This is a genomic window from Clostridium saccharoperbutylacetonicum N1-4(HMT) (genome assembly GCF_000340885.1).
Taxonomy (GTDB): Bacteria; Bacillota; Clostridia; order Clostridiales; family Clostridiaceae; genus Clostridium; species Clostridium saccharoperbutylacetonicum.
On record NC_020291.1, the window covers coordinates 1,093,357 to 1,151,027 of the forward strand.

At 29.4% G+C, this 57,671-nt stretch carries 62 protein-coding genes and 2 pseudogenes (2 of these 64 only partly in view); 56 read left to right on the forward strand and 8 right to left on the reverse strand.

Features of this window, described 5'->3' with window-relative positions; genetic code table 11:
* From CSPA_RS04800 to CSPA_RS04835, 8 genes are all read left to right on the forward strand, one after another.
* Window positions 1-734 carry the 3' portion of a PucR family transcriptional regulator gene (locus CSPA_RS04800; protein ID WP_015391080.1) on the forward strand. It extends 211 nt beyond the left edge of the window, so only the last 734 of its 945 coding nucleotides appear in the window; its start codon lies beyond the left edge, outside the window; its stop codon occupies window positions 732-734.
* A gap of 384 nt (window positions 735-1,118) precedes the next feature.
* On the forward strand, window positions 1,119-2,606 hold the full coding sequence (gene malQ / locus CSPA_RS04805; protein WP_015391081.1) for a 4-alpha-glucanotransferase: 1,488 nt from the start codon (window positions 1,119-1,121) through the stop codon (window positions 2,604-2,606).
* Between the two features lie 2 nt (window positions 2,607-2,608).
* Window positions 2,609-4,969 (forward strand): glycogen/starch/alpha-glucan phosphorylase, encoded by a 2,361-nt coding sequence (locus CSPA_RS04810; RefSeq protein ID WP_015391082.1) that lies wholly within the window; start codon window positions 2,609-2,611, stop codon window positions 4,967-4,969.
* A gap of 497 nt (window positions 4,970-5,466) precedes the next feature.
* Window positions 5,467-6,420, forward strand: coding sequence for a D-2-hydroxyacid dehydrogenase (locus CSPA_RS04815; protein ID WP_015391083.1), 954 nt, complete (start codon window positions 5,467-5,469; stop codon window positions 6,418-6,420).
* A gap of 373 nt (window positions 6,421-6,793) precedes the next feature.
* The gene (locus CSPA_RS04820; protein WP_015391084.1) at window positions 6,794-8,959 is read left to right on the forward strand and encodes a type IA DNA topoisomerase; all 2,166 of its coding nucleotides are present in this window, start codon (window positions 6,794-6,796) and stop codon (window positions 8,957-8,959) included.
* A gap of 568 nt (window positions 8,960-9,527) precedes the next feature.
* Window positions 9,528-10,967, forward strand: coding sequence for an FAD-dependent oxidoreductase (locus CSPA_RS04825; RefSeq protein ID WP_015391085.1), 1,440 nt, complete (start codon window positions 9,528-9,530; stop codon window positions 10,965-10,967).
* 212 nt (window positions 10,968-11,179) lie between these two features.
* Entirely contained in the window at window positions 11,180-12,058 is an 879-nt protein-coding gene (locus CSPA_RS04830; RefSeq protein WP_015391086.1) for a DUF4261 domain-containing protein, read from the forward strand.
* A gap of 399 nt (window positions 12,059-12,457) precedes the next feature.
* Window positions 12,458-13,690 carry an ammonium transporter gene (locus tag CSPA_RS04835; protein WP_015391087.1) on the forward strand — a complete coding sequence of 411 codons (1,233 nt, stop codon included), beginning with the start codon at window positions 12,458-12,460 and terminating at the stop codon, window positions 13,688-13,690.
* A 251-nt stretch (window positions 13,691-13,941) separates the two neighbouring features.
* Here the strand turns inward: CSPA_RS04835 and putP are convergent, their stop codons facing one another.
* Complete coding sequence (gene putP, locus CSPA_RS04840; RefSeq protein WP_015391088.1) at window positions 13,942-15,414, reverse strand: sodium/proline symporter PutP; 1,473 nt, start codon at window positions 15,412-15,414, stop codon at window positions 13,942-13,944.
* 206 nt (window positions 15,415-15,620) lie between these two features.
* Between putP and CSPA_RS04845 the strand changes: the two are divergent.
* Window positions 15,621-16,172, forward strand: a pseudogene (locus CSPA_RS04845) (ABC transporter substrate-binding protein); the annotation flags it as partial.
* Between the two features lie 10 nt (window positions 16,173-16,182).
* On the opposite strand, the gene CSPA_RS04850 reads toward CSPA_RS04845, so the two are convergent.
* Window positions 16,183-17,796, reverse strand: coding sequence for a recombinase family protein (locus tag CSPA_RS04850; RefSeq protein ID WP_015391089.1), 1,614 nt, complete (start codon window positions 17,794-17,796; stop codon window positions 16,183-16,185).
* A gap of 102 nt (window positions 17,797-17,898) precedes the next feature.
* Window positions 17,899-18,396 carry an ImmA/IrrE family metallo-endopeptidase gene (locus CSPA_RS04855; RefSeq protein ID WP_015391091.1) on the reverse strand — a complete coding sequence of 166 codons (498 nt, stop codon included), beginning with the start codon at window positions 18,394-18,396 and terminating at the stop codon, window positions 17,899-17,901.
* Window positions 18,397-18,572: 176 nt separating this feature from the next.
* Here CSPA_RS04855 and CSPA_RS04860 point away from each other — a divergent pair, with 176 nt between their 5' ends.
* Entirely contained in the window at window positions 18,573-19,508 is a 936-nt protein-coding gene (locus CSPA_RS04860; RefSeq protein WP_015391092.1) for a DUF4747 family protein, read from the forward strand.
* 16 nt (window positions 19,509-19,524) lie between these two features.
* Window positions 19,525-20,241 carry a hypothetical protein gene (locus CSPA_RS04865; protein ID WP_015391093.1) on the forward strand — a complete coding sequence of 239 codons (717 nt, stop codon included), beginning with the start codon at window positions 19,525-19,527 and terminating at the stop codon, window positions 20,239-20,241.
* Window positions 20,242-20,388: 147 nt separating this feature from the next.
* Here CSPA_RS04865 and CSPA_RS04870 read toward each other — a convergent pair whose 3' ends face one another.
* From CSPA_RS04870 to CSPA_RS04875, 3 genes are all read right to left on the reverse strand, one after another.
* The gene (locus CSPA_RS04870) at window positions 20,389-21,186 is read right to left on the reverse strand and encodes a hypothetical protein (protein ID WP_015391094.1); all 798 of its coding nucleotides are present in this window, start codon (window positions 21,184-21,186) and stop codon (window positions 20,389-20,391) included.
* Window positions 21,144-21,290, reverse strand: coding sequence for a hypothetical protein (locus CSPA_RS29960; RefSeq protein WP_015391095.1), 147 nt, complete (start codon window positions 21,288-21,290; stop codon window positions 21,144-21,146). Before CSPA_RS29960 ends, CSPA_RS04870 begins: the two co-directional genes overlap by 43 nt.
* A gap of 222 nt (window positions 21,291-21,512) precedes the next feature.
* On the reverse strand, window positions 21,513-21,851 hold the full coding sequence (locus CSPA_RS04875; RefSeq protein WP_015391096.1) for a helix-turn-helix domain-containing protein: 339 nt from the start codon (window positions 21,849-21,851) through the stop codon (window positions 21,513-21,515).
* Between the two features lie 162 nt (window positions 21,852-22,013).
* On the opposite strand from CSPA_RS04875, the gene CSPA_RS04880 reads away from it, so the two are divergent.
* The 39 genes from CSPA_RS04880 (at window position 22,014) to CSPA_RS05055 (ending at window position 52,262) form a co-directional block, all read left to right on the forward strand.
* A complete protein-coding gene (locus CSPA_RS04880) occupies window positions 22,014-22,226 on the forward strand; it encodes a helix-turn-helix transcriptional regulator (RefSeq protein WP_015391097.1) in 213 nt (70 codons plus the stop codon).
* Between the two features lie 32 nt (window positions 22,227-22,258).
* Entirely contained in the window at window positions 22,259-22,690 is a 432-nt protein-coding gene (locus tag CSPA_RS04885) for a helix-turn-helix domain-containing protein (RefSeq protein WP_015391098.1), read from the forward strand.
* A 56-nt stretch (window positions 22,691-22,746) separates the two neighbouring features.
* Window positions 22,747-22,911, forward strand: a complete 165-nt coding sequence (locus CSPA_RS29965; protein WP_015391099.1) for a hypothetical protein — start codon at window positions 22,747-22,749, stop codon at window positions 22,909-22,911.
* A gap of 32 nt (window positions 22,912-22,943) precedes the next feature.
* Window positions 22,944-23,153, forward strand: coding sequence for a hypothetical protein (locus CSPA_RS04890; RefSeq protein WP_015391100.1), 210 nt, complete (start codon window positions 22,944-22,946; stop codon window positions 23,151-23,153).
* A 180-nt stretch (window positions 23,154-23,333) separates the two neighbouring features.
* On the forward strand, window positions 23,334-23,525 hold the full coding sequence (locus tag CSPA_RS30455) for a hypothetical protein (RefSeq protein WP_015391101.1): 192 nt from the start codon (window positions 23,334-23,336) through the stop codon (window positions 23,523-23,525).
* 91 nt (window positions 23,526-23,616) lie between these two features.
* Entirely contained in the window at window positions 23,617-23,799 is a 183-nt protein-coding gene (locus CSPA_RS04900; RefSeq protein WP_015391102.1) for a hypothetical protein, read from the forward strand.
* A gap of 23 nt (window positions 23,800-23,822) precedes the next feature.
* Complete coding sequence (locus tag CSPA_RS04905; protein ID WP_015391103.1) at window positions 23,823-24,086, forward strand: hypothetical protein; 264 nt, start codon at window positions 23,823-23,825, stop codon at window positions 24,084-24,086.
* 75 nt (window positions 24,087-24,161) lie between these two features.
* On the forward strand, window positions 24,162-25,001 hold the full coding sequence (locus CSPA_RS04910; protein WP_015391104.1) for a helix-turn-helix domain-containing protein: 840 nt from the start codon (window positions 24,162-24,164) through the stop codon (window positions 24,999-25,001).
* A complete protein-coding gene (locus CSPA_RS04915) occupies window positions 24,994-25,710 on the forward strand; it encodes a hypothetical protein (protein WP_015391105.1) in 717 nt (238 codons plus the stop codon). Before CSPA_RS04910 ends, CSPA_RS04915 begins: the two co-directional genes overlap by 8 nt.
* A 26-nt stretch (window positions 25,711-25,736) precedes the next feature.
* A complete protein-coding gene (locus CSPA_RS04920; protein ID WP_015391106.1) occupies window positions 25,737-25,892 on the forward strand; it encodes a hypothetical protein in 156 nt (51 codons plus the stop codon).
* Window positions 25,893-26,005: 113 nt separating this feature from the next.
* Window positions 26,006-26,251: a hypothetical protein gene (locus tag CSPA_RS04925; protein ID WP_015391107.1), complete on the forward strand. Its 246-nt coding sequence runs from the start codon at window positions 26,006-26,008 to the stop codon at window positions 26,249-26,251.
* 136 nt (window positions 26,252-26,387) lie between these two features.
* Entirely contained in the window at window positions 26,388-28,751 is a 2,364-nt protein-coding gene (locus tag CSPA_RS04930) for an nSTAND3 domain-containing NTPase (protein ID WP_015391108.1), read from the forward strand.
* A 174-nt stretch (window positions 28,752-28,925) separates the two neighbouring features.
* On the forward strand, window positions 28,926-29,318 hold the full coding sequence (locus CSPA_RS04935) for a hypothetical protein (protein ID WP_015391109.1): 393 nt from the start codon (window positions 28,926-28,928) through the stop codon (window positions 29,316-29,318).
* A 225-nt stretch (window positions 29,319-29,543) separates the two neighbouring features.
* Window positions 29,544-29,729 carry a hypothetical protein gene (locus tag CSPA_RS04940; RefSeq protein ID WP_015391110.1) on the forward strand — a complete coding sequence of 62 codons (186 nt, stop codon included), beginning with the start codon at window positions 29,544-29,546 and terminating at the stop codon, window positions 29,727-29,729.
* A gap of 15 nt (window positions 29,730-29,744) precedes the next feature.
* The gene (locus CSPA_RS04945; RefSeq protein WP_015391111.1) at window positions 29,745-30,350 is read left to right on the forward strand and encodes a tyrosine-type recombinase/integrase; all 606 of its coding nucleotides are present in this window, start codon (window positions 29,745-29,747) and stop codon (window positions 30,348-30,350) included.
* A gap of 467 nt (window positions 30,351-30,817) precedes the next feature.
* Window positions 30,818-32,305, forward strand: a complete 1,488-nt coding sequence (locus tag CSPA_RS04950; RefSeq protein ID WP_015391112.1) for a M6 family metalloprotease domain-containing protein — start codon at window positions 30,818-30,820, stop codon at window positions 32,303-32,305.
* A 138-nt stretch (window positions 32,306-32,443) separates the two neighbouring features.
* The gene (locus CSPA_RS04955; protein ID WP_081603973.1) at window positions 32,444-32,683 is read left to right on the forward strand and encodes an HNH endonuclease; all 240 of its coding nucleotides are present in this window, start codon (window positions 32,444-32,446) and stop codon (window positions 32,681-32,683) included.
* A 99-nt stretch (window positions 32,684-32,782) separates the two neighbouring features.
* On the forward strand, window positions 32,783-33,154 hold the full coding sequence (locus CSPA_RS04960; RefSeq protein WP_015391114.1) for a hypothetical protein: 372 nt from the start codon (window positions 32,783-32,785) through the stop codon (window positions 33,152-33,154).
* On the forward strand, window positions 33,151-34,815 hold the full coding sequence (locus CSPA_RS04965) for a terminase large subunit (protein ID WP_015391115.1): 1,665 nt from the start codon (window positions 33,151-33,153) through the stop codon (window positions 34,813-34,815). Before CSPA_RS04960 ends, CSPA_RS04965 begins: the two co-directional genes overlap by 4 nt.
* Before the next feature lie 15 nt (window positions 34,816-34,830).
* Window positions 34,831-35,985 (forward strand): phage portal protein, encoded by a 1,155-nt coding sequence (locus CSPA_RS04970; protein WP_015391116.1) that lies wholly within the window; start codon window positions 34,831-34,833, stop codon window positions 35,983-35,985.
* On the forward strand, window positions 35,985-36,749 hold the full coding sequence (locus CSPA_RS04975; protein ID WP_015391117.1) for a head maturation protease, ClpP-related: 765 nt from the start codon (window positions 35,985-35,987) through the stop codon (window positions 36,747-36,749). The genes CSPA_RS04970 and CSPA_RS04975 overlap by 1 nt, the downstream gene beginning before the upstream one ends.
* Complete coding sequence (locus CSPA_RS04980; protein WP_015391118.1) at window positions 36,739-37,992, forward strand: phage major capsid protein; 1,254 nt, start codon at window positions 36,739-36,741, stop codon at window positions 37,990-37,992. The genes CSPA_RS04975 and CSPA_RS04980 overlap by 11 nt, the downstream gene beginning before the upstream one ends.
* Window positions 37,993-38,001: 9 nt before the next feature.
* A complete protein-coding gene (locus CSPA_RS04985) occupies window positions 38,002-38,283 on the forward strand; it encodes a head-tail connector protein (RefSeq protein WP_015391119.1) in 282 nt (93 codons plus the stop codon).
* Complete coding sequence (locus CSPA_RS04990; protein WP_015391120.1) at window positions 38,280-38,618, forward strand: phage head closure protein; 339 nt, start codon at window positions 38,280-38,282, stop codon at window positions 38,616-38,618. The genes CSPA_RS04985 and CSPA_RS04990 overlap by 4 nt, the downstream gene beginning before the upstream one ends.
* Window positions 38,619-38,629: 11 nt before the next feature.
* Window positions 38,630-38,980, forward strand: coding sequence for a hypothetical protein (locus CSPA_RS04995; RefSeq protein WP_015391121.1), 351 nt, complete (start codon window positions 38,630-38,632; stop codon window positions 38,978-38,980).
* Entirely contained in the window at window positions 38,980-39,363 is a 384-nt protein-coding gene (locus CSPA_RS05000) for an HK97-gp10 family putative phage morphogenesis protein (protein ID WP_015391122.1), read from the forward strand. The genes CSPA_RS04995 and CSPA_RS05000 overlap by 1 nt, the downstream gene beginning before the upstream one ends.
* Before the next feature lie 16 nt (window positions 39,364-39,379).
* Window positions 39,380-39,958, forward strand: a complete 579-nt coding sequence (locus CSPA_RS05005; protein ID WP_015391123.1) for a major tail protein — start codon at window positions 39,380-39,382, stop codon at window positions 39,956-39,958.
* Between the two features lie 52 nt (window positions 39,959-40,010).
* Window positions 40,011-40,367, forward strand: a complete 357-nt coding sequence (locus tag CSPA_RS05010) for a hypothetical protein (protein WP_015391124.1) — start codon at window positions 40,011-40,013, stop codon at window positions 40,365-40,367.
* 68 nt (window positions 40,368-40,435) lie between these two features.
* Window positions 40,436-40,564, forward strand: coding sequence for a hypothetical protein (locus CSPA_RS30700; RefSeq protein ID WP_015391125.1), 129 nt, complete (start codon window positions 40,436-40,438; stop codon window positions 40,562-40,564).
* A 17-nt stretch (window positions 40,565-40,581) separates the two neighbouring features.
* On the forward strand, window positions 40,582-43,791 hold the full coding sequence (locus tag CSPA_RS05015; RefSeq protein WP_015391126.1) for a phage tail tape measure protein: 3,210 nt from the start codon (window positions 40,582-40,584) through the stop codon (window positions 43,789-43,791).
* Between the two features lies 1 nt (window position 43,792).
* Entirely contained in the window at window positions 43,793-44,494 is a 702-nt protein-coding gene (locus CSPA_RS05020; protein ID WP_015391127.1) for a phage tail family protein, read from the forward strand.
* Window positions 44,494-46,275, forward strand: coding sequence for a phage tail spike protein (locus tag CSPA_RS05025; protein ID WP_015391128.1), 1,782 nt, complete (start codon window positions 44,494-44,496; stop codon window positions 46,273-46,275). The genes CSPA_RS05020 and CSPA_RS05025 overlap by 1 nt, the downstream gene beginning before the upstream one ends.
* A gap of 15 nt (window positions 46,276-46,290) precedes the next feature.
* Window positions 46,291-47,955: a hypothetical protein gene (locus CSPA_RS05030; RefSeq protein ID WP_015391129.1), complete on the forward strand. Its 1,665-nt coding sequence runs from the start codon at window positions 46,291-46,293 to the stop codon at window positions 47,953-47,955.
* A gap of 11 nt (window positions 47,956-47,966) precedes the next feature.
* Window positions 47,967-48,299, forward strand: coding sequence for a hypothetical protein (locus CSPA_RS05035; protein WP_015391130.1), 333 nt, complete (start codon window positions 47,967-47,969; stop codon window positions 48,297-48,299).
* A gap of 1 nt (window position 48,300) precedes the next feature.
* The gene (locus CSPA_RS29975; RefSeq protein WP_015391131.1) at window positions 48,301-48,450 is read left to right on the forward strand and encodes a hypothetical protein; all 150 of its coding nucleotides are present in this window, start codon (window positions 48,301-48,303) and stop codon (window positions 48,448-48,450) included.
* Window positions 48,451-48,782: 332 nt separating this feature from the next.
* Entirely contained in the window at window positions 48,783-50,672 is a 1,890-nt protein-coding gene (locus CSPA_RS05040; protein ID WP_015391132.1) for an Ig-like domain-containing protein, read from the forward strand.
* A 79-nt stretch (window positions 50,673-50,751) separates the two neighbouring features.
* Window positions 50,752-50,955 carry a BhlA/UviB family holin-like peptide gene (locus tag CSPA_RS05045; RefSeq protein WP_015391133.1) on the forward strand — a complete coding sequence of 68 codons (204 nt, stop codon included), beginning with the start codon at window positions 50,752-50,754 and terminating at the stop codon, window positions 50,953-50,955.
* Between the two features lie 7 nt (window positions 50,956-50,962).
* On the forward strand, window positions 50,963-51,373 hold the full coding sequence (locus CSPA_RS05050) for a hypothetical protein (protein WP_015391134.1): 411 nt from the start codon (window positions 50,963-50,965) through the stop codon (window positions 51,371-51,373).
* A 115-nt stretch (window positions 51,374-51,488) separates the two neighbouring features.
* Window positions 51,489-52,262 carry an N-acetylmuramoyl-L-alanine amidase gene (locus CSPA_RS05055; protein ID WP_015391135.1) on the forward strand — a complete coding sequence of 258 codons (774 nt, stop codon included), beginning with the start codon at window positions 51,489-51,491 and terminating at the stop codon, window positions 52,260-52,262.
* A 93-nt stretch (window positions 52,263-52,355) separates the two neighbouring features.
* On the opposite strand, the gene CSPA_RS05060 is transcribed toward CSPA_RS05055, so the two are convergent.
* Complete coding sequence (locus tag CSPA_RS05060) at window positions 52,356-52,757, reverse strand: ferritin family protein (RefSeq protein ID WP_015391136.1); 402 nt, start codon at window positions 52,755-52,757, stop codon at window positions 52,356-52,358.
* 265 nt (window positions 52,758-53,022) lie between these two features.
* Here CSPA_RS05060 and CSPA_RS05065 point away from each other — a divergent pair, with 265 nt between their 5' ends.
* Window positions 53,023-53,715, forward strand: a complete 693-nt coding sequence (locus tag CSPA_RS05065; protein WP_015391137.1) for a DUF3862 domain-containing protein — start codon at window positions 53,023-53,025, stop codon at window positions 53,713-53,715.
* A 190-nt stretch (window positions 53,716-53,905) separates the two neighbouring features.
* Here CSPA_RS05065 and CSPA_RS30955 read toward each other — a convergent pair whose 3' ends face one another.
* Entirely contained in the window at window positions 53,906-54,109 is a 204-nt protein-coding gene (locus tag CSPA_RS30955; RefSeq protein WP_035281098.1) for a helix-turn-helix domain-containing protein, read from the reverse strand.
* A gap of 96 nt (window positions 54,110-54,205) precedes the next feature.
* On the opposite strand from CSPA_RS30955, the pseudogene CSPA_RS05075 reads away from it, so the two are divergent.
* The 5 genes and pseudogenes from CSPA_RS05075 to CSPA_RS05095 form a co-directional block, all read left to right on the forward strand.
* A pseudogene (locus CSPA_RS05075) lies at window positions 54,206-54,673 on the forward strand (ABC transporter substrate-binding protein); the annotation flags it as partial.
* A 34-nt stretch (window positions 54,674-54,707) separates the two neighbouring features.
* The gene (locus CSPA_RS05080) at window positions 54,708-55,475 is read left to right on the forward strand and encodes an ABC transporter ATP-binding protein (protein ID WP_015391139.1); all 768 of its coding nucleotides are present in this window, start codon (window positions 54,708-54,710) and stop codon (window positions 55,473-55,475) included.
* Window positions 55,476-55,494: 19 nt separating this feature from the next.
* Window positions 55,495-56,286: an ABC transporter permease gene (locus CSPA_RS05085; RefSeq protein WP_026106443.1), complete on the forward strand. Its 792-nt coding sequence runs from the start codon at window positions 55,495-55,497 to the stop codon at window positions 56,284-56,286.
* Window positions 56,287-56,530: 244 nt separating this feature from the next.
* Entirely contained in the window at window positions 56,531-57,373 is an 843-nt protein-coding gene (locus CSPA_RS05090; RefSeq protein WP_015391141.1) for a YitT family protein, read from the forward strand.
* 169 nt (window positions 57,374-57,542) lie between these two features.
* Window positions 57,543-57,671 carry the 5' end (the start) of a hypothetical protein gene (locus tag CSPA_RS05095; RefSeq protein WP_015391142.1) on the forward strand. 1,014 nt of this gene lie beyond the right edge of the window, so 129 of the gene's 1,143 nt are visible here — the first part of the coding sequence; it begins with the start codon at window positions 57,543-57,545; its stop codon lies beyond the right edge, outside the window.

Here is a 57,671-nt window from a genome sequence, read left to right on the forward strand (position 1 = left end):
TTAGAGATAAATATAAAGAGGATACAAATAAGAGAGAAAAAATTCTTAATCAATTGTTGCAAAAATTAAGCGTATCTAGAGATAAGATAAAAGAAATTATGCCTGAAATAAAAGATGATACATATTTAATTACGATTAATTTACAGGATAAACTAATCGAAGCTTTGGATGTGCTAAAAAATATATATAATGACATAGATGTTATTATTTTAAATTATGAAGATACTATAGTTTTAATAGGAGCTTTTGAGGATATAAATGAACATATTTCTAGTATAAGTGAAACAATATACGTTTCCCTTTATGAAAAATGTTATCTAAGTTATTCCCCTATTGAAGAATATGAAACTATACTTAATTTATATAATGAAAATGTTAATAAAATTAATTTAGCGAGAAAATATAATTTAACAACAATGGTATTTAGTCCTAATAGCCTTTTGTTTGAAGAAATTATGGATAAGTTAAATCAAGAAACAAAAGAAAAGATATTAAGTGACTTTGACAAAAGCTTTTCTAAATTAGACGACGATATGATTAAGACTATAGAAGTTTTCTTAAAACTAGATTTGAACTTGAGTGAAGCATCAAAAGGTTTATATGTTCACAGAAATACTTTAATTTACAGATTGGACAAAATAGAAAAGTATACTGGTTATGACATAAGAAAATTTAATGATGCAGTTTTATTTAAAATGGCATTTTTTATTTGGAAACAAAGAAATAAAATATAAGTTAGAATAAGTCCTTTTCAATAAAATATTAAAAATTTTATTGAAAAGGTTTTTTTTGTCGTATGAGAAATTAAGAATAGGTAAGTGATTAAAACACGAAAATAATAAAATATGGAAAAAATATTGTATAAATATTCTGAATTTGTTAAAATATTATTAAATTCAGACAAAATAAATTAGTTTATTTAAACATGATACGAATATAATATTATAAGTTTAAATAATAATAGTAAAATATTACCATAAGTATGAAAAATATATCCAGATACTTTGAAAATATAGTTATAGTATTTGGGCTTTTCTTTTTTGCATTGATTCAATAAATAAGTAATACAGATTTACTAGAAATTTTATTATTGGGTATTAAGGGTGGGAGGAATGAAAATGAAAAGAGGTAGTGGAATAATAATGCATATTGCATCATTACCAGGAAAATACGGGATTGGGACATTTGGAAAGGAAGCTTATGAGTTTGCAGATTTTTTAAAGAAAGCAGGACAAAGTTATTGGCAGATACTTCCGATTGGTCAAACAAGTTATGGTGATTCACCGTATCAATCATTTTCAGCATTTGCTGGAAATCCATATTTTATTGATTTTGATGTATTAGCTAGTAAAAAGTTGTTAAGGAAAAGTGACTATAATAAGCGGAAATTTGGAAATAATCAAAATAATATTTCTTATGAAACAATATTTATAGAAAAAATGAAAGTATTAAGATTAGCATATAAAAATTTTAAAAAGTATGATGATCAGAATTTTAATCATTTTCAAGAAGCAGAAGCTTTTTGGTTAGAGGATTATTCTTTTTTTATGGCTTTGAAAACTGAATTTGAGTTGAAGAGTTTTCAAACTTGGGAGAATGATATTAGGTTAAGAGTTGATAAGACTTTGGAAAATTATAAACAGTTGCTTGCAGATGAAATTGCTTTTTGGAAATTTATACAGTATGAATTTTTTAATCAATGGGATGAATTGAAAAAATATGTTAATAAATTGGGAATTAAAATTATAGGTGATATACCAATATATGTAGCAGAAGATAGTGCTGATTTATGGAGTAATCCTAAGTTATTTCAATTGGAAGAAGAGACCTTGATTCCAAAGAAGGTTGCGGGATGTCCTCCTGATGCATTTTCAGAAACAGGGCAGCTTTGGGGGAATCCCATTTATAATTGGGATTATCTCGAAGAGACTGAGTATAGGTGGTGGATAAGCAGGATTAAACATAGCCTAAAGCTATATGATGTAATTAGAATAGATCATTTTAGAGGTTTTGAGGCTTATTGGTCTATACCTTATGGTTCAGAAACAGCTCAAAATGGAGAATGGGTAAAGGGACCTGAGATGAAGTTGTTTGATGCAATAAAAAGTGAACTTGGAGATGTGAATATAATAGCAGAAGATTTAGGAATATTAACAAAAGCAACTAGAAAATTTAAAGATAAGACTGGCTTTCCAGGAATGAAAGTTTTAGCTTTTGCTTTTTCTGGTGGTAGCAAGAATTTATATTTACCACATAACTATGAGAAAAATTGTGTAGCCTATACAGGAACTCACGATAATGATACTGTACGAGGATGGGTTGAAACAACAGGAAGTAAGAAAGAAGTGCAAAATGCAATTAAATATTTAAAATTAACTGAAGAGGAGGGGGACAACTGGGGATTTATTAGAGGTGTATGGAGCAGTGTTGCAGATACTTCGATTGCACTTATGCAGGATTTTTTAAATCTTGGTAATGAAACGAGGATTAATTTGCCTTCTACTATAGGAAATAATTGGGTGTGGAGAATGGAAGAAGGCACACTTAGTGATGAATTAGCAAAAAAAATACGTAGAATGACTAAACTTTATGGAAGGTGTGAATAGTATTGGAGAAGAAAAGAATTGTAGAAGGTATAGAAAGATATTTAAAAGTAAAACATGGAGTAAAACTTAAAGATGCAAAAGATTATGAGATTTTTAATGCATTGTCATTAACGATATTAGAAGAGATTGTTGATGATTGGAATGAAACTAGTGATACTTATAATAGAGGTAGGATGGCTTATTATTTATCAGCAGAATATCTAATGGGAAGAGCACTAGGAAACAATTTGATTAATTTAGGTTTATATGATGAAGTTAAGGAAGTATTAGCAGAGTTAAAAATAGATTTAAATAGAATAGAAGAAATTGAAGAAGATGCTGGACTTGGAAATGGTGGTCTTGGTAGACTTGCTGCATGTTTTGTAGAGTCAGCAGCAACATTAAATATGCCTTTAGTTGGTTATGGTATAAGATATAGCAATGGATTATTTAAGCAAAATATAGAAAATGGATTTCAAACTGAATGTGAAGATACTTGGTTAAAATTTGGAGAAGCCTGGAGTATCAGAAAAGACGATGAAATTCAAATAATTAAATTTTCTGATATGACAGTAAAGGCTGTTCCTTATGATGTACCTATAATTGGGTATAAGACTAAAAATATTAATACATTGAGATTATGGCAATGTGAAGCATTAAGGGAGTTTGATTTTAATTTATTTAATAATCAACAATATATTGAGGCAGTATCAGCTAGAAATAAAGCAGAAGATATTTCAAGAGTGTTATATCCTAATGATACAGCAGAAGCAGGAAAAATATTAAGGCTTAGACAACAATACTTTTTCTCAAGTGCATCAATGAAAGATATAATTAAAAAGCATAAAACAAAATTTGGAAGTGATTTCTCAGAATTTGCAAAAAATAATGTTGCACAATTAAATGATACACATCCAACAATATCTATTCTTGAATTTATGAGAATATTGGTAGATGAAGAAAATGTTGAATTCGTAAGCGCTTTAGCAATAGCAAAAGAATTTTTTGGGTACACAAATCATACTATACTTGCAGAGGCTTTAGAAAAATGGGACATTAGATTAATAGAAAGATTATTCCCAAGGCTTCTACAAATTGCATATGAAATTGACGATGCATTAATGAATGAATTAAGACAAAAGGGCTATGATGAAGGAGAAATTTGGAACTTTAGAATTGTTGCTAATAATCAAATTAGAATGGCTAATTTAGCTATTTATGTGAGTAGAGCTGTAAATGGTGTTGCTGCTCTTCATACTGAAATATTGAAGAAGGTAGAATTAAACAACTGGTATAATTTATATCCAAACAAATTTCAAAATAAAACAAATGGTATCACACCAAGAAGATGGCTTAGACTTTGTAATTCAGAGTTATCAGAATTTATCACTGATTTATTAGGCAATGAGGATTGGGTTAAAGATTTATCTTTACTTAAGAATCTAGAAGAATATAGTGACGATGATCAAGTATTGAAAACATTAATGGAAATAAAACGTGAAAAGAAAGTTCAGTTAGCTGAATTCATTAAGCAGGAAGAGGGAATTATTATTGATCCTGATTCATTCTTTGATATTCAAATTAAGAGATTGCATGAATATAAGAGACAATTATTAAATGCTTTATACATTTTAGATTTATATTACAGAATTAAGGAAAATCCAGATTTAGATATTCCTAAAACTACATTCATATTTGGTGCTAAGGCATTTCCAGGGTATAGACGAGCTAAAGGAATTGTTAAATTTATCAATGAAATAGCAAGACTAATTGATAGAGATGAACAAGCATCTAAGAAAATTAAAGTTGTATTTGTACATAATTATAGAGTTTCCTATGCGCAAAAACTTTTCCCAGGTTCTGATTTATCTAAACAAATTTCTACTGCAGGGAAAGAGGCTTCTGGAACTGGAAATATGAAGTTTATGTTAAATGCAACACCTACATTTGGAACTTATGATGGAGCCAATATAGAAATTGTTGAGGCTAGTGGAGAAGAAAATAATTATATTTTTGGTCTTAAAGTTGAGGATATTGAAAAGATTAAGCATGACTATGATCCTAAAGAATATTATCACCAGAATGAAAGCATAAAGAGAGTTGTGGATACATTAATTAATGGTACCTTAGATGATGGCGGAACTGGATATTTTGAAGATTTATACAATGCATTAATAGAGGAAAGAGACCAATACTATTTACTTGCTGATTTTGAACTATTTAAGGAAGCACAGGGAAAGGTATTTGAAGATTATAAGGATAAAAAGAAATGGGCGAAGAAATGTTTTGCAAATCTTTATAGTTCTGGAGTATTCTCAAGTGATAGGACTATAAAACAATATTCAGATGAAATTTGGAATATAAAACCAGCATCAGTAGAATAATAAAGATACCAAAAGCGAGAATCAGACATATGCGGAACTTACCGAAATTAAACACATATTTATTACAGCGGACTAGTGAAATTTTCGCTGGATAGGTTCTAAGTGGAAGGTTGCACCCATTTCTGCATGTTCCTAAAATAAATTTATGACAAGCAGAAAATGGAACAACCTTCCACTAACAACCATCACAGCTTAATTTCATATGCCGCTTGCACAAATAGGTATCTAATTTCTAGTGTAGTGTTACGATTATAATTTCTCAATGATGCATGTACATTCCATTTATAAGTTGGATATCTATAATAAATTTTACTTAGGACTTACAAATATAAAACTTTGTTTTGTATTTATAAGTCTTATTTTTTGATATGTAAAAATAAGGAAGTTAAAGTTTACATTTGCCTTAAATTCTTGTATTATTAATATAGTTAAGTTAAGATTTAGGGATTTATTTGTATAATAATTTGAGTATTTTAAAGTTAGAAAGGGGATTGAATATGAAAAAAATAGTAGTATTAGATGGTAAAACATTAGGTAATGTAGACTATATTAAATTGAACGAATTTGGCCAAGTAGTTTATTATGATTTAACTTTAAAAGAAGAGGTTGCAGAAAGAATTAAAGATGCAAATATAGTATTAACTAATAAAGTAGCTTTAAATGAAGACAACTTAAAAGAGGCTTCTGAATTAGAATTAATATGCGAAATGGCAACGGGTTTTAATAATATAGATATAAAATATTGCAAAGAAAAAAATATTACAGTAACTAATGTTAGTGGGTATTCGACGACTACAGTGGCACAACATACTTTTGCAATGTTATTACACTTATATGATAATATTAGTTATTTCGATCACTTTGTTAAATCAGGAGAATATTCTAAACATAACATGTTTACTAATATAGAAGTACCATATAGAGACTTATGTGGAAAAGTATGGGGAATAGTAGGCCTTGGAAACATTGGAAAGAGAGTTGCAAGAATTGCTCAGGCCTTTGGCGCAAGGGTAGTGTATTACTCAACTTCAGGCAAAAATGCAGATTCTGATTATGCTAGAGTGGAATTTGAATCATTGTTAAAGCAATGTGATATAATTTCTATCCATGCTCCTCTAAATGAGAAAACAGAAGGATTATTTAATTACGAAGCCTTTACTAAAATGAGAAAAGATGCAGTATTAATTAATGTTGGAAGAGGGCCTATAGTAGTCGATGAAGATTTGTCTAGAGCTTTAGATGAAGAAATAATAGGGGGAGCGGCTCTAGATGTTTTTAAAGTTGAGCCAATTCCAGGAGATAATCCACTTTTGAAAATTAAAAATAAAGAAAGATTAGTTTTGACACCTCACATAGCTTGGGCAAGTGAGGAAGCTAGAAATAGATTATTTGCTGACTTGCTTGAAAATATAAGTGCATTTAATAGAGGTGAAAAGAGAAACAGAGTTTAGGGCAATTTACAGTTCACAGTGTACAATTTACAGTTGTTGAGAGTGAGTATAGTGAAAAAGTAGTAGACCAGTGTAGTGTTGGCCTATTATTTTTTTCATTGCGCGCATATATGCTATAATTATCAATGTTTAATTGTCATGTCAGTTAACTATGAAAGCTTTAAGGAGAATGTTGCATTTTCACTTATTTTATATACACTTGTCTTTCTGAATTTCTTGAATTGATATGTAAAATATTAATTATATATATCGAAAACTTGAAGATATTAACATTAATTTATAATTGACAATTGTAAATAGATTTATGCTGGTTTAAAATTTGATTTAATGATAAGATAGATAATGCTGAAAGTAATAAGGAGGAAAAGATATTATGGCGAAGGTTATAATTGCAGAAAAGCCATCTGTTGCTAAAAATATTGCTGATGCATTTAAAATAAAAACTAGAAAAGATGGATATTTTGAAGGTAATGGTTATTATATAACATGGGCATTTGGACATCTCATACAGCTTTATGATGCAAAAGATTATGATGAAAGCATGAAGGGATGGAGATTTGAAAAATTTCCATTTATTCCTGAAAATTTTTTATATAAAGTAAAATGTGATAGTATAGATAGAACAGCAGAAGATAAGGGTGCTAAAAAGCAGCTTGGAATAATTAAAGCTCTAATTGATAAAGAAGAGGTTGATGGAATAATTTCAGCTACTGACTTTGATAGGGAAGGTCAAGTTATAGCTGATGAATTATTTGGTTATTTTGATGTGAAAAAACCAATATATAGATTACTTTTAAATGAATGGACACCTGATGAAGTTAAAAATGGGATGGAAGCATTAAAAGATAATAAAGAAATGCAGCCACTTCAAGATGCAGGGATAGGAAGGCAATGGAGTGATTGGATTATTGGAATAAATCTAACTTCAGTAAGTACTTTAAAATATAAGTTTGAAGAAAATAAGACTATTAATATAGGAAGGGTTCTTCTTCCTACATTAAAGATCATTTATGATAGAGACAAAGAGATAGAAAATTTTACAGCAACTACTTATTATAAATTGGTATCAAATTTCAAGAATTCAGGAAATGAAGAATTTGAGGGATTATATTATGAAAATGAATCTGAGAAATTTGAGCAAAAAGAAGATCTTGATAAACTTCTACCTTTACTCAAAGGGGCAACGGCTAGGATTGTTGACAAGCAGACAGAGTTAAAAAAAGAATATCCTCCATATTTATTTAATTTATCTAATTTACAAGGATATATTACTAGTAAATACAAGGGGTGGACCTCTGATAAAGTTCTTAAGGTTGCGCAATCTCTTTATGAAAAGAAATTTACAACTTATCCAAGAACAGCAAGTGTAGTGTTAGAAGAAAGTTTAAAAGACAGAGCTAAAAAAGTTTTAGATACCTTAAAGTCAGGATTACCTTATGAGAAGGATATTAAATTTACCACCTCTAAAAGAATTTTTGATAGCTCAAAGGTTGAAAGCCATAGTGCTATAACACCAACATATATTAAGCCAACAGGTTTGTCAGCAGATGAAAATATAGTATATGAAGCTATAAAGAACAGATTCATAATGCAGTTTATGCCTATAGCTGAGTTTGAAGAAACAAAAGTAACCTTAAAGGTTAATAATCCAGAGGTTAATGGTGAATTTATTTCAAAAGGAAAAGTAAAGCTGGTTGAAGGCTGGAAGGTAGTAGAAAAAATAGAAAGTAAAGATGTAATCCTCCCAAAAGTTGAAATAAATGAAAATGTTGATATTATAGAAGCTAAGGTAAATGCGGTTACTAAGAAACCGCCTAAATATCATACTGAAAAGACTTTACTAAGAGTTATGGAAACCTGCGGAAAGGGCCTTGAAGATAAAGATGAAGATTCAGATGAAATGATGCAGGCTATTTTAAGTGGTTTTAGTATAGGAACGCCTGCAACTAGAGCTGAAACTATAAAAAAACTAAAAGATATAGGGTACTTAAAAACAAAAGGAAAAAGCCTTATGTGTACAGAACTTGGTAGAAATATTGTTGAAATATTTCCAGTAAGGGATTTACTTGATTTAGAATATACAGGAAGATTAGAAAAAACTCTATCAGATATTGAAAAAGGTAAATTTGCTAAAAGCGATTTTATGAAGTTGATAATTGACTTTACTGTAAAATCTGTAGAGTTAATAAAAAATGATACTGGTGCTCTATCGAGATTTAAAGTAGAAATACCAAATGGAACTGAAAGCGTTGGAGCTTGTCCTGTATGTGGAAATCCAGTAGTTGAAGGTGAAAAAAGTTTTGGCTGCAGCAATTGGAAAAATGGTTGTAAGTTCACTATTTGGAAGGATGATAAATATATTAGATCCTTTGGAAAAAACGTATCAAAAGAAATGGTAGAACTTTTACTTAAAAACGGCAAAGTAGGCTTTAGAAATTTGAAAAGTAAAAAGGGAAATACTTTTTCAGCATATTTTAAATACGAAAAGAATGAGGAAACAGGATATTTCAATTGGAATATGGAATTTATAGATAATTAGGATTTGCAAAGCAAACCCTAATTTTTTGATGTATAGATATCCAAAGCGAGAATTAGACTTATGCAACAATTACCAAAATCCGATACATTTATCTTCCACAGGACTAGTGAAATTTTCGCTGGAAGGTTCTAAATGGCGTCTTGTCGTCATTACAGCGTGTTCCAGATGTGAAATCCCCAAGGAGAAAGTTCATGTTTCCAAATATAAAATTTGGACATTCACTTTTAGACAAGCTGTAAATGAAACAGGCCATAGAGGAAACTCGACTCACGTTCGTTCGCTGAGTAAGCGATTCACACCAAATCACAGATTTGGGTTCTCTGCTTAAGAACCATCATCAGCTTAATTTCACATGCCTGCTTCCAGAAAATGTATCTAATTTCTAGTGTTACGGCTATAATTTCTCAATGATGCATGCATATTCCATTTATAAGATTGATTCTTAAACTGTATATCTATACAAGGAATGTATAGAATTTTAACACAAATCATTCAGCATAAATTATTCACTATTAATTAATTGTATATTATTAGAGAAGTAAGGGACACTAATGACGAGGTGAATATTGTGGAAAGTATATGGAGTTCAGAAGTAAAGTTTAAAGAAAGAGAAAAATTAGATCAAAATTTAGAATGTGATATTGTTATTATAGGTGCAGGCATTACTGGATTGTTAACAGCATATATGCTTAACAAAAGTGGAAGAAATGTAGTAGTTATTGATGCAAAAAGCATTGCAAGTGGAAATACAAAGAATACTACAGCCAAAATAACAAGTCAGCATAAATTAATTTATGATACTTTATTTAAGGAATTTGGAGAAGAAGGAGCTAGGCAATATGCTAAGGCAAATGAACTTGCTATAAAGAGGTATAAGGAAATAATAGATGAAGAAAAAATAGAATGTGATTTTGAATATAAAGATTCATATGTATATTCTCTAGAAAGTGCTGAAAATATTGAAAAAGAATATAATGCAGCTAAAAAGTTAGGGATTGATGCAGAATTAGCAGAGTCAGTAAACCTTCCTTTTGAGATTAAAAGTGCATTAAAATTTAAAAATCAAGCTCAATTTAATCCATTAAAATTTCTAAAGCCAATTTCTGAAAAGTTAACTATATATGAAAATACTAGAGCTATAGATATTAAAGAAAATAAAGTAATTGTAGAAGGTGGAGAAATTAAAGCAAGTCATATTATAGTTGCAACACATTATCCATTTTTAAATGTTCCAGGGTATTATTTCATGAGAATGCATCAAGAAAGGTCATATGTTATTGCATTGGAAAATGCGCAAGAAGTAGATGGCATGTATAAATCTGGTGATAAAAAAGGATATTCTTTTAGAAATTATAAAAACTTGTTGCTATTTGGAGGATCAGCTCAACGAACAGGGGAGAATGAGTCGGGCGGAGCTTATGAGGAATTAAGAAAAGCGGCCAAAGAACTATATCCTAATTCTATAGAAAAATATCATTGGTCAGCACAAGATTGTATGACATTAGATGATATACCATATATAGGACGTTACTCATCAAGTCTTCCAAATGTTTATGTTGCAACTGGATTTAAGAAATGGGGAATGACAAGTTCGATGGTATCTGCAATGATTATAAGTGATATTATTCTTGAAAAGGAAAATGATTTTTCAGAAATATTTTCTCCAAGACGTTTTGATATGTCTGCATCTATGAAAACTGCAGCTAAGGATTTAGTAATAACAGCAAAGAATTTTATAGCTCAAAGAATTGATATTCCAGAAGAACATACGGGGAATATTGAAAAGGGTCATGGGGGAATAATAGAATATAAAGGTCAAAAGGCAGGAGTATATAAGAATAATGATGGAAGGATATTTGCTATATCAACAAAGTGTCCGCATTTAGGCTGTGAACTTCATTGGAATGCAGATGAATTAACCTGGGATTGTCCTTGTCATGGCTCAAGGTTTGATTATGAAGGAAACTGGGTGGAAGGTCCTGCAACTAAAGGGGATAATAATATATAAGTGTGTAATATTTCAGAAGAAAAATCAAATATAGAGGATTATTTTTGTATTAAATTTATATAGATAATGGTATAATACTGTTAATTTAATATTTAATAGGCAGAGTTGTCTCAAAGTAATTATATTTTGAGACAACTTTTTTATGTGTGCCAAGCATGGTTATATGCAAATAGATGAAAGTATATATTCAAATAAGAAAGAAGGTTTGTGTAATGAATAAATTTGAAGTAAATGATGAAGGAAAATTAGAAGATGAACCAGATACTTTTGTAGCAATGTATGGCGTTGAACTTTGGATGGAAGAACAACCAATTATTTTAGAAGATAATTTATTAAAAAATTTAAAAAAGTATTGTGGAAAAATTGAAATTATATCTAAACAAGAGACATCAATTACATTTGGGTTTTTAGAGTACATTATGGAATATAAAAATGCAAGTCTTCCTGTTGCTATAACAATTAGCTTATGTGATGAAGATTTACAAAATGAGAAATTGAAAAGATCCTTAGAACAATCATGGAATTATGATAATAAGAAAGAATTAATTGCAAAGTGTAAATATAATGTTTTAGTAACAGATACAATGGCTGTTGGGCTAGATTATGCTAAAAGAATAGAACTTTTTCAAAAAGCACTTTATTCTATAGTAGAATTAATACAATGTGAAGGAATAAATTATTACATTTCAGAACAAGTAATAAGCAGAGAGGATTATTTAAAAAATAATCCATTAGATGATGATTATGACCCTTTATTTGGCATATTAAATGTGAGACTTTTTAATATTGAAGGAAATGAAAAAGAATATTTGATGGATACACTAGGTCTTTCAGCAATAGGATTATATGATTTACAATGTCATTTTAAAAATTTAGATCCAAATGAAATAGCAAACATTTTATATTCTTATGGATACTATATTTTTGATAAGGGAGATGCTGTTGCAGATATAAAAATAATACAAGGAATTTCAGAAAATGATGAATGGGAATGCCAGCATGAAATATCAATTGCAGAGCCTAGACGTGTTGTTTTAGATATTAATCCAGGAGAAGAATTTTCAACTGAAAATAGAGAGCAAATAATCTAATTGAAAAGAAAACTATGGTAAGTGAAAATTATAGAAAACGAAGATATTTATAATAATTGAAAAGTCATTATAAGTATCTTTTTTATTCCTTGAAGAAATTATAATGAAATTTCATGATAATATATATAGTACTTGTGAATTGAAATATAAAAATACAAATATCAATACAATATGAAAAAATTTTTACATTTTATATTGACATAGAAAATCGATGATAGTAAACTAATAACATTAATAAGAAAAATATATAATTTTGTAGAAAACAATGGCGTTTTCATTTCAAAGAAAGATATATCTTGTAAGAGGTGTACCTTTGAAGTGAATGCGCTTTTTTATTTGTCATCAAATGTTAAGTGAAATTATAATTTAACTTAAATTATTCAAGGGGGAATAAGAAAGATGGAATTGTTAAATGGCGCAGACATGGGATTTGTATTTATTTGTGCTGCATTAGTAATGTTAATGGTACCTGGCTTAGCTTTATTTTATGGTGGAATGGTAAGAAGCAAAAATGTATTGAGTATAACAATACAGAATTACGCAGCCCTTGTTATTATATCACTACAATGGATTTTTGTTGGGTATACATTAGCATTTGGACCAGATATTAAAGGTGTAATTGGAGGTTTAGATTGGGGATTCTTAAGTAATATAGGAATTACACCAAATGCAGATTATGCAGGTACAATACCACATTTAGAATTTGTGATATTTCAACTTATGTTTTCAGCTATTACTGCAGCAGTTATTTCAGGTTCTGTTGCTGAGCGTATGACCTTTCCAGCTTTCTTGGTATTAATAATTTTATGGAGTACCCTAGTTTATGATCCTATCGCTCACTGGGTATGGGGAACAAACGGATGGTTAAAGAATTTAGGAGTTCTTGATTTTGCAGGTGGACATCCTGTTGAAATTAATTCTGGTATTTCTGGTTTAGTTGCAGCAATAGTGATTGGGAAAAGAAGACATCCAAGTCCAGAGCCACACCATATACCTATGGCAATATTGGGAGGAGGACTTTTATGGTTTGGATGGTTCGGATTTAATGCAGGAAGTGCTTTATCTATGAATTATGTAGCAATAAATGCCTTCTTCACCACAAATACTTCTGCAGCAGCAGGAGCAATTGGATGGGCAGCTTGTGAATGGATAATATATAAGAAGCCTACTGCACTTGGAATAGTCAGTGGAGCTATAGCTGGATTAGTTGCAATAACCCAAGGGGCAGGTTTTGTAAGCCCTACATCGGCTATATTAATTGGACTAGTTGGAGGGGCTTTAAGTTTCTTTGCAATAGCGGTATTAAAGAGAAAATTAGGCTATGATGATGCTTTAGATGCATTTGGATGTCATGGTGTAGGCGGAATTTGGGGATCTATAGCTACAGCAATCTTTGCTTCGAAAGCAATAAATCCAGCAGGAGCTGATGGATTAATATATGGAAATTTTGCTTTATTGAAAGCACATTTAATATCAACTTGTGCAACTGCATTATATGCGGCAGTAATAACTTTTGTAATACTTAAAATTATGAAGGCAGTAATGAAGGTAAGAGCAACTTCAAATGAAGAAGCTGAAGGTTTAGATGTATATTTACATGGAGAAGAAGCCTATTCAGGATTTAATAGATAATAAATAAGTTATAATTAAGATTTTACAGCTCATATCAAGAAATACTGAAGGAAAAAGTGAGAATCGAAAAAGAGATTAGTTCTTGGTTGCAGCATAGCTGCTTCTTTTATAGGTGTACATTTCGCTATTCGGACTTTCTATGTGAGCTTCGTGAATAATGACAATTGATAGTTGAACATTGATAATTGGAACATATATATATTAAGGGATATTTCAATTTAAAGTTTTGAAATATCCCTTTTTAAATTTTCTTACATCTCTCTTAAGATGTTTTCCATTTTTTCAAATTCATCATTTACAGCTTTAGTAGGTTTTTCAGTTAAAAGACTTACAATTATAACTGAAATAAGTGATAGAGTGAAGCCTGGAATCATTTCATAAACATAAGTTGATAGACCAGATAATATCCATATAATAACCGTTAATCCACCAACAATCATACCAGAAAGTGCTCCCCATTTATTCATTCGCTTCCAATAAAGGCTTACTAAAAGTACTGGTCCAAAAGATGAACCAAAGCCAGCCCATGCCTGACCAACTATATTAAGAATTGTTTTGTTTGGTAAGTATGCAAATATTGTTGCTATAGCGGCAACTACTAATACTGCTAATCTACCTATTACTATTTGTTGCTTTTCAGAAGCTTCTTTATTTAAGAAAGTAAGATAAAAGTCTTTTGTAATTGAACTTGAACAAACTAAAAGCTGTGAGGAAATAGTACTCATTATTGCTGCTAATACAGCGGATAATATAATTCCTGTAATAAAAGGATGAAATAAAATATCCCCAAGACGAAGGAATACAGTCTCAGGATCACTTAAAGGACTATTATGATCAGTGAAATATACAAGTCCAATAATACCACTTATAACAGCGCCTAGAAGACCGATAGCCATCCAACCAATACCAATTCTTCTTGCGGATTTTAATTCTTTTGCAGATTTTATTGCCATAAAACGAACTATAATATGAGGTTGACCAAAATATCCAAGTCCCCATGCCATTAAACTAATAATACTGGCTATGCTGGTTCCTCTGAACATATCAAATAATGCAGGATCAATGTTTTTTACTTTATTAACAAAGGTACCAGGATCTACTCCTATATTCATATAAGCTACAACTGGAACAGTAACTAAACAAATAAACATTAGTGTTCCTTGGAAAAAATCTGTAAGACTTACAGCTAAAAAGCCACCGAAGTATGTATAAAGCACAACAACAGATAAAGTTACTATGATTCCCATGGTATAAGTTAATTTATAGGTATCTACAAATAGTTTTCCACCAGCCACAAGACCAGATGAAACATAAAGAACAAAGAAAACTAGTATTACCATACCGGATACAAGTCTAAGCATGTTTGATTTATCTTTAAATCGATTTTCTAGATAATCTGGCACAGTTAAGGAGTCGTTTGCTACTTCTGTGTAAACTCTAAACCTTGGAGCTAGTAAAAGATAATTTAAATAGGCTCCAACAGTTAATCCTATTCCTGTCCAAAGATTACAAATTCCAGTTGCATATACTGCACCAGGAAGCCCCATAAGCATCCAGCCACTCATGTCACTTGCTCCAGCTGAAAGTGCTGTTACCAAAGGACCAAGCCCTCTGTCACCAATCATATAATCTGAAAGATTAGTCGTTTTTCTGTAAGAATAATAACCGATCCCAAGCAAAATGAGCAGATATACTCCAATTGCAATAATGGACCATAATTGCATATAAAATTCCCCCTTTAAATTATGTGACACTTATTATAGCATTTTTATAATAATCACCAAATAAAAATATTATATTTATAAAAATAACAATAATATATTAACATATTACTTGAAAAACGACAAATAAATTAAAAAAATCAAGGCTAGAACAATCTATTGTTAAAAATCATATTATACAACATAAATACTAGTAGGAGATGCTTTTTATGATAAAGAAATTAAAAATGGCAGCGGCCATATTAATTTCAAGCATAATGGTTATTTCATTGTTTGGCTGTAGCAATACTAAGAATAATGATGGAACTGTAACGGTAAGGTTAAATGAAGTGACAAGATCTGTTTTTTATGCACCAATGTATGTAGCAATGAGCCAAGGCTTTTTTGAAGAAAATGGTATTAATATTGATTTACAAACAGGTCAAGGTGCTGATAAAACTATGCAGGCAGTTTTGAGTAAATCGGCAGATATAGGTTTCTGTGGACCAGAACAAACAATTTATACAAATAATCAAGGAAGAGAAGATTATCCAATACTTTTTGCACAGCTTACACAAAAGGATGGATCATTTTTAGTTGGAAGAACTAAAGAAGATAATTTTAAATGGACAAATATCAAAGAACATAGTGTTATTGGAGGAAGACCAGGTGGTGTTCCAGCTATGGCGTTAGAATCTGCTATGAAGAAAAACAATATTAATCCAAAAACAGATGTAAATATGGTTACTAACATTGATTTTGCTGCCACTGCAGGAGCATTTGGGCGCTACATTAAAGAGCGCCTTTTTTTTTATTAGTGCAAAATGGCTTTATGACTACTTCCATGGTGTCTGAATTATAAGAAATATAATCAACCAGGGAATTTATAAGAAGCTTTTTCATAGAATAATCAGCCTTTTCCCACATGCTTTTAAAATTTAAAATCATAGAAGTTGAAGCATCAATTTCTTTAATGGCTGCTTTTAAATTGCTATTAGTATTTTCTAATTCGAACTTTTTAAATTTCAATTCTTTAAGCTCTTTATTTAATTCTTCAATTCTGGAAGAAAGTAGATCAAAAATATTAGGATTTAAAGAGAGTTTATCAATTAAGTTTTTTACCTGAAGCTCTTTTTGAGAAATTTGTTTCTCATAAGTTTTAATATTATCTTTATCAATATATTCTGATTCTAAAGATTTTTTGTATTCTTCAATAGCTTTAATTAGTGATCCTTTATCAGCAGTAGCTTTAAAAAGTTCCTTCATAACATGCTTTTCCAATATATCAAGTCTTACGTTTTTAGAATCACAGGTAGTTTCTGTGGAGTTAATTTTATTTGTACATATATAGTATCTAAGAATTTCTCCAGTTTTTTTAGAGGTATGGCCCTGTTTTTGAATCATCTTACCACCACATTTGGCACATTGAAGTACTGAGTTAAATACACCATATTCGCTGCCATTAACCAGTCTTGGTGCAAGGTCTTTATTTTTATCTAATTGTCTTTGAACTTTAATCCACAAGTTATCCATAATTACACCTTCATGTTTTGAAACAGAAAGAATCCATTCGCTGATATCTTTATATTTATCTTTAGAATCTTTCTTATTATAGCTTAAGATTCCATTACCATTTGGATCACCAAAGACAGTTGCTCCTTTAGTAGAAAGATAACTTGTTACAAGATCAGAGGATTTAACATAAACAGGATTTCTAAGTAAAAGCTGCAGAGCTTTTATATCCCAGTTAGAATCTCTTTTGGTTTTTATATTATTTTGAATAAGATACTTTTGAAGTTTTCCAAGACTTCCAAGAGATAAATATTGCTCAAATAAAATTCTAACTAAAGATATTTCCTCATCAATAGGAGATAATTTCATCATCTTTTTTTGCTTTGAATTATTATCTAAATAATATGTGGGTTCAGAAGAAAAACCAAAAGGGGGAGTACCACCAAGCCAACGCCCAGTTTTAGCAAGCTCATACATATTATCTTTAATACGTTCAGCAATGGTTTCACGTTCCAATTGAGCAAATACGCTGCTAATAAACATCATAGCAGTACCCATAGGACTAGAAGTGTCAAACTGCTCACGAATTGAAATAAAATCTATGCTAAGAGCTTTTAATTCATCAATAAGAGAGGAGAAGTCAGAAACATTTCTACTAATTCTATCAAGCCTATAACAAATAATTGCATCAAATTTTTTATATTTGGCATCCTTCATCATAGATTTAAATTCAGGTCTATTTATATTACCACCTGAAAAGCCTTCATCTTCATATATATAAAATTCATCATAGCCATTATTTTTAGCATAAGATTTACATAGCTCTATTTGATTTTCTACACTTTCACCTTTACCAGTGAATTTTGATTTTCTTGAATAAATAGCTGCTTTCATAGTATACCTCCAAAGTGTTTATACATTGATTGTAGTTTTATAAATAAGTTAAGTTAATTGAGTATAACTACATATATTTATTAAAAAGTAGTAGGGAAAATACTATATTTCACAACTATTATATGAGACTTCCTTTTTCATTAATGCAGATCTAATACGTTTATATCTATTTTCATCTAGAACTATGGAATGAATTTTATATTTTAGCATTTCATGAGTCATATTAAAAGAATCACAAATATCAGAAGGATTAGAAATGCAATTGCATAATGCTTGTTCAAATTCTTCATCACTTACAAGAAAATTAGCAGCCCATGATTTGGCTCTATGCTCCTGCTTATTTTTCATTAGTTTTTCAGAATAATTTCTAGATGTAATAGTTAAATTACCTACACTAGTATAATGATGCCCTAGCTCTTCAGCTAAAACAGATATATATTTACACCTATCATTAATAATAGATTTTTCTACTAGTATAACTGGAGGAAAATCTGGAGCTTTAATGTAAATTCCATTAAATGAAGACTGATTAAGATTTCTTTCTTCAAGATATATTTTCTCTTTTTCAATAATGCAAAAAATTTCATTTAATTTTCTCATTAGTCGATCACCGCCATTATCAGTATTAATGATATTATTATAATACAATGGGAACGTATGTTCAAGGGAAGGGTATTAAATATTATGTCATATAATATTAGTAAATTATATTAAGACATGATATAATATATAAATATATGGGGAAAAATGTAAAATTGAAATTGGAGTGAAGATAAATGAGTAAAACTTTATATTTTTCGAAAGTAAGTATAAATTCAAGTAAAATATATGAAATATATGATGGAGTGGAAACACCTCAAAATGTAATGAAAAAGTTATTCAGTGATATGAAAAATGGGAAGAACTACAAGAATGTTATTACACGTATATTAAATGGAGATACTCGTGTAGAAGAATATAATTTTTATCTTACAGGAATAAATAAATTTGATAATGATCCTAGTGATGTATTGGTTGGAGCTGTAATTAAAACATCAAAAATATTTATTAATAATATTGATAAAGAGACTGGAAAAAAGAAAACCAAAGCATTTGATAGTGATGAATTATCAGGATTTTGCTTTTATCCGACTAAAGAAATAGTTTGCTTTTATACTACTAATAGATTTGGATATAAGGAATTCTGTAATGCATTTGAGGGATTATTAAATAGTTGTTCAATGGATGATAGCCAGAATGGTGAATATTTCAAAGTAAAATTACTAACAAATGGAGTTTCTTTAGATAATATTAAAGATGATCTAAAAAGGCTTAGAAATATTGAAACTATTAGAATAAATATAATACCTCCAAATCCTAATGGTGACTTATTGAAAGCTATTAGAGAGGATGCTGAAGAAAGATTAAAAGATATGGGTATGGGAAGAATAAGTGAAAAAAGTATATTATTTAAATCAAGAGATTTAAGAGGTTTAAACTCTGAATCAAAAGAGATAAGTGAAGAGTTGGATAAAATGTCTGCAATACATACAAAATTATCGACAGAAGAATCAACAAGCAATGGATATGTTGAGGTTGAGGCCGTTAGTATGGATGGAACTGTATATAATACTAATAATACTAAAATAATAAAATATAGAATGCCAGATACAATTGTTGGAGATAAGATGTTTGCAGATTATTGCAAAAGCCTAATACTAAAAATCATTTGAGTAGGTGAATGTGAAAATGATTGAAAAAATAATAGAAAATAAAAAATATAGGGATTTTTATGACTATAAAAGCTCTGAATGTAAGATATCATTTGCTATAGTAATAATAATAGTGTTAATGTTATCAATCTTAAAATTAGATTTATTTGAAAACTTTAATAATTATAAACCTGGTTTTCAGAATATAACTATATATGTTGCATCAGGTTTGTTAGCGATGATAGGAATTATATTAGCAGGAGTAGCATTTATTCTTGGATTGCTGGATGACGAGTTTAAAAATTCAATAAAAAATGTGGTTACTGGTGATCCAATAAAAGAAATAATGCTGAGTTTTGAATTTTTAACTATAAACCTAGGATTCGGCAGTGTGATTTTTTTTACAGAGCATTTCTTTCTTTATTCAAATATTTATATAAATAAATACACATTCTATATAATATTACTTTTTAATATATATTATTTTTCATTCTTAGTGTTTTATACAATATCATTAATTTATAATAGCATTGAATTATATCATATTAAGGACATATATAAAGAAGTAAGCAGAAATGAGAAGAGCATATATGATAAGGCTAACGAAATAAGAATAGATTATATATTATCAAAAATTTTAGAGGATAAAAAGCAAGAGGACTTCCTTAAAATATTATTTAAAATGGTTGATGAAATGGAGTTAGAGGATAAAGACAAGATTAAGAAGTATTTTGAAGATTACTATGGGGCATAGTATAAAAGAGAATATTTAATAAGTGTACTATATATTTATTAGAAGAACAGAACATTTTAAATAATTATAGTGAGTTATGGAATATTAAAAAATAAGGTGTCAAGTTAGACCCCTTATTTTTACCTTTGATACTTTTGAATAATGTAATTAAACTACTAATTTTCGATATATTGCAATTGGTCGTATTATATTTGTATTTTCATTTAAAACCATAGAAGAAAATGTAGCGCTAGAAGAATCTATCAATTGCCTAAATTCGTGAATATTTGTACTATTTCTGACTTCTGTAGTGTCTAATATACCAATAACTGTCCAAGAATTAGGAATGCTGATTCCGTATGATCTAAACAGATCATCTGGTGATATTGTCAAACAGTCTTGTTTTAAAATGCAATTGGCACTTTCTCTCGTTGGGGTGTCTAATCCAAATTCTAATCCATAGGGTATTAATTTAATCATATCATAAATCATTGCTCCTAGTGTATTTTGTTTGGATTTTCCTTTTAAATTAGGGTTGACGGGAGTGTTAAATTCTGGCACTAGATTATTTTTTGTAGCGAATGGTATTATTTGAGTAACAACATCAAAATTTCTATATGTAAGGGTACCATCAATTGCAATTATTGTACCAGAAGCAGCTTCGCTTAAAGTAGTTTTCTTCAAGTTAAAGGTTTCTAGTAGTTCAATAACTTTATGATCGTAAGGATTGATGTTGTGAGTTATATTTTCATTATTTGAATTTTTTGAAGAAATATTACCTTTAATAAATCCGCCATTACCTTCTATTAAACTATTGGTTTCATCAGTAGAAAGTTCTGATTTTACAACGTTAGTTAAATCTCCACCAAATATTTGTGAATAGAATGAATTTATTAAATCTGTATCCTTGTATAGAAAATCTATTAAGGTAATTTCTTCCCTGTCTCTGTGTTTATCTTTCCCCATTTGTTCCACTCCTTATTAAAGTTAGTGGTTTTCTTATTTAGCCTATCTTCAATAAGTTGCTGTTTTTCTTTAATGTCTTTTAATGTTTTAATTAATTTAAACATAAACATCCAACTCCTAAATCTATTTAATTATATTATAGACTATTAAACTAAGTTTAACCACTTAATTATTCGATACATTTCCTATAATAAATATATAATAAACATATAATAAATATATATTATATTTATTTGGCAATAATCCCTCGTAAATTAGATTAACATTATGCTATGACAAAATATTGTAATATGGACTTAAAAAAATAGGTGTTTGTGAAGAACACCTTATTTTTTATTTTTATATTTTTGTTTTATATATTCAATAAAATTATTAATTTCATCTTTAGCTTCTTTTGGAAGTTCATCATAATCTGTATCACTATTGAGTGCAATAGTGATATTTGAATCTTTAGTATAATTTCTTACATCGGACATTCCTAATAAATAATCAGAGGATACATTATAAAAGTTAGATAATATTTTTATTGTTTCAGAATCAGGTACACGTTTACCTTGCTCATAATACCCATAAGCACTTGTTGTTAAGTTTAAGATTTGAGCAATATCCTTTTGTAATAAATCACGTTCTAACCTTAATTCTTTTAATCTATCCTTTAGCAACATATTGATCTCCTCTCTAAGGGTTATAGTTATATTTTACAACTAAAAGTTGTTAATTAAAATCAATTCAACAAAAAGTTATATAAATTCGTTGACAAACAACTTTAAGTTATATATACTTTAAACAAACAAACAACTTAAAGTTGAATGAATGAGGTGAAAAATGTGAATAACAAATTGCTTGAGTTTAGAAATCAAAATGAATTGACTCAAAAAGAAATAGCTAAAGTTATACATAAAACTACTAGTTTTTACGGAATGCTGGAAAAAGGAAAAAGAAAACCGTCTATTGAAGTAGCCTATTCTTTAGCTAGATTTTATAATACAACAATTGAAGAAATTTTTTTTAAAAATGAAAACAACTTAAAGTTAATTTAACTATATTTTAGTACATATAATGGAGGAAAGAAATGGTACAAAACTACAGAAATATTTACCAAATAGCGAGAGAGAATACAAGCTTGACTCAAGAAAAATCATCAGAGCTACTAGATATATCTGTTGATAGCTTAAGAGCATATGAAGGAGGGAAGAGAACGCCACCAGAAAACATAGTAATTGATATGGCTAAAATATATAATCGTCCATATTTAATTTTGCAGCATTATCAAAAAACTTTGATAGGAAAAGAACTTTTTCCTAATATACAAATTAAATATCTAGCTGAAGCAGTCTTAACTTTTTTAGATGAGCTTGAAGATTTAGAAACTATTAAGAAATTAATAGTTAAGATTTCACGTGATGGTCAAATTGATGAAAATGAAAAAGATGATTGGGAAATGATAATGAAAATACTTGATGAAATGGTATGTGCAATTATAACTATAAAGTTTGCTAGGTAACACATTGAAATAAGAAAACATATTATGAAATGATTTAAATTTATGGAGGAAGATATATGAAAGGTGATGAATTGAAGGTAACAATAATTGGATTGGAAGATAAGAAAGGATTTAATGATTTAATGGCGGAACTGCAAGTTGCTGCTGTTATGAAAATGTGTCCACCAGAACTAAGAATGCAGATTTTAGATAATGCTTTAAAGATATTAAAAGCAAATTAACTGATTTTAAACATATTTAAAAGGAGAATAGAATGAATGAAAAAATTAAAGAAGATAAAGAAATAAACCAATGCAGAGAGAAAATATTATTGAAAAAGAAGAGTGATCAAGAAACACTAAATAAAGGGCAATGCTTAATATTAATTACAAAAAGAATGATGATTTTGCAAGTTATCTTATCATTAATAGGAATTTTTCTTGGAATAGTAGGAATTATTCTTTCAATGGATAAATTGGGCTAAGTTTTCGATCAAGAGTATTTATAATGATTTCTAGTAGAAAATAATTAAATTTATATCATTGAGGAGGGATTAGAAATTAACATAATAGAAATTCTATGGAAAATAGGCTATGACGTTCTTAAAAGTGATTCAGAGAAATGCGAATATACAATAATCTATACTCCAGAAAGAAAAAGGCGTATGTGGAAGCAAATAAAAAATGGAGAAATCGAAGTTGAAAATGAATTACTTGATGATACCTATGTAGTAAAGGTAGGAGAAGTAAGTTTTAATCAATGTGGAGATCTGTATGTTGATTTTATTGATGTAAAAACGAAAGAATGCATTGATTTCTATGAACATAAAAACATGAAAGAAGATGAACTTTATTAATAAAAAAGAACCTTATATAAAGGTTCACGATTGTTTGAGATACGGACGGCAATCCGTATCTCCATTATAAATTTAAATGGAGGAAAAGTAAATGGTTTTAGAATTTTTAAGTGACTTAAAATCAAAAATTAGCAAAGAAAATTACAATATTATTTTTGCTATGGCAAGAGAAGACATAAGATTTAATAGGACAAGTTTTAATAAAAAAACTACACCTGAAGAATTTATAGAAATATTTAAAAGGTGTTATGTTGCCTTAAGTAAGTGCAAGTAAGATTTTTAGTGGAGGTAGGGATAATGAAAAATATAGATAGTTCACAATTAGAAACTGATCAAGATGAATTAATTCAAGAGCAGTTAAAGGAAGTTTATCCAATCGATTTGACATTAATATATCCTATAGGAAATGGCTTTGAAGTAATTGATGATACAGTACTAGATTCATCAAATGCTATAAAGATTCATGTAAATATTGATAGTAATAAATATCCCAAAAGTAAAGTTTATGAATCCATTAAGATAGCTTGTCAGAGATTTCTAGAATACTATTCCTACTCTTAATTTAATTCTAGAATATTTTGAAATTAAATCATAAAGTGATATAGATATAAAAATTAAGAAATAAGGAGGTATGTTATGGATAAATCGTATTTTGCTATAATACCAGCTAATGTTCGTTATGATGAAAACCTAACTGCAAATGCTAAACTTCTTTATGGCGAGATAACAGCACTAGCTAATGAAAAGGGATATTGTTGGGCTGCAAATACATATTTTGCACAGTTATATGGAGTTAGTAAAACAAGTATTTCAAAATGGATAAAACAGTTAGTTGATAAAGGCTATATAAGATCTCAAATTATATATAAAGAAGGCACTAAAGAAATATTAAACAGGTATTTAACAATTGTTGTAGGAGGTATAGAAGAAAAATTAAATGGGTATCCAACTTTTATTAATGAGGGTGTTGAAGATAAGTTAAGTACCCCTATTGAAGAAAAGTTAAAAGATAATAATACAATAACTAATAATACAATTAATAATACATTAGATAATAATACTATATCTAAAGATATAGTTAGTAACACTAAAGTGCAACAAGTAATAGATAAGTGGAATGAGCTGGGACTTCAAAAACTAATTTCTATAAATAAAGGCACTAACAGATATAAATTACTGAATGCAAGACTTAAAGAATACGGACAAGATAAAATTCTTCAAGCCATAGAAAATATTAAATATAGCGATTTCTTAAAAGGGCAGAATAATAAAAGCTGGACTATTACCTTTGATTGGCTAGTAAAACCAAATAATTTCATTAAGGTTTTAGAAGGAAATTATGCAGATAAAGAAAAGGCAATTGAAGTTACTCAAAGTAATGATGTCAAACCACTTAGATTTAATAATTTCAAAGCAAGGGAATATGATTATGACGATTTGGAAAATAAGCTATTAGGTTGGGATAAAGATGATTAAGAAGAGAGAATTTAATGAGATTTTAGAAGGTCAAATAAGCATATTTGATTTAGAACTTAACTTTTCTCAAAAGCCTAAAAAAGAAAATATACCAGTAGTCAAAAGTCATAGAGATAAATTTGCAGAAATTATTAATTTATATCAATCAAGTGCAGCAAGGATAGTTAAGCAAGTATGTGGATCATTACTTGTTGAGCTTGACGATAAAACTTTATATTTTAATGGTGATGGAGTAAAAGAGCTAGAACTTAGAAAGGATATGGCATTGCTTCCGGGTGATGAAATTTTAGTTGTAAATCAAGATAGAGAATTAAATGAATTGCAGTTGCAAAGGCTTAAAGCTTTGAATGTTACGGAATATATAAAGCGTAAAGGTGATGCTAATATAATAATACAAGAGAAAGGAAAAACAATTGTTATAAGTCCTAAAGGCTGGATATTAGAATATGTACAAGCACCAAAGTATAAAGAAAATGAGGTTTTCAGTACAAAAATCCATAATGAAAATACAGATTCAAATAATAAAATTACAGAATCAGATGAGGATCATATAGAATTCAATCTTGATGATACTGTAGAAATTGAATATGAGGGAAGTAAAGAAATAGGTAAAATAAAGAGTATCTATAATAATGGTGAAACAATAAACGTGTCATGGAATGGGAAACGGACAGCATTTTATTATAAATGCGTTAGAAAAGTATCATAAAATTTTATAAAAGAGAGGTCTTACAAATGGACAAGCTAAATGAAAATATAGAAAAAGTTATTAAAGCTCATTTTGAAGAACCTGATAAAACATTAAAAGAAATATTTGAAGAATTTACTGAAGGACTTTCAGAAGAAGAAAAAGCAGTATTTTATAAAAATATAAGAAAGATAGTAAATTAAAAGTACTTGCAGGACTAGGAGCATTGGCAGGGATTACATGATTGTTAATGTTAAGGTTACTGCAAATAAAAATATATAGGGGAGCAATCCCCTTATAGAAATAAGGTGGAAATATGGGTATTCCAAGGATTGATAAAACAAGAGAATATATGTTTAATGAAGCCTGGGGAAAGATTGATAATAATGTAATTATAACTAGCAGGAACAGTGAGCATAGTTATAAACTTGATGATTTTGCTAATAAGAAGAAACTAAAATTTTTTAATCCAGTAATAGGTACTTGGCAAACTTGTACTTATGTGCAGCCAGAAGAGATGTTTGATGTTTGGTATATTACAGAAGCTGTAGATATGAAGTAGCAAATAGATTAACATAATAAATTTGATCTTTGAAAATTGAATATAGTACGGTAATTACAGAATATGCTATAATTATTTATATATTTTATGGGAATTAAACAAAAATATTAAATTAATGGGGATGTAAGGAGATAATATGTTTAATTATAGTAATTTAGATGATATAGAACTTGAAGAATTATGTAAAGATGTGATGGAGAGAATGCTAAATATAAAATTTAGATCATTCAGAGCAGGAGTAGATGGAGGAATAGATCTTAAAGATTATGATTCTGAAAATAACATAATTGTACAAGTCAAACATTATATTAATAGTACTGTTCCGATGTTAAAAAGTTCTTTAAAAAAAGAGGTTGAAAAAGTTGATAAACTAAATCCAAATGAGTATTACGTGTGTTGTACTAAAGAACTAGGGCCAAATGATATTAAGGATATATATAATTTGTTTAAAAAATATATGGATTCTGAAAAAAATATAATTACTCTCAAAGAAATTGATGATTTGTTAAGAGAAGAGAGAAATATTGATATTGTTAGGAAACATTATAAACTGTGGTTATATTCTTCAAATATATTATCTGAAATAAATAATCAAAATACGTTTATAGATTGTGAAACCTTACTAAGTGACATTAATAATGAAAGCAAATATTATGTAAGAACACAAGCTTATGATATAGGAATTGATATTCTGGAAAAGTTTGGTTCCTTAATATTAGCAGGTTCACCAGGGGTGGGTAAGACAACTATATCAAAGATGATTATATTATATTATGCTACTCTAGGATACAGAGTTAGATATACAACTAATGGTGATATAGATAATATAAAAAAATCGTTATCAGTCGATAGAGAGTTAAATGAAATAATATTATTAGATGATTGTTTAGGACAATATTATTTTAAAATAAAAGAATCTCAGCAGAGAGAATTAATAGATATAATTAAGTATGTGAATAATAATAAAAGCAAAAAAATAATTTTAAATTCAAGAATTACTATATTGAACCAAGCCCAAAAAAAGTCACAAGAGTTTGAAAACTTTGTAATTAACAAAAAAGTTAGAATTCATGTAATGGATATGGATAATATAAGTCTAGTTGAAAAGGCCAGAATATTATATAATCATTTGTATTTCAATAATGTTAGTAAGGAATATTATGACAGTATAAAAAATAATAAAAATTATAATAGAATTATCAGTCATAGAAATTATAATCCAAGAATAATAGAGTATGTGACACAAAAGGAACGTTATAAAAATATAGAGCCAAGCGAGTATTTTGATTTTATTCTATCATATTTAGATAATCCCCAAGAAATTTGGAGAATTGAATACGAAGAGAGGATAGATAAAATTGATAGATTGTTTATGTTAACATTATTTTCGTTAACAGATACAACAATAAGTGAAAGTGTAATCGAGGAATGCTTTAATAAACGGATACTAGAAAGCGCTATTGACACAACAGTGAACAATTTTAAAGATACAATTATAAGGTTAAATAAGTCAATGATTAAAATAATTGATAACAATGGTACAAGGGAAATTTCAGTATTAAATCCATCAGTAAATGATTATCTAAAATCAATTTTTTATGAGAATTCAGCAGAATTAGAGAGAATAAGAGAATCAATAGTGTATTTTGATCAAATAAAAAGATGTTATTCAAAGGATTCTTTTGATGAAGCTATAAAAGAAAGAATAGATAACAATAGATTTTTATGCCTTAAAATTAATAAATTAAGTAATATGAATATTGTAAATATTCAGACGTTGTGGATATATTATATATGCAAATACAAGATATTAGATGAAAAGCATAAGCAATATATACATAATTATATTGAGAATATTGACAATGAAAGTTTCAAAGATGATGAAAACATTAGAAAAAGGCTGTTTATATATAATTTTTTAGAAGAACCATTTTTTAATTTTTATAATATAGATCAATATGTAATAAAAAAAGAATTTATTACAAAAATTTATTACAGTGTAGATTTGGAGGATTTGGTTTCACTTGTTAACGGACTTTATGATAGAGCAAACAATGAATTTTTATATGATTTTTACGATATATCTGTAAGTTGCATTCAAGAAGAATTTGAAAATTATATAGATAAATTTAATATAAGTAATTTTATAGGAGACTTAGACTTTAATCGATATAGTAACGGTAATTATTATGATGAATTTGAATTAGATGAAGATGGAATATATAGTGATGTTAAAGATGCGATTATAGCTGAACTTGAAGAAATTATAGAAAATATAAAATATAATGTTATTAGAGATATAGAAATGGTGTATATAAACAATATAAATTTTGATGAATATAATTTAAAAGAACATGTTTTAGATGCCATTGAATTAAAAAAGGGAGAGCGAGACTATGATGATGATTATGAGTATGAAAGATATAGGGAAGATAGACTAATAGGAACAAATTATAATAATGAGATAGAAAATATATTTAATAGAGATTTTAATTTATAATGAAACTAAAGATACCGTGGGAATTTAACCTATGGTATTTTTTTGTATATTAATAAAAAGGTGTTCATCATGAACACCTTCACTAAATTAGAGAATACACTTTGGAACGTAAGTTCTCTAATCAACCTATCTAAATTATAACATAGAAATTTAAAGAGGGATAGGTGAAAAAACATGAGTGAAAGAATAAAAAAAGAATTAGCATTATATAAATTAAGAGAAATTGAAATTGATGATATGAAGTTGAAAGTTGAAGAATTAAAAATTGGTGAGCAACTTGGAGCAATGAACTATGAGGAAAAAGTACAAAGTTCTATGAATTGTAAAAATAATGATTATGTTATGAATGAAATAGAGACATTGGAAAAGAGAATAAGATTTAATGAGATTGCTAATAAGAGAATTGATAATGCATTAAAAAGATTAGATATAGATGAAGCAGAAATAGTTAGAAGAGTATTTATAGAAAAGAAAAGTATAACACTAACAGCACAGGAATTATTTAAATCAAGAAAAAGTATTAAAAAATCGATAGATAGGGCGTTTGAAAAGCTAAAATTAGCTTAATGGGTAGCAACAAAGGTACCATAAAGGTGTCAGCTAGGGTAGCAGGAAAGGTATCACAAAGGTAGCAGCAAAAGTACCTATTCAGTACCCAAAAAATATTATATACTGTATTTGGTTAAAGAAATAATTAAAATATCACAAATTATTAATATCCGTTTATGATGTTTAAAGCACTTAATTCAGGTGCTTTTTATTATGCAAATTTTTATTGTAAGGAGGTAGATCATGTATAAGAGAATAAAATTAAATATTAGGTTTGCAGGAAATGAAGTTGTATGTGCTAAATCTCCTGCAAATTGCTGTAAAGGATGTGCTAATAAAAATAATTGTGAAGAAATAGAAGTATATTATAATCCTTTTGCTAAAAAAGATATAGAAGAGTGCTTTAAAAATGATGAAAGGAATAGGTGAGGCAGGTGAAGTGATATGGGAAGAAAAAGACCTGCTAAACCTATTGTAAGAACAGATCAAGTACTTGATATTCAAGATTACTTAAAATATAGAAATGAACGTGATTATATTTTATTTGTAGTTGGAATAACAACAGGCTATAGAGCAGGTGATTTAGTAACACTAAAAGCAAGAGATATAAGAGAAGCTCTTAAGAAAAGTGAGTTTACTATTTTTGAGGGAAAGAAAAAGAATTCAAAAAATATTAGAGAAAAAAATAGGAAGCCTAGAACAGTTGAAATAATACCAAAGGTTGCAAAGCTGCTGAAAGAATATATCAGAGATAAAAAGGATTATGAATATATATTTCAATCCAGGAAAGGTGTAAATAAGCATATAGGAGTACAAGCAGTTAGTAATATTTTAAAAGAAGCTGGAGAATATTTTGGTTTATATGATATATCTGCTCATAGTATGAGAAAAACATATGCATATAAAATATATATTGAAAGTGATAAAGATATTGTAGCTGTCCAAAAGTTATTAGGTCATAGAACAACACAAGAAACAGAACTATACATTGGGTTAGATAAAGAAAAATATCATCAATATTCAAAGTCGTTAAGTGATTTTGTGAGATGATATTTTTTTATTTTTAGCTATGAATGTTTAATTTTTGAAGCTATTAACATTCAAGGTTAAAAAATCAAGACATATAGAAGTAGAGATATTTTAAAATGAATGTGTGATTCCCCATGATAATTAAACATTCAAACAAGAAAATATGAATATTGAACTCAATAAAACGAGTAGTATTCGTATTATAATGATAAGAAACATATTGTTTTTTTTAGGTTGCAAACTACAGAATAACCATATTTTTTTTGATAGGGAAATATATACTTATACTGACTTTGAATAAACTTACGAATATATATGAACAATATTAATGTAAGCAAAATTTAGATAAATTTATAAAGTATGAAAGTGAGGTGAATGTGTTAATAAAGCTTACAAGTAAATTTTATATCTATTACTTGAAATATTAATATACTTAATTAAGAATATTTTAAATATAGAATTTTGTAAGTTTTAGATAGCACTTATAAATGAGTAATATACTTGACGAAATTTTAACATTTCAATCTGGAGATGAAGAAATAAAATTGCGCGTATTTGGTGATGAATTTTACGCAAGACGTGAATCGTTAGATGGATATACAGCAATTTATGATCCAAGGCTGGATAAATATTGCTATGCGAAATTAGAAAATGGAGAACTAGTATCTACTGGCAAAAGTATAACTGGAGAGATTCCAGAAGGAGTAACTCCTCATTTAAAAGAAAGTACAGAAGTTAGAAAAGAAAAGTTTGAAAAGAACTATTCAAATAGTGGATATTCTAATATAGAAGATATTGATTTAAAAAAAAACACAAATGATAATGTAGAAAGAACTAAAACTGAGAGTGATGGTTTGCTTGCAGGACGCAAAAGAAACAATGGAAAAATCAAGGGATTAACAGTTATTGTAGAGTTTGCTGATATTTCAACTAATATCACTCCATATGATGTAGAACAAATGTTGAATGGAGAAAATTACAATCGGAATGGGAATTATTGCTCAGTGAATAAATATTTTAAAACTGTTTCTGATGGAAAGTTAGATTATAGCAATGATGTTATAGGACCTATCAAATTATCTCATAGACGTAATTATTATATCAATGAATCTTTTATAGACGAAGTAATGAATATAGTAGTAAATAATTTAAATATTGATCTTTCTATATACGATTCACTAAAAGAGGGGATAGTTGATGCAGTAAATTTTCTTTACGCAGGAGAAACAGTTTATGAAGGGGCACTATGGCCACATAATTCATATAAAAGTATAGAGTTTAATGATATAAAAACTGGTTTTTACATGTTATCTAGCGTAGGCAAGGATGTTGATAATATGAGTATAGGAACTTTTTGTCATGAATCAGGACATTTACTTTGCCGTTTCGCAGATCTATATGATTATGGAAAAAGAGATGGGGATAATATAAAGAGTAAAGGACTAAGCATTTATTGTTTAATGGGTTCAGGTAATCATCTAAACAATGGTAGAACACCTTCTCCTATTTGTGCATATTTAAGGGATTTGGCTGATTGGTGTGATAATAAAGCAAACCTCAATGAGGCAGGATCATATATTGCTAAACATGGGGAATATAATACTGTTATGAAGTATAAGACATCCAAGCCGGATGAATATTTTATCATTGAAAATCGAGCAACATTCGACTTGGATAAATATTTACCATCAAGTGGTCTTGCTATTTATCATTGTGATAAGAACGGTTCTAATGAGTGGCAACAAGGTACACCAGAACAACATTATCAATGTGCATTATTGCAGGCAGATGGTAAGCGAGATTTGGAACGAGATGTAAACTATGGAGATAAAGGTGATTTATTCGGTGAACGCAGTGGAATAACAGTCTCAAACAACACTAATCCATCAAGTAAAGAATGGGATGGAAGTGATTCTGGGTTTGTTATTTCGAATATTACAAAACCTGATATTAATATCCAATTCAAGATTGGATAAGAATGTTTTTATAAGCTAGAGAATTAGACTTTCTAGCTTTTTTTATAGTCTAAATAAGGAGGGGAAACAGGTATAGCTAAAGAGTTTGCTAAATTATTTTATAATAGTACAACATGGAAGAAGTGCAAAGCATCTTACATTAAATCAGTTCATGGATTATGTGAGAGATGTGAAAGACCAGGATACATTGTGCATCATAAGAAAGAGTTAGCACCTAATAACATCAATGATCCTAACATAACACTTAATCATGATAACTTAGAATATTTATGTTTAGATTGTCATAATGCAGAGCATGACTTCAATAGAGAAAAGAAAAGTGCAACTAAGAAAGGTTACAGATTTAATGATAAAGGAGAATTAGTTCCTACGACATAGCCCCCCCATAAAAATATCTGTGGGGGGGCTTTTGGAGACCGTATAGTGGACAACAATTTTCCTCCGAATGAAATTTTGAAAAAGGGGAGGGGGATATTTTTGAGCATATCCGAACAATTAGAAAGAGATAGAAAGATAAAGCAGGAAGTAAATAAAATTAAAAAGATATTTAAGGATTTCCCAAAAGATAAAACTAAAGTTATTGAAGGATTAATTAATGAAGCTGCATTTATGAAAGTATCTCTTGAAGATACTAGAATAGATCTTATTAAAAATGGATTGACTGAACTATTTGAACAAGGAGATCAAGCATTTAATAGAGAAAGACCAGAAGTGAAAATATATTCAAATTTCATGAAGCTATATTCCAGCATAATGAAACAATTAATAGATTTACTTCCACCAGAACTTAAAAAAGAGCAAACTGATGCTTTGATGGACTTTATCAGTAAAGGCAAGATTAAAAAATGACTTACATAGAAGAATACTATAATAAGATCATTTCAAATGAAATTATTGCTTGCAAAAGAATTAAGCAGGCATATTCTATGTTAGTTGATAAACTTCATAATCCAGGTAAATATGATCCCTGGATATTTGATGAAGAATTAGCTAATAGGCCAATAGAATTTATTGAAACTTTTTGCAAACAAGCTCAGGGAGAACTTGGTGGAGCATTAAAGCTAGAATTATTTCAGAAAGCTAAGCATCAAGCAGTATTTGGATTTGTTCATAAGGAGACAGGCTTTAGGCAATATCAAGAAGTGCTTGATATTAGAGGGCGAAAAAACGGAAAGACTACGGAGCTTGCAGCAGATGAAACCTTTATGTTAGTTGGAGATGGAGAAGGTTCTCCAGAGTGCTATATTATAGCAACTAAATTAGATCAATCTAAAAAAGGTTTTAATGAGTGCTATAAAATGATTCAGCAGTCACCAGATTTAAATAAGCATCTAAAGAAAAGAAAATCAGATATATATTGTCCTTTTAATTATGGAACTATCCAGGCTTTGGCGAGTAATTCAAATGGACTTGATGGTTTAAATTCACACATGGTTACAATAGATGAATTGGCAGCCATAAAAAATAGAGATATATATGATTTGATGAAGCAATCAATGAGTAGTAGAAGGCAGCCTTTATTAGATTGTATTACTACTAATGGTTTTATAAGAGGTTCAATATTTGATGCACAATATGAATATGCATGTAAAGTGCTGGATGGTAAAGTCAAGGATGATAGATTCTTGGCTTTTATTTATGAGCTTGATGATAAAGATGAGTGGGATAAGGAAGAAATGTGGATTAAAGCAAATCCAGGATTAGGGCCTATTAAGAAGATTGAATTTTTAAGAGATTGTGTTAACAAAGCCAAAGAAGATCCTGCTTTTAAAGCCACAGTTATGGTTAAAGATTTTAACATGAAAGAAAATTCTGCATCAGCTTGGTTACGTTGGGATGAACTTAATAATGAAGCTGTATTTGATATTAGAGAAATGGGCTTTAGATATGGAATTGGTTGTTTTGACTTAGCAGAAACCACAGACTTAGCATCAGCTAAAATTTTATGCATGAAACGAGATGACCCTGGTATCTATGTAATTCAAAAGTACTTTGTACCACAGGAAAAATTAAATAATGAAGAAACTAATAAAGAAGAGGATAGTGTTCCATATAAGTTATGGGAGCAGCAGGGATTACTTAGAGTTTGTCCAGGAAATAAAATAAATAAGTATGATATTTTGGAATGGTTTAAGGAAGTAAGAGATACTTATGATATTTATATACCTTGGATTGGATATGATCCTTGGCATGTTGATGATAGTTTACTTCAAACTTTTAAAGATGAATTTGGTTCAGAATCAATGATACCAGTTAGACAGGGAGTATATACTTTAAGCTTCCCAATGAAGGAACTAAAAGCAGATTTAATTGCAGATAGAATCAATTATAATAACAATCCAATAGATAAATGGTGTTTATCAAACATGGAAATAAAAACAGATATAAATGGCAACATACAGCCTATAAAAGGAGTCGATAACAGAAAGCGTATTGATGGAGGTGTGTCTTTGATAATTGGTTATGTAGTGTTCTTAGATAAATTAAGTGAATATGAAAATATGATTTAGAGGGAGGTGCATAGAGTGAATTTTATTAATAGATTTTTTAACCGTAGTCCATCAAAGACAAGATTTGAACTTGTTGAAGATAGAGGAAATGGTTTTTATAGCTGGAATGGTAAACTTTATAAATCTGATATTATTAGAGCTTGTATAAGACCTAAAGTTAAAGCTATTGGAAAGTTAATTCCACAGCATATAAGAAATAATACTCAACAAGGCTTTGCAGTTAATCCAGAACCTTATATAAGGTTTCTACTTGAAGAACCTAATCCATATATGAGTGGTCAAATGTTGCTTGAAAAGTTAGCAATGCAGCTGGCACTCAATAATAATGCTTTTATCTTAATAGTAAATGATGATAATGGCTATCCAGTTGAATTATATAACATACCATGTGTTACTGCAGAAGCTATTTATGATTCACAAGGATTACTTTATTTAAGGTTTACTAATCGTAATGGTAAGATGGTTACTTATCCATATACAGAGATCATTCATATAAGGCAGGATTTTAATGAAAATGATATATTTGGTGAAAGTCCACGTGAAGCGTTAATACCTTTGATGGAAGTTGTATATACCATGGATCAGGGGATTGTGAAAGCAGTTAAAAATAGTGGAGTAATAAGATGGTTACTAAAATTCAATAATTCTTTAAGGCCAGAAGATATAAAAAAGAATGTAGAAGACTTTACTAAGAGTTTTCTTGCAACAAGTAATGAAGGTGGAGCTGCAGGTGTTGATTCAAAATCAGAAGCTACACAAATTCATCCTGATGATTATGTTCCTAATGCGGCACAAATAGACAGAACTACTAAAAGGATTTATTCATTCTTTAATACAAATGAGAAAATAGTGCAGTCTAATTACAATGAAGATGAATGGAATGCATATTATGAAAGTGAAATTGAACCTTTGGCCATGCAGTTAAGTAATGAATACACCAGAAAGTTATTTAATAGAAGAGAGCGTGGGTTTGGTAACAGGATAATCTTTGCAGCTAATAATCTTCAATATGCATCAATGTCAACTAAGCTTGGATTACTAGCTATGGTGGATAGAGGTGCATTAACAGCGAATGAATGGAGAGAAGTAATAAATCTTCCACCAATAGAAGATGGTGATAAACCAATAAGAAGATTAGATACTCAAGTCGTGGGAGGGGGTGAAAAGTAATGGATATAGAAGTTAAAGGCGATATTATATCAGATGATTATGCCTGGATCTATGATTGGCTTGGATATAATTATGCTTCACCAAGTAAGATTATAAATCAAATTAAAGAAGCTAATGGGGAAGAGTTAAACATAAAAGTAAATTCTCCAGGAGGGGATGTGTTTGCAGCAAGTGATATTTATACAGAGCTAAGAAATTATAAAGGTAATGTAAATATAAATATTACAGGTTTAGCAGCAAGTGCAGCAAGCGTTATTTCTATGGCTCGACATAGTTCAATGTCACCAACAGCTCAATTAATGGTACATAATGTATCAAGTTATGCAAGTGGTGATTATAGAGACATGGATCATATGTCAGAAGTCTTAAAAAATGCTAATAATACAATAGCAAATGCTTATATGTGTAAAAGTGGCATGAGCAGAGAGCAGGCACTTGAAATAATGAATAATGAAACCTGGTTAACTGCTCAACAAGCAAAAGAATTAGGATTAATTGATGAAATAATGTTTGAAGATACAAACAAAGTAAATTTGATGAATTTATCAAACATGAATTTAAAAGGATTTTATAATTCAGCTTCATCTATTCCTAAGGAGCTAATTGAAAACTTAATGAAAAATAATAAGTCTAACAAAGATCAACCTATTATAAATGATAAGGTTGATTTTTTTATTGAGCAAAATGCAAAAATAAATGGAAAATTGATTGAGCTATATAATAGCCAAATAGAAGAAAAGGAAGTGTTAATTAATGAAAATTAGAATGTCAAATGATCAAGAACAACAATATTTAAATTTATTAAATGAAGCCAAAGATCTTTTAAATAATAAAAAGGATTTAGAAGGATATAAGGCTAAAATGCAAGAAATCGAAAAATTTGAAAATGATACTGAAGAATTAAATAAAGCACAAGCTAATTTAAATGCTAGATTTAAAGATAGTGCAGTAGTAACAGATATATCTAAATTATCAAATGATGTCAAAGCAGTAAAAGTAATAGATAGTATTAATAATTCAGAGGAAGAAACTGAAGAAGAAGCAAAAGAGCCTAAAGAATATGTTAATGCCTGGGCAAAAAATATGCTTGGCCTAAAGATGAATAATTCAGAGAGTAATGCTTTTAAAATGATCAATGAAGCTTATGTTCATACTACAGGAAACACAGGCATTGTAATTCCTGAAACAGTAATGAGTGGTATTTGGAAAGAAGTTGGAGAACAATACCCATTATGGAATGATGTTTTTAAAACAACTATAAAGGGCAAAGTTACTTTGCTAAAGTCTACAAATTCAAGTGATGCTAAGTGGTATGATGAAAGCACATCTACAGAAGATGGTAAAGAAGAATTTGGAGAAGCTAGCTTAGATGGCTGCGAATTATCAAGAGATATAACCGTTTCATGGAAGCTTAGAGAAATGGCTATAGAAGATTTTATTCCATTTATTCAATCTCAGTTAGTTGAAAAGATAGGAGCTGCATTAGGTTATGCCGTTTCACAAGGGAAAGGAAAGCCAGGTGAAAGTGATACTTTCAAGGCAGAACCAAAAGGAATAATTCCTACATTAACAGGGGAAACCAAAACACCACAGGTTGTTAAATTTACAGATGCAGAGCCTTTAGAATATACTCATTTTACTAATGCAATGTCAAAGATAAAAGGTACTTATAAAAATAAAACATGTATATATGCAAATGGAACTACAATCTGGAATGAAATTGCTAATGTTAGAGATACCACTGGAAGACCTTATTTTGTAGCTAATCCAATAGAAGGTGGAGTTGGAACAATATTCGGAAAAGTTGTAAAAGAAGATGATGGTATACCAGATAATAATATATTACTTGGTGATGCCTGGAACGGATATCATGCAAACATTAATAAGCAAGTATCTCTTGATAGTGAAGATCACAAAAAGGAAAGAACAACAGATTATATTGCTTATGGGATAGTTGATGGTGGAGTAAGAACTACGAAGGCATTTGCATTGATAATGAAAGGATAGGAATTTCCTATGTTAGAAAAAATTAAACTAGCCTTAAGAATAGATGATGATATTTTGGATGAAGAAATACAAGATTCTATTGATGCAGCTAAAGCAGATTTAAAACTTAGTGGAATATTAGAAAGTAAAATCGTTGAGACTGATCCATTGATAATTAGAGCAATAAAAACATTTTGCAAAGTTGAATTTAGTACTGATGATAAAGAAGCTGAGAGGTATAGAAATTCTTATGAAATGCTTAAAGATCATTTAGCATTATCGATAGATTATACTGTGGAAGTGATAGCATGAGCATAGAAAGTTTAAATAAGAGAATAGAGATCCAAAAACGAAAATCTGAGCCAGTAAAAGTAAAGGGAGTTCCAACTTATGAATGGGGCTCTTTTTATAGTTGTTGGTGCAAAATTTTAGATTTAATAGGAACAGAAAAGTATGATGCATATAATTCAAAGTTAGAAAACACTATTAAGTTTAAATGCAGATTATGCTCAGAATTAAAAGATATTCAGTTCAATGAAAAAGAATACCAGATCATATGGAATAAGAAGGTATTCAATATTATTTTTGTTGATACTTTAGGTGGTAGCAAGGATTGGATAATACTACAAGGAAAGTTTGTTAGCTAGGGGAGGATTAAGTGGACATTATAGAAAAAATAGATATAGCCTTATCTAATGCTTTAGATCCTTTAAATATCAGAAGTTTTTATGGTTGGTATGATGAAGATATTAATGGAACTCATGTTACATTTACTTTGATAAGTGATTTAGATGAAGATTATGCAGATGATGAAGCTGAAAGTACTACAACTCTTTTTCAAGTGGATATTTGGTCTAAAGAAAACATGGAAGAATTGAAGAAAACTATAAAGTCAGCAATGAAAACTTTAGATAATTGTACTTATAATAGTGGAGCTGATCTATATGAAAATGATACAAAAATATATCATAAAGCGCTTAGATTTAATATTACTCAAGAGGTAACATAATGAATACAGAATTTGAGGTTGATGGATTAGATAGTATATTTAGAAAACTTCAAAATATGGGTAAGGAAGGAGCCATCATAGAGGATAAATCTTTAATGGAATCTGTACAACCTGTTTTAGAGGATCAAGAAAATACAACTATGTTTAAAGATAGAACTGGAAATTTAAGAAGAAGTCTTAAAATATCTAAAGTTAAAAAAGTAAAAGGTACTAAAGTGGTTTGGATAGGGGATGTTGATAAAAAAGCAAATTATAGTTGGTATATTGAATGGGGTGACTCAAAAAGAAAGCCAAGACCATTCATGAGACAGTCTTATGATAGAAATAAAAATCAAGTATATCAAAGATTAAAAGAGGCAATAGAAAATAATCTACAAAAATGATAGGAGAGTGATGCAAATGTCAAGAACAATAGGTCTAAGAGACATTAGTTTTGCAGAGTTATTGACTGATAAAAGGGGTAAAGAAGCAACTTATGGGCCAGTTAAAAAATATGAACGATCTGTAAGTGCTAAACTTACACCAAAAACTAATTCAGACACATCTTACTCTGATGATGAAGTTGAAGATATTGTAACAACTTTTAGTCAGGTTGATGTTGAAATTGAGTTAAATCAACTATCCGTTGCAACTAGAGCATTTTTGCAAGGAAGCAAAGTTGTAAATGGTGTATTAATTGAGAATAAAGATGATCAAGCTCCATATGTTTATATGGTCTTTAAATCTAAAAAAGCGAATGGAAAGTTTAGATATGTTTGCTTATATAAAGGTAAATTTGAGCTTGTAGCTGATGAACATCAGACTCAAGAGGATAAGATTAAACAAAGTACAGCGAAATTAAAGGCTACTTTTGTTTGTAGAGAATTTGATGGTAATTATAGATTAATAGCAGATTCAGATGATGATGGAGTTGTTGAAGCAGATTTAGAAAAATGGTTTACTACAGTGCCTCCGGTTCCTGTGGAAACAACATCTTAATAAATGAGTAGGATTGTCCTACTCTTATTTTATTGAAAGAGGAGATTTTAACATGGTAAATAAAAAAGTAAAAGGAAAACAATTAAAAAATAAGAAAAATGATAATAAAGTAATTATAAAGGGTAGAGAATATGAGATAACTTTAAGCTTAGGTGTATTAGCAGAGTTAGAGGATATTTATGGGGATGTAGATGCAGCAATGAAAGCTCTGCAATCTAAAAAGGTAAGGCCATATATTGATTTCATGTATGCAATAATGGTTTTAGAGGATGGAAATGAAAATTTAACTCGAAGAGAAGTAGGCAGAATGCTAGATATGGATTTTATAAATGATCTTATTGGAAAAACTGAGGTCGCAATGAAAAATTCATTTGGAGAAGCAGATGAAAATGAAAATATGGGGGAATAGAAAGTCAAGCTGATTCTGATAGTTGGGATTGGGCTTGGCTATTTTATTTAGGAACTGTGATTCTTAAAATGACAGAGGAACAATTTTGGAGATGCACACCTTTAAAACTCAATGAATTGTTTAGAATCCACAAAGAAATTGAAGGTGTAGAAAATTCAAAAGAAAGTAATGGTTATATAGATGAAATATTATTTTAGTGGGAAGGAGGTAAAGTATGGCTGATGATATTCAAGGAATGACCGTCAAAGTTGGAATAACGGATGACGTTTTTACCCAAGGAATAGGTAAAATTAATAAGGCAATGTCTTTGCTACAAAGTGAGTTTAAAGCAAGTGCTGAAGGATTAAAAGGCTTTGGAGATAGTTCTGAACAATTAAGTAATAAATCTGAATACCTAAATAAAGCTATTGAACTGCAGCAACAAAAAGTCAAAGCTCTTCAGGAAGCTTATTCTAAAAGTAAAGCTGAAACAGGAGAATTTTCAAATTCAACAATGGCTGCTGGAACTAAAGTCAATAATGCTGTAGCTCAATTAGCAAAACTTCAAAATGAGCTTAAACAAGTTGAGGGAGAGTTAGAAAAGGGCGGTAAAAAAGTTGAAGAAGAAGGTAACGTTTGGGATAAATTTAGTAATAAATTAAAAGCTGCAACTGATGGCATGGGCGAATATATAAAGCGTGGAATAGGAATGGCCATTGGTGGAGACATATGGGATAAAGCTAAAGAAGGCTTTAGCAGTGTAATTGGCTTTGGTGGAGATGTACAGAAGGCATTAAATGGAGTTACTGCAGCAACAGGCTTGACAGGTGAAGGCATAAGTAACATGAAGCAGATAATGACTGATATCTATAATGATAATTTTGGAGAAAATTTTAATGACATAGCAGAATCAATAACTGCAGTCGGACAACAAACTGGTGCTACTGGTGAAGATTTAAAAAGTTTAACAGAAAAAGCATTGTTAATGCGTGATACATTTGGTATGGAAGTAAATGAATCTATAAGAAGTGTAACAATACTAATGAAGCAGTTTGGAATTACTGGAGATGAAGCGTTTAATCTTATAGCACAAGGAAAGCAAAAAGGATTAGATTTCAGTGATGAAATGCTGGATTCAGTTAATGAATACAGTGTGCAATTCAAAAAGCTTGGATTAGATGCGCAAGATATGTTTAATATTTTTTCCAGTGGAGCAGAAAGCGGAAGTTTTAACTTAGATAAAGTTGGTGATTCAGTAAAGGAATTTTCTATAAGAGCAGTAGATGGGAGTAAAACAACCCAAGATGGATTCACTCAACTTGGGTTTAATGCAGATGAATTAGCAGCTAAATTTGCTCAAGGCGGAGATGTTGCAAAAGATTCATTTAAACAAGTTGTAAGTGCACTTGCTAATATGGATGATCCATTAAAACAAAGCCAAGTAGGAATAGAACTTTTCGGAACTCAGTTTGAAGATTTGGGCATAAATGCTATTGCCAGTTTAGGAAATTTAAATGGTGGAATAAGTAAAACTAAGGATGTATTAACTTCAATGAATAATGTTAAGTATAATGACTTAGGAAGTGCATTTGAAGGAATTAAGCGTAATATTCAAACAGCTCTGTTATTACCAATGTCTAACGAAGTGCTTCCTAGCTTAAGTAATTTTAGCAATTGGTTTACATCTAATTTACCAGCAATACAAGAAAAGTTTTCGGGAATAACACAAGTGTTAATGGATGTTGGAAATAAAATTGCAGAAGTGGTTAAACCAGTATTTGAAGGTTTGTTTAATTTCATAAGTGAGCATGGAGATTCAACTACAAATATTATTTTAGGAATAGGAGCAGCGTTCTTAACTTTTAGTTCAATAGCTGGAATTATAAATGGAATTACTAATGCTATGGAACTATGGAATAAAGCACTTGCTATTCAGGAAGGAATAAAAAAAGTAATTCAGGTAGTAAAGGAATGGGAAATAGTAACTAAATTGCAAACAGCAGCGCAAGCAGCATTAAATATAATCATGGATGCAAATCCAATAAGCATAATAATTTTAGCCATAGCAGCGTTAGTTGCAGGAATAGTTCTTGCATATAATAAATGCGAATGGTTTAGAAATGGAGTTAATGCTATAGGCGAGTGGCTGAAAACTTTTTTTACAGTTACATTGCCTAATGCTTTTAAGGTTGTAGTTAATTTCTTTCAGAACAATTGGAAAGAAATATTGCTTTTTATAGTGAATCCTTTTGCTGGAGCATTTGCGTTGTTATATAAAAATAATGAAACCTTTAGACAAAAGGTTAATGAATTTATTACGGCGGTCAAAACAGCATTTACTAATGGGTGGAATGCAATAGTGAATTTCTTTACAACAACTATTCCAACTTGGATAAATAATATAGTTCAATGGTTTACTGAACTACCTAATAAAATTGCATATGCACTAGGCTCTTTAGTTGGTTTATTAGCAACTTGGGGAGTATCAGTTTGGAATTATTTCAGTACTAATGTGCCAATATGGATTAATAATGTTACAACCTTTTTCAGTCAATTACCAGGCAACATATGGAAATTTTTAACTGATATAGTAACGAAATTAGGTCAATGGGGAATGAGTGTATTAACTTACATTACAACAAATGTACCTATATGGATTAATAATGTAGTTACTTTCTTTAGCCAGTTGCCAGGACAAATTTGGACATGGCTTGTCAATGTAGTAACAAATTTAGGCACATGGGGAAGTAATGTGGTTAGTTGGATAAGTACGAATGTAAGTGCTTGGATAACAAGCATAATAAGTTATTTTACTCAACTACCAGGGCAAATTTGGACATGGCTTGTTAATGTAGTTACAAATATTAAAACATGGGGAAGTAATATGCTCACAGAAGCTAAAATAGGTATGAGCACTGTATTTGATGGGATTATAAATACATTTACAAGCTTACCTGATAAAATGTTAGAGATAGGAAAAAATATTGTAACTGGAATAACAAAAGGCATCAAAGACGAATGGGATAACCTTACTGGATGGATGGGAAGTTTATGTGATAGTTTTACAGCAGGCGTTAAGGCAAAATTTGACCAACATTCTCCGTCTAAAGTATTTGCGGAAATTGGAAAATTTAATGTACAAGGACTAGGAGTTGGATGGGAAAATGAAATGCCAAATTTAAATGCAAAAGTAAGCAAAACACTAGATAGTAATATAAAAATAGCTAATTTATCAAGTTTAGACGGTTTAAAGAATGTTAATAGTGCTTATTCTAATACAAATAATAGTGCAAGTACAATTGATAAGATCTTAGATAAAATGGATTATTTAGCAGATAAAATAAGCAATATGGAAATAAGTATGGACAGTAATAAGGTTGGGAAAATAATTACGCCAGTTATTAGTAGTAATTTAGCATTAAATAATGGCAGAAAGGGGTGGTAAAATGTCTTATATAGAGTATAACAATTTAATTAGTGAGAATATAGAAGGTTTAAAAATAGAAAATATTCCTGCAGTTCCTGCAACAGCTATTATTTATGAAACGGTAGAAGTAGATGGTGGTGAAAATTTAACAAAAATAAAAGGTTTTTCAGATATAGAAATAAGTTTTAATTTTGTATATAAAGCAAATGAAAATGAGTATTTCAGGAAAAAAGCCAGAATAGATAATTGGTTACTTAGTTCAACTTCAAAATATTTATTTTATAGTATGGATAAATATAAAATATACAAGGTTAAGCAAGTAAAAATAAGTGAAACGAAAACTACTGTAAGAAGGGTAAGACGTTTTACGGCAACTTTTGTTTGCAATGGATTAAAGTACATGGAAAGTGGATTGAAGAGTCAAACTATAACGAGTGGAACAACACTAAATAATTTTGGTACTTATGAAGCTAAGCCATATTTAAAGATTTATGGAAATGGAAATATAACAATTAATATAAATGACTCAAGCTTTACTATTAAAAATGTAAGTGATTATGTGGTAGTAGATAGTGAGATTATGGAATGTTACAAAGATAATATTAATTTTGGAAAGAATATGACTGGAGATTATCCAGTCTTTTCTATTGGGAAAAATAAAATAGGCTGGTCTGGATCTATAAAAAAAGTTGAGATAATTCCAAGGTGGAGGTGCTATTAATGGGGTATATTAGATTATTCAGACCAACCGAAACTGATTTTACACATAACGAATGGATATTAAATGAAATTGTATCTAGTAAGACTAGAGAAGTTATAAATGATGATTATATAACTGAATTAGAATATCCATTAGAGGACACTAAAGGCATTTCAAGCAATTTAGTTGTAGGTGGGATTATTTCAATTCCAACAATAGATATCAGACCAGATCAGCTTTTTAGAATAATAGATAAAGAAACTACCAGCAATACAATAATAATTCAAATGCAGGCGAAACTATTAGCTGATTTAAAAGAAAATAGAGTAAGAGCAATGACTCTAACAGGTTTAACAAGAAAACAAGCTATACAAAAAGTATTAAATGCAGCGTTGGAACCGCATTCATATGAAGTAGGGAATCTAGATAAGAATAGTAATGCAAATGTAATTGTTAATATAGAAGAGGGAAACTTATTAAGTGCTCTCATAGGTGATGAGAATAGTATTTTATCTGAATATGGCGGTGAATTTATAGTAAATAACAATACCATAGATATTGTAGATTCCAGAGGTTCAGATAATGGAGTTGTAATTGGGCATGGTAAAAATTTATCGAGCATTAAGGAAAAGATAAATAATACAGATTTAGCAACTGTTTTAATACCAAGATCAGGTGATTATAGGCTTCCTGAATATTGCATTGAAAGTGCTAATGTTAAAGCATATGAAAAGAGATATTTCAAAGAGGTAGAATTAAATTTAAATATTTGGGATGGTACAGATACTAAAAAAGATGATCAAATAACAATAAATCAAGCATATGACCTTATGAGAAATACTTGTAATAAGATGTTTACAATAGATAAGGTTGATCAAATGTCCTTTAATTATTCAATTGATTTTGTTCAATTAAGCAAAACAGAAGAATATAAAAATTATTCTATTCTTGAAAAAGTAATTTTAGGAGATATAGTGACAGTAAAACATAAGAAATTAAACTTAAATCTTCAAGGAAGAGTTAATGAAATAAATTATACAGTTGACAGTGAAGGGCAAACGACAATAGATACTGTAGAGATAGGATTTAGCAGAAAAGATATAACAGATATTATTAAAGATACTGTTAAGCAAGTTAAATTTGTTAAGGATGAAATCTTGTTAAGTGTAAATAACTCTGTGGATCATGTGACAGCAGAGTTTAAAATTGCTGATAATGCTGTAAAGCAAAGTGTAACTGATCTGGACAATAAAACAAGTTCAGCTTTGACATTGCAATCAAATAAAATAAGTGCAGTTGTTGAGAGCAATGATGGGGGAATGACCTGGACGTTAAGCAAAAATGCTTTTGTTATTGCCTGCAAAGGCGCCAGTAATAGCAATGTAACTATAGATTCCACAGGCTTGATTGTTAATAATGGTAAGATGCAGGTGAAAAATAGTAGTAATAAGACTGTATTTTATGTAAATACAAATGGTAAATGTAATGCAGTTGGAGGATTCTATGTGGATGATGGAAGTGGAGAGTGCTGCAGGATAACTATTGATGGATTAAAACTCACAAATTCAAATGGTTATACAGGAACAATAAAAGCTCATCCAGATCATACAGCTCTATTAGTAAGTGATGATATGTATATAGGAAAAGATTTAAGAATAGATCAGGATTTAACCGTGACTGGATATGTGGAAATAGGTAACTATGGTTATGTGGATAAAGATTTTACCGTTGGAGGAACTTTGTTCATTGGTAATAAAACCTTGCAAGAGATAATAGATGCAAGAATAAGGGCGTTAAAATAAGAAAGGAGTAATTGGATGGCTATATATGATTTAACAGTAAGCTTAGATCTTAAGCAAAATTTAAATATCTATACGACTTGTAAGCAATTAGATTCTATAAATTTAATATGTAGTATTTATGACAATAGTGTTCAGGCAGATTTAACAAATTATAATGTTAGATTAAAAGCAATGAAAGCTGATTCGATTCCACTAATTCAAGAGTATACAGGTATTTCAATTCCTGCTGACAGTAATGTAGTAACTATAGCAGCTGATGAACAGCTAACAACTACAGCAGGAGAAATACCTATAGAGCTGCAATTTATAGATAAAACTTCAGGCAAAAAGAAAGCAACTTTCAATTTAATATTAGAAGTTATGTCCAGCACATTAGTAGTAGATAGAAGTATTAGCACAGCAACTTATACACTATTGGAAGAACTAGAAAATAAGCTAGACCAAACAAGTGATTTCTTTGAGAATATAAGCGAAGCTGTAGAAATTAATAACGAATTAAAAACTTCAATTGCAAGTGGATCTACATTAAAAACTGGACTTGATATGGATATTGTTAACGGAAATACATTAAAAACAGGATTAGAAAATTCAACTGCAGCAGCTAACACTGCTAAGAGTAACTTGGAGAATTCAATTTCAAATGCTAACACTGCAAAAAGTGCAGTTGATGCAAGTAACACAAATGCACAAGTAACCAAATCAGCTTTAGAAGCAGATATTGCTCAAGCTCAGAGCAATTCATTCGCTGCAGAAATAACAAATGCAAGGGGAACTTATCAAACTTTAAAGGCTAGATTAGACGCTAATGATACATCATTGTCAGATAAGGCGAATCAAATAGCGCAATTAAGCAATCCGAACTTATTAATTAATGGTGATTTTCAAGTTTGGCAAAGGGGTACAAGCTTTAATAGTTCAGGAGTTTATTATTCTACTGATAGATGGAGAATAGATGCAGGTGGTGGTACAAATTCAATTACGAAACAATATGATGATACTTTTAAAAATTTTATTAGAATTTCAACTAACCAATATGCAAATTTATGGTATCAAATGGAAGACGCTGATTTAAATAAAATTAAAGGAAAACAGATTACTCTTTCATTTTATGCAAGAAAACTAAGTGGGAATTTTGTAAACGCAGTTTATAGAGTTTCAAATGTATCTGATGCTGTAAATAATAATGCTAATAATTTTACTACTGAATGGAAGAAGTTCACAATAGCAACAACAATTCCAATAGATGCAACTGCATTAAATTTAGGCTTAGTTAATTTTTATACAGGGCAAAATGGTAGTACAGTAGTTTACGATATAGCACAAGTTAAACTTGAACTAGGTTCTATAGCAACACCTTTTATTCCAAGACTTTATGCGCAAGAACTAGCATTGTGTCAAAGATATTATCAAGCTGGAGGAGTGACACCACAAGGTAGTGCGGGAGTAAATTTTGGAGGATATGTAGTTAGCGGTATAGCTTATCATTCAAATATTAAATTTAAAGGAACTATGAGAACTACCCCAACTGTTGTTTTAACAAATTTATATAATTCTAACTTAAGTAATACACCTACTTTGATTGAATCTTCTGAAGAAGGTTTTATCGAAGAAAGAATAGCAACTGCAACTGGACAAGGTCGAAGTATTTCTATTTTCACAGCAGATGCAGAAATATATTAGGAGGTTTTAACATGGAAGAAAACATAAAAGTTTATGTAAAAGTAGATAGTAATAATGTTATTACGCAAGTTGACAGTAGCATATTCTTATTTAATGTAGAAGATTGGGTGAAGATAGATGAAGGGCAAGGAGATAAGTTTTCTCATGCTCAAGGAAATTACTTAGATAAACCTTTAGTGGACATGCAAGGAAAATATAATTATAAGCTTATGGATGGAAAGATTGTTGATTTAACAGATGAAGAAAAGGAAAAGTTATTTCCTACAGTTAAGCAAGAATTATCATTAGTAGATAGAATTGCTATGCTAGAAAATTTACAATTGCAACAAGGGGGCTTGGTTTAATATGATTAATCAAATTTATGTTGAAATGTTAGTAAATAAAATACTAACTAAAGAAATTAATCCAAACACAGGAGATCTATTTAAGATAGAAGATATTAAAATTGCAGAATATAAAACTGCCGTAGAAGCTAAATTAAGTGCTACGCAATAGGAAAATAGGAAGTAACAAAAATATATAAAAACCTGAAGTCAATAACAGCACAATTAAGGTGCTTTTTTTGTTTGTTTTTATATATAGGATAATTATAGAAAGATTAGAGGAAAATTATAGAAACTCTATAAGAAATAGATAATCAGGAGATTTATAATAATAATTAAGAGCTAAAGATAAAACATTCTTAATAAAGTATGTATTAAATACAAATGACAAATGAGATTAAATTTTTGATATTGCAATATTATAATTAAAAAATTAATGAATATGGTTAAAGAGCTAATTAGCTACTAGATTTTTAACTGGATTATTTTAGGAGGTATAAATTAATGGAAGATAACAATATAACAAAAAGCAATTTAAGTATTACAGCCACACCAGTTGAAGGACAAAACTATGTGCATCTTGATTGGACAAATCTTGGAGCAGGGTATAAGTATATGGTTTATTCAAAAGGACAAGAGGAAGCAGTTTATCAAAGTATTCCTTCAAAAACAAATATTAAAGTATTAAATATATATCCAGGTAAAGGTGATAATTTAAAAGGGTGGATGGAAAATCCTAATAGTGAAAATGACAATGGATATGGTAAGGGATTGATATCTGTTGATAAAGTAGATCTTAGTGCATTCAATTCAAATGCAACAGGAAATTTAAAAGATAGTAGTGGAAATTGGAAATATGATGTCATTTATTTTGGAGGATATGATTCCAATAATAGTATAGATATATCTATAGAGGCAAAAGGTTTAGTTGAAACATATATAAAAGCTGGTTATGGTGTCTTATTTGGACATGATACACTATGCTTTACTAATTTTAAAAGTCTTGCAAGTTATGTAAATATTAATACTAATATCACTGGTTATTATGGGAATACAACAATAAATACTGTAAAAGAAGGTCTTTTAACAAATTATCCATGGCCAATAGGTAGTACGGGAACTAAACTAACAATTCCATTAAGCCATAGCAATGTCCAATTTGCAATGGGAGATATATGGATGAAATATACTTCAAATAGTGTATCTAATAATAGTGAAGTTACAAGTTTTGATAACAAGACAGGGTCTAATAACTTCTATCTAACAACTTGGAATAACTGTGCTATGATTCAAACAGGACATTCAAATGGAGCAGCAACACCAGATGAACAAAAACTACTTGCAAATACGTTATTTTATCTAGCTCAACTAACAAGCGACACTTCTTGTGATGATCACAAAGGACAAGATTTAACAGCACCAGATAAAGTAATTATTAGTGGAGCATCAAATGATGATAAAAACTTAAATATAACTTATTCTAAGCCTAATGATAATGGAACAAAATATGATTATTACGTAAAAGCTACAAATGGAGATGTAGCTAATGATATAACTTCCAATACAGTTTCAGTTATAAATACTTCAGGAATTGCTGGATACTCATATGTTGTAGATAATGTAGAAAATACAGAACCAGGTAAGGATATTATTACTAAAGATTTATCTATATCAGCACCATTATCAGGATTAGATTTATTTAAACCTATTTATGTTCATATTAGAGCTATAGATAATGCTGGAAATGCTTCAGAAACTACTCATTATGAATATAAGTATATAACTAGTTTAAATTTAGATAAGTCATCATTGAATTTAAATACTGGAGATACACAAAGCTTAATAGCCACAACAACACCAGCAGGAATGGAAGTAGCATGGACATCAAGTGATCCTTCCATAGCCACAGTAGATTCAAATGGAAATGTAACTGGAGTAAAAGAAGGACAAGCAACGATAACTGCTAAAACAGTACAAGGTAATTTAAGCGCAACATGCATAGTAACTGTAATAGAAAAATCGGTACAATTAGTGAATACTGCATATGCAAAAGGAGATAACACTAATATTTCAAGTGGTGGGACTGAAATAATATTCAACGGGTTAGCAGAAACCACATTGAGTGTTGTAAAAATATCAGATGCAAAGACAGCATGTGTAGGTGATACATTTATGTATACTATAGTAGTTACTAATACAGGTTCAAAAACTGCCCAAAAAGTAGTGATTAAAGATAGTGCGCCTAAACATATTAAGTTTATAACTAGTGGAATAATAACTACTCAAGGTGAAGTAGATCCAAGTTCAACTTGGTCAAATATTGTAGTTAATGTTGGAGATATTTTACCTTCAGGTACAGTTAAAATTACAATACCAGTAACTGTAATTATTTAATACAGGTCTTTTTAGACACTTGCAGAAATGTAAGTGTCTATTATTCTTTACAAAAAATTTGAAAAAAGGTAGGTATTATATGGATGAAATGATTAGAGCTGCATTAAGTCAAGGATTAGGGTATGGAATGTTTGCATGTTTATTAGTATATGTACTTAGGACAACAGGAATAAGAGAAGCAAATTATCAAAATTTATTGGATAAAATGACAGATAAATTCAATATTGTTGAGGATATCAAGGAAGATGTAAAAGAAATTAAAAGAGAGATAGAAAGGAAGTAATGTAAAAATGATAAAAATGATTTTAAAATTATTAGTTGAAGTATTAGGTAAAAAATTAATAAAAGCTGGCTTAGAAGAAGAGTTATTAAGAAATCAGAAGTATATTACTGCAGCTAAAATGATATGGAATGTTGTTGAGGAAAACTTTAGGATTACTGAAACTATTGAAGAGAAGATTTTAAGTAAAGCTGATGCATTTGATCAAAAACTACTTGCTAAATTTCCAGAGTTAACTCAAAATGATGTCACAGAATTAAGACAAGCAGTTGCAGGAGAGATAAATGAAGGTAAAGAGGTAGTATTAAATCAAGTAGATGCACTTAAACAACTGCAGGACAATAATACTAAATTAGCAGCTGAAAATGAAAGTTTAAAAGATCAATTAAGCAAGGTTCAGGCACTAGTTGCAGCAAATTAATAAAAAAAACAAAATAAATACCAGGAATATTAAGTGATAAAAATAGGATGAAAAGTTAGAAATAAAGCCATTCTTATTTTTATCACTTTTAAATTTTAAGAAAGAAGTGATGGAAATGATAATTGGATTAAGAGCAGGACATAGCGATAATTGCACAGGAGCTATAGGAATTGTTGATGAGCATATGCAAATGAAAAAGTATTATGAAGCAGTTAAAGCAGTATTCGAGAAATATGGACATACAGTAATAGATTGTAATTCAAATGCAGGTACTCAAAATGGAGAATTAAGTGAAGGTGCTGAGAAATGTAATTCAGCTAATTGTGATTTATTTATTTCATTACATATGAATTGCTATAATGGATCAGCACATGGAACAGAAGTATTAGTTTCAAGTGATGCAAGTACAGCATATCCATATGCGCAAAGATTAGTCAATAATTTTGCTGAATTAGGTTTTTATAATCGTGGAGTCAAATTTGAAAAGCTTTATGAAATGAATCATATCAGATGTGGAAATTTGATTTCTGAGATTTGCTTTTGTGATTCGAAGGATGATATAGATATTTATAATAAATATTCCTGGGATGATCTTGCACATGTTTTGTGTAATGCAATAGATTCTGAAATTCCAAAATATTTTGATGAAAAAATTAATGCATCAACTAAAAAAGGATATATAGTTACAACTTATTTACCAAATGGTAATAATGGAGATGGAAGCTTTCAAGGGGTGGATCTTAATTATGTATTAAATTATTTTCAGGGCATAAAGTGTTATGCCAGAGGAAATGAAAAAGGAGTTTGGATAGAGAGCCAATATTTAGATATGGATAAATGCTTAGAATTAAAAGAAACACTAGGAAGTTGGTTTTATGCTATAAACTAGCTAGAACTATTACTATATTTATTATAAATACTTAAAAAGAAAAGCAATTGTGTGGATTAGTTGAATTCTAATAACAATTGCTTTTTAACGGCTTTATAAATATTTTTCAACTAATTCTTTTAGAAGTGTGCCATGTCCATATTCATCTTCAGCAGCAGCTTTTACAGCTTGGGCAGCTTCCTCAAAACCTAATTTATGTATTTCATTAGATAATTCCTTTATTTGTTCGCTGGCAGAAATTTCACCATTAGCCATTGAACTTAATGTTTCTGATAAATTTTCATTTGTGTGACCATTTAATGCAGCGTACAGACCTCCATGTCGTGCTTCATCAGCAGCAATTTTCATTAATGACTCTGATAATTCCAATAATCCTTTTTCTTTAGCAACTATAGCAAAAGCATGATAAGCAGCTGCAGCCATTGCTTCACCTTTCCACATTTCATCAATTTTTTTTTCTAAATCAGTACCCTTAGTCAATCCAATTAAACTCATAAGTCAACCTCCTAATAATATTCGATAAGTGATAATGTAAAATCAAATTTGATTAAATTTAATTTGATACAATTAAAGTAACATATTAAAATAAAAATGTCAACATATTATAAAGTACTCTTTTATAACAAATCACATACAGAAATGATGATAAGTTTGTCAAAATTGTTTTTAATTTTACAATATAGTTTTTTTTATTGCAATTTATTGACAAAAAACTTAAATAATATAAAATTAGTATATAAACTTTAAAGGAGGATAAATAATGCTAAAAATGATTAAAAGTAAGAACAATGGAAATTATTCCATGAAAAGTAAAAAAACCATTGCGAATATATGGTTTATTACAATTATTGTTTTAACTATGATGAGTATGGCTCTATTATCAGGATGCAGTGATGATAAGAAATCAGATAATTCTAAAGAAACTGCAAATACATCAAGTGAAAGTGCTGATACAAATGTTAAACAAGATGATAAAAAAGAAGAGCCTAAGAAAGAAGAAACTAAAAAAGAAGATACTAAAATAACATATGAAAATTTCATGAATATAAAAATGGGACAATCGTATGATGAGGTAAAAGCCTTGCTTGGAGATGGTAAAGAATCATCATCAAGTGATGATGGTGGAATAAGAACAATAATGTATCAATGGCAAGGTTCTGGAATAGGAAATATAAGTATAACATTTCAAAATGGTGCTGCGACAATAAAGGCTCAAGCATTTTTAAAAGATTATGATGCTAAAATAACAATGGATAAATATAATCAAATACAAAATGGTATGACTTACGAGCAAGTTAAAGGAATTTTGGGGGATGGAGAATTATCTACAGAAACTAAAATAATGGATTCAGATGCTAAATTATATTCATATATTAATAAAGATGGTTCAATTGCTACATTTAACTTTAGTGATGATAAGTTAGATACAAAATCACAATATGAGTTAAAATAAATTAAAAGATTATCAGAATATAAGAAATATTAAATTTAGTGCTAAACATGTAATAAAACCAAGATAAATAAAATGAACCCTATAGGATGGACAACATAAAAAATCTATCTTATAGGGTATTTTTATATAAATTATATAACAAGGATAATAGTTAATGTTCCGGATTCATTAACTATTTTTTTGATAAAAATTAGCAATGAACAGCTAAGTTTTCAAAGTAATCCTCATGAAAATATTTTGTATCGAGTCTAAAAAAATCAGCCAATATAATAGAGTTTTTTCTAGAAGGAAACAACTCGCCACGCTCATATTTAGAAATACTTGATTTATTAATACCAGTAAGAAGTGATAATTCTTTTTGAGTTAAATTATTTAACTTCCTAAACCTAATCAAATTTTCAGCAATTGAATTCGTTGGCAGCTCGTTAAATTCATCTTTTAAATCAACTCTTAAAATGCACTTATCTAAAATCGCTTTTTCATGTACCGAGCATTTAAGGGAGGTACTGGCGACTATGTAGCACTTTTTGAACCAACAGCTTCTGCTCTTGTAAAGGAAGGCACAGGAGCAATACTAGCATCAGTTGGTGAAGAATCTGGGGAGATTCCTTACACTTGTTTCTTTTCTACAAAATCTTATATGACAAAAAATCCAAAGGTAATTGAAGGTTTTACAAAGGCTATTTATAAAGGTCAAGAGTGGTTCTTTGCTCATAGCACAGAAGAAGTAGCTGACGGTATAATTAAATATTTTCCAGGAACTGATAAAGCTACTATTATGACTGTCATTGATAATTACAAGAAGATAGATGCTATAGCACATACACCACAAATCAAAGAAGAAAATTTAAATAGACTTATGGATATAATATCGGATTATGATAAGAGTTTACTTCCTGCCAGACCAGAATTCTCCAAGATAGTTGATAACTCTTATGCTGAAAAAGCAGTTAAATAGAAATCACATAAAGACTAAAAGGTGGTGATTTTATATGAATTTGCTAAGAGTTACAGATATATCTATGAATTATCATTCTCTTAAAGGAGAAACTCAAGCCCTTAAGAATATTAATTTTGAAGTAAATAATGGAGAATTTATTTCTATACTAGGACCATCAGGATGTGGAAAATCGACTTTGCTCAATATAATGAGTGGTTTATTAGAGCCTTCTCAAGGGGATGTTTTATATAAAGGAGAGTCTATAAAGAAGAACTTAGATAAAATAGGGTATATGTTTCAAAAGGATCATCTTTTTGAATGGAATACAGTTTGGGAAAATGTAATTCTTGGGTTAAAAATAAAGAAACAGTTAACAAATGAAGCTAAGAATAGAGTAAATGAATTACTAGATGCCTATGGTTTAGTAAGATTTAAAAATCACTATCCAAGTGAGTTATCTGGAGGAATGCGTCAAAGGGTTGCACTCATAAGAACTTTAGCTTTGAATCCTGAAATATTATTTTTAGATGAACCATTTTCAGCTTTGGATTATCAATCTAGACTTTTGGTATGTGATGATGTATATAAGATAATAAAATCTGAAAAAAAGACAGCGATTATGGTAACCCATGACATAGCTGAAGCTATATCCTTATCAGAAAAGGTAATAGTATTATCCCAAAGACCATCAAAAGTAAAAGTTGAAGTTCCAATTTATTTTAACAATGCTGATTTAACTCCATTTCAAAAGAGGAGAGAGCCAAAATTTACAGATTATTTTAATAGGCTATGGAAGGAGTTGAATCATACAAGTGTTTAAGAAGAATAATATAAACAAGATTTCTAAGGAACATGAAGTCTATTTGGAAAAAGTGCGAAAAACCAAGAAAGAAATAACTTTTATCAGAGTTATGATTTTATTTGTTTTTATTGCTTTATGGCAAATAGCAGCTGACTTTAAATGGATTGATCCTTTTTTGACTTCCAGTCCAAGTAGAGTAGTCAATTCTTTTATTGGATTATATAAGGATGGAAGTTTATTTAAGCATATAGGTGTTACCTGCTATGAAACTATTTTAGGTTTTTCTTTGGGAACAATTTTAGGAGTGCTTGCAGCCATAGTATTATGGTGGTCTCCTAAGTTGTCAAAAATATTAGATCCTTATTTAGTTGTTTTAAATGCACTTCCTAAAGTTGCTCTAGCTCCAATTATTATTTTCTGGATTGGAAATGGTATGCCAGCTATAATAGTTATTGCACTTTTGATATCTGTAATAACAACAATTATAAGTGTATTGACAGGCTTTAGTGAAATTGATAAAGAAAAAATTATGCTCATGAATACATTTAGAGCTTCTAAGATACAAATATTACGGTATTTGATATTTCCATATTCCATTCCGATTTTTATAGCAGCTTTAAAAATAAATGTCGGCTTATCTTGGGTTGGTGTAATAATGGGAGAATTTTTAGTTGCTAGAAATGGTTTGGGCTTTTTGATAGTATATGGAGGACAAGTTGCCCAGTTAGATATGGTTATGATGAGTATAGTTATTCTTTCTGTAATTGCTTTTATCATGTATGAGGTTGTTGCAATAATAGAAAATAAACTTGCTAAAGATAGAAGCTAGATGTATTTGCAATAGAATTCTATATCTATAAATTGACAACTAAACCTCAAAAAATATATAGATAAAATTCTATATTAACTAGACTTATAAGTAATTTATTTTACACAAGTCTAGTTTTTTCTTTTTGAAGGCTTTATTTTTTAAGGAAAAATGGGTAATATATGTATTGGAATAATAAAAATACTTATAATATAAGTAGATTTTGTAGTTAAGATAAAATTTTCGTAAAACAAAGGAGGAAAATATGAAAAAACTAAAGGAATATGGAATTATAACAATAGGTGTAGCACTTGTAGTAGTAGCATTTGAGTTCTTTTTCTTTCCTAATAAAATAGCCTCTGGTGGAGTGTCTGGACTAGCACTAGTAATAAATAATATTTTAGGATTTGATACAGGACTTGTTATGATAGTATGTAATGTTATATTGTTTATATTGGCATTTACCCTCATTGGAGGTAATTTTGGAATAAAGAGCATGTATGCAGCTTTTGCATTATCTTTTGCATTAGCAATATTAGAAAAGGTTTATACACCGATAGCTTTTACAAATAATTTAATGCTAGCTTCAATATTTGGAAGCGTACTTTTAGCATTAGGTACAGCAATTATGCTTACTCAAGATGCAACAACTGGCGGAACAAGTATTATAGCAAAAATTTTAAATAAATACTTGAATATAGATTTTGGGAAAAGTCTTTTAATATCCGACTCTGTTGTAGTTTTACTTGCTATGTACACTTTTGGAACTGAACTAGCATTGTTTGGTTTATTAAGCATATATCTAACAGGAAATCTAATTGATAAATTTATAGATGGACTTAATGTATCAAAGCAAGTAATGGTATTTACAGAACATGAAAAACTTATTTCTGATTTTATAATTAACGATATAGACAAAGGGTGTACTGTATTTTATGGAAAAGGTGGTTATACTGGGAATGAAAATTGTGTTATATTGACTATTTTAAAAAGAGGTCAATTTATTAAATTAAAACAATTTATGAGTATTAACGATCCAGAAGCCTTTATTACAGTCAATGAAACCAGTGAAGTTTTAGGAAAAGGGTTCAAAAGTTTAGATAATTAATAAGTAATAAATTAAAACATCTAAAAGAAGAATACTATAAAATAGGGTTAGCAATATTTACTTGTTGAATATCAGAATAAAAGCAAATTATAATTAAATATAGTTATATTAAACTTTTTAACAAAGGATTATTACAGCAAATAATAAGAAGTGCGGGAGACGTGTAAAGATGGCTTATGACGATGAATTGCTTATAACTTATGGATTAGGATATGCTTTTGAGAAAAGTAAATTGTTAATTGTTTCAGAGATTGAAGAAAAAACTGTATTAAAAAAAGAAATAGATATTATTGAAGAG

Bases quoted from the DNA above. Each gene is read 5' to 3' on its own strand.
- malQ (WP_015391081.1), top strand. From the start codon at position 1,119: ATGAAAAGAGGTAGTGGAATAATAATGCATATTGCATCATTACCAGGA.
- CSPA_RS04815 (WP_015391083.1), top strand. From the start codon at position 5,467: ATGAAAAAAATAGTAGTATTAGATGGTAAAACATTAGGTAATGTAGAC.
- CSPA_RS04820 (WP_015391084.1), top strand. From the start codon at position 6,794: ATGGCGAAGGTTATAATTGCAGAAAAGCCATCTGTTGCTAAAAATATT.
- CSPA_RS04830 (WP_015391086.1), top strand. From the start codon at position 11,180: ATGAATAAATTTGAAGTAAATGATGAAGGAAAATTAGAAGATGAACCA.
- CSPA_RS04835 (WP_015391087.1), top strand. From the start codon at position 12,458: ATGGAATTGTTAAATGGCGCAGACATGGGATTTGTATTTATTTGTGCT.
- putP (WP_015391088.1), bottom strand. From the start codon at position 15,414: ATGCAATTATGGTCCATTATTGCAATTGGAGTATATCTGCTCATTTTG.
- CSPA_RS04850 (WP_015391089.1), bottom strand. From the start codon at position 17,796: ATGAAAGCAGCTATTTATTCAAGAAAATCAAAATTCACTGGTAAAGGT.
- CSPA_RS04855 (WP_015391091.1), bottom strand. From the start codon at position 18,396: ATGAGAAAATTAAATGAAATTTTTTGCATTATTGAAAAAGAGAAAATA.
- CSPA_RS04860 (WP_015391092.1), top strand. From the start codon at position 18,573: ATGAGTAAAACTTTATATTTTTCGAAAGTAAGTATAAATTCAAGTAAA.
- CSPA_RS04865 (WP_015391093.1), top strand. From the start codon at position 19,525: ATGATTGAAAAAATAATAGAAAATAAAAAATATAGGGATTTTTATGAC.
- CSPA_RS04870 (WP_015391094.1), bottom strand. From the start codon at position 21,186: ATGGGGAAAGATAAACACAGAGACAGGGAAGAAATTACCTTAATAGAT.
- CSPA_RS29960 (WP_015391095.1), bottom strand. From the start codon at position 21,290: ATGTTTAAATTAATTAAAACATTAAAAGACATTAAAGAAAAACAGCAA.
- CSPA_RS04875 (WP_015391096.1), bottom strand. From the start codon at position 21,851: ATGTTGCTAAAGGATAGATTAAAAGAATTAAGGTTAGAACGTGATTTA.
- CSPA_RS04885 (WP_015391098.1), top strand. From the start codon at position 22,259: ATGGTACAAAACTACAGAAATATTTACCAAATAGCGAGAGAGAATACA.
- CSPA_RS29965 (WP_015391099.1), top strand. From the start codon at position 22,747: ATGAAAGGTGATGAATTGAAGGTAACAATAATTGGATTGGAAGATAAG.
- CSPA_RS04890 (WP_015391100.1), top strand. From the start codon at position 22,944: ATGAATGAAAAAATTAAAGAAGATAAAGAAATAAACCAATGCAGAGAG.
- CSPA_RS30455 (WP_015391101.1), top strand. From the start codon at position 23,334: ATGTGGAAGCAAATAAAAAATGGAGAAATCGAAGTTGAAAATGAATTA.
- CSPA_RS04900 (WP_015391102.1), top strand. From the start codon at position 23,617: ATGGTTTTAGAATTTTTAAGTGACTTAAAATCAAAAATTAGCAAAGAA.
- CSPA_RS04905 (WP_015391103.1), top strand. From the start codon at position 23,823: ATGAAAAATATAGATAGTTCACAATTAGAAACTGATCAAGATGAATTA.
- CSPA_RS04910 (WP_015391104.1), top strand. From the start codon at position 24,162: ATGGATAAATCGTATTTTGCTATAATACCAGCTAATGTTCGTTATGAT.
- CSPA_RS04915 (WP_015391105.1), top strand. From the start codon at position 24,994: ATGATTAAGAAGAGAGAATTTAATGAGATTTTAGAAGGTCAAATAAGC.
- CSPA_RS04920 (WP_015391106.1), top strand. From the start codon at position 25,737: ATGGACAAGCTAAATGAAAATATAGAAAAAGTTATTAAAGCTCATTTT.
- CSPA_RS04925 (WP_015391107.1), top strand. From the start codon at position 26,006: ATGGGTATTCCAAGGATTGATAAAACAAGAGAATATATGTTTAATGAA.
- CSPA_RS04930 (WP_015391108.1), top strand. From the start codon at position 26,388: ATGTTTAATTATAGTAATTTAGATGATATAGAACTTGAAGAATTATGT.
- CSPA_RS04935 (WP_015391109.1), top strand. From the start codon at position 28,926: ATGAGTGAAAGAATAAAAAAAGAATTAGCATTATATAAATTAAGAGAA.
- CSPA_RS04940 (WP_015391110.1), top strand. From the start codon at position 29,544: ATGTATAAGAGAATAAAATTAAATATTAGGTTTGCAGGAAATGAAGTT.
- CSPA_RS04945 (WP_015391111.1), top strand. From the start codon at position 29,745: ATGGGAAGAAAAAGACCTGCTAAACCTATTGTAAGAACAGATCAAGTA.
- CSPA_RS04950 (WP_015391112.1), top strand. From the start codon at position 30,818: ATGAGTAATATACTTGACGAAATTTTAACATTTCAATCTGGAGATGAA.
- CSPA_RS04965 (WP_015391115.1), top strand. From the start codon at position 33,151: ATGACTTACATAGAAGAATACTATAATAAGATCATTTCAAATGAAATT.
- CSPA_RS04975 (WP_015391117.1), top strand. From the start codon at position 35,985: ATGGATATAGAAGTTAAAGGCGATATTATATCAGATGATTATGCCTGG.
- CSPA_RS04980 (WP_015391118.1), top strand. From the start codon at position 36,739: ATGAAAATTAGAATGTCAAATGATCAAGAACAACAATATTTAAATTTA.
- CSPA_RS04985 (WP_015391119.1), top strand. From the start codon at position 38,002: ATGTTAGAAAAAATTAAACTAGCCTTAAGAATAGATGATGATATTTTG.
- CSPA_RS04990 (WP_015391120.1), top strand. From the start codon at position 38,280: ATGAGCATAGAAAGTTTAAATAAGAGAATAGAGATCCAAAAACGAAAA.
- CSPA_RS05000 (WP_015391122.1), top strand. From the start codon at position 38,980: ATGAATACAGAATTTGAGGTTGATGGATTAGATAGTATATTTAGAAAA.
- CSPA_RS05005 (WP_015391123.1), top strand. From the start codon at position 39,380: ATGTCAAGAACAATAGGTCTAAGAGACATTAGTTTTGCAGAGTTATTG.
- CSPA_RS05010 (WP_015391124.1), top strand. From the start codon at position 40,011: ATGGTAAATAAAAAAGTAAAAGGAAAACAATTAAAAAATAAGAAAAAT.
- CSPA_RS30700 (WP_015391125.1), top strand. From the start codon at position 40,436: ATGACAGAGGAACAATTTTGGAGATGCACACCTTTAAAACTCAATGAA.
- CSPA_RS05015 (WP_015391126.1), top strand. From the start codon at position 40,582: ATGGCTGATGATATTCAAGGAATGACCGTCAAAGTTGGAATAACGGAT.
- CSPA_RS05020 (WP_015391127.1), top strand. From the start codon at position 43,793: ATGTCTTATATAGAGTATAACAATTTAATTAGTGAGAATATAGAAGGT.
- CSPA_RS05025 (WP_015391128.1), top strand. From the start codon at position 44,494: ATGGGGTATATTAGATTATTCAGACCAACCGAAACTGATTTTACACAT.
- CSPA_RS05030 (WP_015391129.1), top strand. From the start codon at position 46,291: ATGGCTATATATGATTTAACAGTAAGCTTAGATCTTAAGCAAAATTTA.
- CSPA_RS05035 (WP_015391130.1), top strand. From the start codon at position 47,967: ATGGAAGAAAACATAAAAGTTTATGTAAAAGTAGATAGTAATAATGTT.
- CSPA_RS29975 (WP_015391131.1), top strand. From the start codon at position 48,301: ATGATTAATCAAATTTATGTTGAAATGTTAGTAAATAAAATACTAACT.
- CSPA_RS05040 (WP_015391132.1), top strand. From the start codon at position 48,783: ATGGAAGATAACAATATAACAAAAAGCAATTTAAGTATTACAGCCACA.
- CSPA_RS05045 (WP_015391133.1), top strand. From the start codon at position 50,752: ATGGATGAAATGATTAGAGCTGCATTAAGTCAAGGATTAGGGTATGGA.
- CSPA_RS05050 (WP_015391134.1), top strand. From the start codon at position 50,963: ATGATAAAAATGATTTTAAAATTATTAGTTGAAGTATTAGGTAAAAAA.
- CSPA_RS05055 (WP_015391135.1), top strand. From the start codon at position 51,489: ATGATAATTGGATTAAGAGCAGGACATAGCGATAATTGCACAGGAGCT.
- CSPA_RS05060 (WP_015391136.1), bottom strand. From the start codon at position 52,757: ATGAGTTTAATTGGATTGACTAAGGGTACTGATTTAGAAAAAAAAATT.
- CSPA_RS05065 (WP_015391137.1), top strand. From the start codon at position 53,023: ATGCTAAAAATGATTAAAAGTAAGAACAATGGAAATTATTCCATGAAA.
- CSPA_RS05080 (WP_015391139.1), top strand. From the start codon at position 54,708: ATGAATTTGCTAAGAGTTACAGATATATCTATGAATTATCATTCTCTT.
- CSPA_RS05090 (WP_015391141.1), top strand. From the start codon at position 56,531: ATGAAAAAACTAAAGGAATATGGAATTATAACAATAGGTGTAGCACTT.